Origin of the sequence: Selenomonas sputigena, assembly GCF_026015965.1 — a bacterium.
In the GTDB taxonomy this organism is placed as follows: Bacteria; Bacillota; Negativicutes; order Selenomonadales; family Selenomonadaceae; genus Selenomonas.
Window position 1 is genome coordinate 2,092,523 of record NZ_CP110383.1, and the last position, 56,873, is coordinate 2,149,395.

At 57.9% G+C, this 56,873-nt stretch carries 48 protein-coding genes, 2 tRNA genes, 3 CRISPR repeat arrays and 1 riboswitch (2 of these 54 running past the window's edge); of the genes, 14 read left to right on the forward strand and 36 right to left on the reverse strand.

Annotation, left to right across the window (positions count from 1 at the left end; genetic code table 11):
• From OL236_RS10115 to OL236_RS10140, 6 genes are all read right to left on the reverse strand, one after another.
• On the reverse strand, positions 1–1,415 hold the 5' portion of the coding sequence (locus tag OL236_RS10115) for an ABC transporter substrate-binding protein (protein WP_265070511.1). The gene continues 97 nt to the left of window position 1, outside the view; 1,415 of the gene's 1,512 nt are visible here — the first part of the coding sequence; the start codon lies at positions 1,413–1,415; the stop codon falls past the left edge of the window.
• 211 nt (positions 1,416–1,626) lie between these two features.
• Positions 1,627–2,388 (reverse strand): ABC transporter ATP-binding protein, encoded by a 762-nt coding sequence (locus OL236_RS10120; protein ID WP_265070512.1) that lies wholly within the window; start codon positions 2,386–2,388, stop codon positions 1,627–1,629.
• A complete protein-coding gene (locus tag OL236_RS10125) occupies positions 2,385–3,200 on the reverse strand; it encodes an ABC transporter ATP-binding protein (RefSeq protein ID WP_264917977.1) in 816 nt (271 codons plus the stop codon). Before OL236_RS10125 ends, OL236_RS10120 begins: the two co-directional genes overlap by 4 nt.
• Positions 3,197–4,042 carry an ABC transporter permease gene (locus OL236_RS10130; RefSeq protein WP_265070513.1) on the reverse strand — a complete coding sequence of 282 codons (846 nt, stop codon included), beginning with the start codon at positions 4,040–4,042 and terminating at the stop codon, positions 3,197–3,199. The genes OL236_RS10125 and OL236_RS10130 overlap by 4 nt, the downstream gene beginning before the upstream one ends.
• Before the next feature lies 1 nt (position 4,043).
• Positions 4,044–4,979, reverse strand: a complete 936-nt coding sequence (locus OL236_RS10135) for an ABC transporter permease (protein ID WP_265070514.1) — start codon at positions 4,977–4,979, stop codon at positions 4,044–4,046.
• 31 nt (positions 4,980–5,010) lie between these two features.
• Positions 5,011–6,309: a PepSY-associated TM helix domain-containing protein gene (locus OL236_RS10140; protein WP_265070515.1), complete on the reverse strand. Its 1,299-nt coding sequence runs from the start codon at positions 6,307–6,309 to the stop codon at positions 5,011–5,013.
• A 223-nt stretch (positions 6,310–6,532) separates the two neighbouring features.
• Positions 6,533–6,708, reverse strand: a riboswitch (cobalamin riboswitch).
• Positions 6,709–6,890: 182 nt separating this feature from the next.
• Between OL236_RS10140 and OL236_RS10145 the strand changes: the two genes are divergently transcribed.
• Positions 6,891–7,172 (forward strand): type II toxin-antitoxin system Phd/YefM family antitoxin, encoded by a 282-nt coding sequence (locus tag OL236_RS10145; RefSeq protein ID WP_009645837.1) that lies wholly within the window; start codon positions 6,891–6,893, stop codon positions 7,170–7,172.
• Between the two features lie 2 nt (positions 7,173–7,174).
• Positions 7,175–7,486 carry a type II toxin-antitoxin system RelE/ParE family toxin gene (locus OL236_RS10150; RefSeq protein WP_265070516.1) on the forward strand — a complete coding sequence of 104 codons (312 nt, stop codon included), beginning with the start codon at positions 7,175–7,177 and terminating at the stop codon, positions 7,484–7,486.
• A 46-nt stretch (positions 7,487–7,532) separates the two neighbouring features.
• Here OL236_RS10150 and OL236_RS10155 read toward each other — a convergent pair whose 3' ends face one another.
• The 4 genes from OL236_RS10155 to OL236_RS10170 all read right to left on the reverse strand — a co-directional run bounded on the left by OL236_RS10155 (position 7,533) and on the right by OL236_RS10170 (position 12,032).
• Positions 7,533–8,993 (reverse strand): nicotinate phosphoribosyltransferase, encoded by a 1,461-nt coding sequence (locus OL236_RS10155; RefSeq protein ID WP_265070517.1) that lies wholly within the window; start codon positions 8,991–8,993, stop codon positions 7,533–7,535.
• Between the two features lie 195 nt (positions 8,994–9,188).
• Positions 9,189–10,331: a hypothetical protein gene (locus OL236_RS10160; protein ID WP_265070518.1), complete on the reverse strand. Its 1,143-nt coding sequence runs from the start codon at positions 10,329–10,331 to the stop codon at positions 9,189–9,191.
• A 94-nt stretch (positions 10,332–10,425) separates the two neighbouring features.
• Positions 10,426–10,857, reverse strand: coding sequence for a PaaI family thioesterase (locus OL236_RS10165; RefSeq protein WP_265070519.1), 432 nt, complete (start codon positions 10,855–10,857; stop codon positions 10,426–10,428).
• A gap of 11 nt (positions 10,858–10,868) precedes the next feature.
• On the reverse strand, positions 10,869–12,032 hold the full coding sequence (locus OL236_RS10170) for a YibE/F family protein (RefSeq protein ID WP_265070520.1): 1,164 nt from the start codon (positions 12,030–12,032) through the stop codon (positions 10,869–10,871).
• Positions 12,033–12,681: 649 nt separating this feature from the next.
• Between OL236_RS10170 and OL236_RS10175 the strand changes: the two genes are divergently transcribed.
• The gene (locus OL236_RS10175; RefSeq protein ID WP_413777375.1) at positions 12,682–14,058 is read left to right on the forward strand and encodes a hypothetical protein; all 1,377 of its coding nucleotides are present in this window, start codon (positions 12,682–12,684) and stop codon (positions 14,056–14,058) included.
• On the forward strand, positions 14,055–16,205 hold the full coding sequence (locus tag OL236_RS10180; RefSeq protein ID WP_265070521.1) for a hypothetical protein: 2,151 nt from the start codon (positions 14,055–14,057) through the stop codon (positions 16,203–16,205). The genes OL236_RS10175 and OL236_RS10180 overlap by 4 nt, the downstream gene beginning before the upstream one ends.
• Position 16,206: 1 nt before the next feature.
• Here the strand turns inward: OL236_RS10180 and OL236_RS10185 are convergent, their stop codons facing one another.
• Positions 16,207–17,337 (reverse strand): D-alanyl-D-alanine carboxypeptidase family protein, encoded by a 1,131-nt coding sequence (locus OL236_RS10185; protein ID WP_265070522.1) that lies wholly within the window; start codon positions 17,335–17,337, stop codon positions 16,207–16,209.
• A gap of 222 nt (positions 17,338–17,559) precedes the next feature.
• Between OL236_RS10185 and OL236_RS10190 the strand changes: the two genes are divergently transcribed.
• The 4 genes from OL236_RS10190 (at position 17,560) to OL236_RS10205 (ending at position 20,585) form a co-directional block, all read left to right on the forward strand.
• On the forward strand, positions 17,560–18,075 hold the full coding sequence (locus OL236_RS10190) for a cysteine hydrolase family protein (protein WP_265070523.1): 516 nt from the start codon (positions 17,560–17,562) through the stop codon (positions 18,073–18,075).
• Positions 18,076–18,190: 115 nt separating this feature from the next.
• Positions 18,191–18,267: transfer RNA gene (locus tag OL236_RS10195), tRNA-Val, on the forward strand.
• A 176-nt stretch (positions 18,268–18,443) separates the two neighbouring features.
• A complete protein-coding gene (locus OL236_RS10200; RefSeq protein ID WP_265070524.1) occupies positions 18,444–20,276 on the forward strand; it encodes a M48 family metalloprotease in 1,833 nt (610 codons plus the stop codon).
• A 90-nt stretch (positions 20,277–20,366) separates the two neighbouring features.
• Positions 20,367–20,585, forward strand: coding sequence for a hypothetical protein (locus OL236_RS10205; RefSeq protein WP_009645760.1), 219 nt, complete (start codon positions 20,367–20,369; stop codon positions 20,583–20,585).
• A gap of 404 nt (positions 20,586–20,989) precedes the next feature.
• A CRISPR array of direct repeats spans positions 20,990–21,613; the repeat unit is 36 nt; unit sequence GTTTCAATACCGCAAGCGGTATGGATTGCATGCAAT.
• 332 nt (positions 21,614–21,945) lie between these two features.
• Here OL236_RS10205 and OL236_RS10210 read toward each other — a convergent pair.
• Genes OL236_RS10210 through OL236_RS10235 form a run of 6 tightly spaced genes read right to left on the reverse strand, consistent with a single transcriptional unit; the run spans position 21,946 to position 29,792 of the window.
• Complete coding sequence (locus OL236_RS10210) at positions 21,946–23,994, reverse strand: TIGR03986 family CRISPR-associated RAMP protein (protein WP_265070525.1); 2,049 nt, start codon at positions 23,992–23,994, stop codon at positions 21,946–21,948.
• A gap of 2 nt (positions 23,995–23,996) precedes the next feature.
• Positions 23,997–24,560, reverse strand: a complete 564-nt coding sequence (gene csx19, locus OL236_RS10215; RefSeq protein ID WP_265070526.1) for a CRISPR-associated protein Csx19 — start codon at positions 24,558–24,560, stop codon at positions 23,997–23,999.
• A complete protein-coding gene (locus tag OL236_RS10220) occupies positions 24,557–25,924 on the reverse strand; it encodes an RAMP superfamily CRISPR-associated protein (RefSeq protein WP_265070527.1) in 1,368 nt (455 codons plus the stop codon). Before OL236_RS10220 ends, csx19 begins: the two co-directional genes overlap by 4 nt.
• Complete coding sequence (locus OL236_RS10225) at positions 25,924–27,501, reverse strand: hypothetical protein (RefSeq protein ID WP_265071822.1); 1,578 nt, start codon at positions 27,499–27,501, stop codon at positions 25,924–25,926. The genes OL236_RS10220 and OL236_RS10225 overlap by 1 nt, the downstream gene beginning before the upstream one ends.
• Positions 27,502–27,510: 9 nt before the next feature.
• Entirely contained in the window at positions 27,511–28,167 is a 657-nt protein-coding gene (locus tag OL236_RS10230) for an RAMP superfamily CRISPR-associated protein (protein ID WP_265070528.1), read from the reverse strand.
• Positions 28,164–29,792, reverse strand: coding sequence for a Cas10/Cmr2 second palm domain-containing protein (locus OL236_RS10235; protein WP_265070529.1), 1,629 nt, complete (start codon positions 29,790–29,792; stop codon positions 28,164–28,166). The genes OL236_RS10230 and OL236_RS10235 overlap by 4 nt, the downstream gene beginning before the upstream one ends.
• A 351-nt stretch (positions 29,793–30,143) precedes the next feature.
• Positions 30,144–30,464: a CRISPR direct-repeat array (repeat unit 36 nt; unit sequence GTTTCAATACCGCAAGCGGTATGGATTGCATGCAAT).
• Positions 30,465–30,829: 365 nt separating this feature from the next.
• On the opposite strand from OL236_RS10235, the gene OL236_RS10240 reads away from it, so the two are divergent.
• Both OL236_RS10240 and OL236_RS10245 read left to right on the forward strand, forming a co-directional pair.
• Positions 30,830–31,735: an Rpn family recombination-promoting nuclease/putative transposase gene (locus OL236_RS10240; RefSeq protein ID WP_265070530.1), complete on the forward strand. Its 906-nt coding sequence runs from the start codon at positions 30,830–30,832 to the stop codon at positions 31,733–31,735.
• Complete coding sequence (locus OL236_RS10245) at positions 31,707–32,105, forward strand: hypothetical protein (RefSeq protein ID WP_265070531.1); 399 nt, start codon at positions 31,707–31,709, stop codon at positions 32,103–32,105. Before OL236_RS10240 ends, OL236_RS10245 begins: the two co-directional genes overlap by 29 nt.
• A gap of 209 nt (positions 32,106–32,314) precedes the next feature.
• A CRISPR array of direct repeats spans positions 32,315–33,146; the repeat unit is 36 nt; unit sequence GTTTCAATACCGCAAGCGGTATGGATTGCATGCAAT.
• Positions 33,147–33,714: 568 nt separating this feature from the next.
• On the opposite strand, the gene OL236_RS10250 is transcribed toward OL236_RS10245, so the two are convergent.
• The 4 genes from OL236_RS10250 to OL236_RS10265 all read right to left on the reverse strand — a co-directional run bounded on the left by OL236_RS10250 (position 33,715) and on the right by OL236_RS10265 (position 37,887).
• Positions 33,715–34,497: a hypothetical protein gene (locus OL236_RS10250; RefSeq protein ID WP_265070532.1), complete on the reverse strand. Its 783-nt coding sequence runs from the start codon at positions 34,495–34,497 to the stop codon at positions 33,715–33,717.
• Positions 34,498–34,507: 10 nt separating this feature from the next.
• Positions 34,508–35,725, reverse strand: coding sequence for a dicarboxylate/amino acid:cation symporter (locus OL236_RS10255; protein WP_265070533.1), 1,218 nt, complete (start codon positions 35,723–35,725; stop codon positions 34,508–34,510).
• Positions 35,726–35,922: 197 nt separating this feature from the next.
• Positions 35,923–36,588, reverse strand: coding sequence for an MgtC/SapB family protein (locus tag OL236_RS10260; protein WP_265070534.1), 666 nt, complete (start codon positions 36,586–36,588; stop codon positions 35,923–35,925).
• A 315-nt stretch (positions 36,589–36,903) separates the two neighbouring features.
• Entirely contained in the window at positions 36,904–37,887 is a 984-nt protein-coding gene (locus OL236_RS10265; protein ID WP_265070535.1) for a YeiH family protein, read from the reverse strand.
• A gap of 394 nt (positions 37,888–38,281) precedes the next feature.
• On the opposite strand from OL236_RS10265, the gene OL236_RS10270 reads away from it, so the two are divergent.
• Positions 38,282–39,574 (forward strand): ATP-binding protein, encoded by a 1,293-nt coding sequence (locus OL236_RS10270; RefSeq protein WP_265070536.1) that lies wholly within the window; start codon positions 38,282–38,284, stop codon positions 39,572–39,574.
• Here the strand turns inward: OL236_RS10270 and hflX are convergent, their stop codons facing one another.
• From hflX to OL236_RS10290, 4 genes are all read right to left on the reverse strand, one after another.
• Positions 39,575–41,518: a GTPase HflX gene (gene hflX / locus OL236_RS10275; protein ID WP_265070537.1), complete on the reverse strand. Its 1,944-nt coding sequence runs from the start codon at positions 41,516–41,518 to the stop codon at positions 39,575–39,577.
• On the reverse strand, positions 41,515–41,913 hold the full coding sequence (locus OL236_RS10280) for a putative toxin-antitoxin system toxin component, PIN family (protein ID WP_265070538.1): 399 nt from the start codon (positions 41,911–41,913) through the stop codon (positions 41,515–41,517). Before OL236_RS10280 ends, hflX begins: the two co-directional genes overlap by 4 nt.
• Positions 41,914–41,928: 15 nt before the next feature.
• Positions 41,929–42,210 carry an AbrB/MazE/SpoVT family DNA-binding domain-containing protein gene (locus tag OL236_RS10285; protein ID WP_264917908.1) on the reverse strand — a complete coding sequence of 94 codons (282 nt, stop codon included), beginning with the start codon at positions 42,208–42,210 and terminating at the stop codon, positions 41,929–41,931.
• A gap of 94 nt (positions 42,211–42,304) precedes the next feature.
• A complete protein-coding gene (locus tag OL236_RS10290) occupies positions 42,305–43,303 on the reverse strand; it encodes a nucleoid-associated protein (RefSeq protein ID WP_265070539.1) in 999 nt (332 codons plus the stop codon).
• Between the two features lie 234 nt (positions 43,304–43,537).
• On the opposite strand from OL236_RS10290, the gene OL236_RS10295 reads away from it, so the two are divergent.
• Positions 43,538–44,029 carry a hypothetical protein gene (locus OL236_RS10295; protein WP_265070540.1) on the forward strand — a complete coding sequence of 164 codons (492 nt, stop codon included), beginning with the start codon at positions 43,538–43,540 and terminating at the stop codon, positions 44,027–44,029.
• Between the two features lie 515 nt (positions 44,030–44,544).
• On the opposite strand, the gene OL236_RS10300 is transcribed toward OL236_RS10295, so the two are convergent.
• The 8 genes from OL236_RS10300 to OL236_RS10335 all read right to left on the reverse strand — a co-directional run bounded on the left by OL236_RS10300 (position 44,545) and on the right by OL236_RS10335 (position 52,509).
• Positions 44,545–45,183, reverse strand: coding sequence for an HAD family hydrolase (locus tag OL236_RS10300; RefSeq protein WP_265070541.1), 639 nt, complete (start codon positions 45,181–45,183; stop codon positions 44,545–44,547).
• 9 nt (positions 45,184–45,192) lie between these two features.
• Entirely contained in the window at positions 45,193–46,194 is a 1,002-nt protein-coding gene (locus OL236_RS10305) for a Gfo/Idh/MocA family protein (RefSeq protein ID WP_265070542.1), read from the reverse strand.
• 14 nt (positions 46,195–46,208) lie between these two features.
• Complete coding sequence (locus OL236_RS10310) at positions 46,209–47,372, reverse strand: DUF819 domain-containing protein (RefSeq protein ID WP_265070543.1); 1,164 nt, start codon at positions 47,370–47,372, stop codon at positions 46,209–46,211.
• Between the two features lie 237 nt (positions 47,373–47,609).
• Complete coding sequence (locus tag OL236_RS10315; RefSeq protein ID WP_265070544.1) at positions 47,610–48,614, reverse strand: ABC transporter substrate-binding protein; 1,005 nt, start codon at positions 48,612–48,614, stop codon at positions 47,610–47,612.
• Between the two features lie 90 nt (positions 48,615–48,704).
• On the reverse strand, positions 48,705–49,448 hold the full coding sequence (locus OL236_RS10320) for an ABC transporter ATP-binding protein (RefSeq protein WP_265070545.1): 744 nt from the start codon (positions 49,446–49,448) through the stop codon (positions 48,705–48,707).
• 1 nt (position 49,449) lies between these two features.
• Positions 49,450–50,451, reverse strand: a complete 1,002-nt coding sequence (locus OL236_RS10325; protein ID WP_265070546.1) for a FecCD family ABC transporter permease — start codon at positions 50,449–50,451, stop codon at positions 49,450–49,452.
• Positions 50,452–50,578: 127 nt separating this feature from the next.
• Complete coding sequence (locus OL236_RS10330) at positions 50,579–52,237, reverse strand: RNA-binding domain-containing protein (protein WP_265070547.1); 1,659 nt, start codon at positions 52,235–52,237, stop codon at positions 50,579–50,581.
• Positions 52,238–52,433: 196 nt separating this feature from the next.
• Positions 52,434–52,509 (reverse strand) — tRNA-Ala (locus tag OL236_RS10335).
• A gap of 207 nt (positions 52,510–52,716) precedes the next feature.
• Here OL236_RS10335 and OL236_RS10340 point away from each other — a divergent pair.
• On the forward strand, positions 52,717–53,649 hold the full coding sequence (locus OL236_RS10340; protein ID WP_265070548.1) for a sugar ABC transporter substrate-binding protein: 933 nt from the start codon (positions 52,717–52,719) through the stop codon (positions 53,647–53,649).
• Positions 53,650–53,663: 14 nt separating this feature from the next.
• Positions 53,664–55,388, forward strand: coding sequence for a methyl-accepting chemotaxis protein (locus OL236_RS10345; RefSeq protein ID WP_265070549.1), 1,725 nt, complete (start codon positions 53,664–53,666; stop codon positions 55,386–55,388).
• 162 nt (positions 55,389–55,550) lie between these two features.
• Here the strand turns inward: OL236_RS10345 and OL236_RS10350 are convergent, their stop codons facing one another.
• From OL236_RS10350 to OL236_RS10360, 3 genes are all read right to left on the reverse strand, one after another.
• The gene (locus OL236_RS10350) at positions 55,551–55,982 is read right to left on the reverse strand and encodes a flavodoxin (RefSeq protein ID WP_009645842.1); all 432 of its coding nucleotides are present in this window, start codon (positions 55,980–55,982) and stop codon (positions 55,551–55,553) included.
• A gap of 59 nt (positions 55,983–56,041) precedes the next feature.
• Complete coding sequence (locus tag OL236_RS10355; RefSeq protein WP_037369876.1) at positions 56,042–56,614, reverse strand: DUF3793 family protein; 573 nt, start codon at positions 56,612–56,614, stop codon at positions 56,042–56,044.
• A 215-nt stretch (positions 56,615–56,829) separates the two neighbouring features.
• Positions 56,830–56,873 carry the 3' end of a flavodoxin gene (locus OL236_RS10360; protein ID WP_265070550.1) on the reverse strand. The gene runs 388 nt beyond the window's last position, so only the last 44 of its 432 coding nucleotides appear in the window; the start codon falls outside the window, past its right edge — the gene reads right to left on this strand; the stop codon is at positions 56,830–56,832.

Sequence of the window (56,873 nt, forward strand, 5' to 3'; positions counted from 1 at the left end):
ACGATGAGGAAGATTGAGGGCTGATCTTCCATGATCTGCTGTGCCGCCTTCATGACGAGCGCATCTTTCTGTGCGGGGTCGAGCGCCGTGGCCATCTCGTCTATGATGGCGTCGAAGGCGGGGCTGGCGTAGCGGCTGTGGTTCGTGTTTTTGCCGCTCTTCGAGTAGAGCATGCCGCGCAGCCACGGGTACGGATCGTTCGTCGTCGCGACGGACCAATCTTCTTCGAGCAGGTCGAAGCCGCCGACTTCATCGACCTTGTCCGGCTCCTGCACATGAACCATCTTCACATCGATGCCGCCGGCACGAAGCTGCGATTCGATAGCTTCATAGAGCGTTGTCTTCGTGCCCCAGGTTGCGAAGCGGAGCGTCAAGGGCTTGCCGTCCTTTTCGTACATGCCCTGCGCGTTCTTCTTCCAGCCTGCCGCCGCAAAGAGCGCCTCGGATTTCGCCGGATCGTAGGTGACCTTCTGTCCCGTGTGCCCGTAGGGGACGCTCGGCGGGAACGGCTCGCCCGCTGCTACGGAATTGCCGTAGGACTTGGCGAGGGCGTCGTTGTCGAGCATGTAGGCGAGCGCCTTTCTGAGGTTCTTGTCCGTGAAAATGCCATCGCCTTGGTATGGCGTGACCATGAAGACGCGCACGCCTGTCGTCTCGTAGATAGTATAATCGGGCTTGTCTGCGAAGAGGCTGCGGTTTGCCTCCGTCATGCGCTGCATGAGGTCGATCTCGCCCGACTGCAGAGCCATGGCGCGCGAGGTGTCGTCCTCGAAGAGCTTGACCGTGACCGTGTCAAGCCCGGGCTTGCCGTCCCAATAGTGCTCGTTGCGCTTCATCTGGATCTCCGATCCCTTTGTCCAGCCTGTGATGGTATAGGGTCCCGTGAGAACTGGTGTGGAGGCGACCTTCGACATGTCCGCCTGCGTGTTGACGATGATGAAGAGCGGGTCGGAAAGCGCCGAGATCAAGGAGGCGTTGGGCTCTTCCGTCTCGATGACGATGTTTTCCCCGTCTACGCGGATTTCTTTCGCGTGCAGAGCTTTCTTCGCACGGTCGTTTTCCTGCATCGTGCGTTCGAGCGACGCCTTGACCAGCTCGGGCGTCATCGGCGTGCCGTCCTGGAACTTCACGTTCGGGCGGATGTGGAAGCGCCACGTCGTCGGATTGACGTTCTCCCACTTGTCGGCGAGCTGCGGCACGAACTTCATGTGCTCGTCGACGGCGACGAGCGTCTCGCCTGCGCCGATGCGCGTCAGCGTCCAGCCGTCCCAGGCGTGCGCGGGGTCGAGCGTCTCGCCGAACCACCAAAGGGCGAGATTGAGGTGCCCTGCCTTGCTCTTCATGCCGCCCCCGCCGCAGCCTGTGAAGGCCAGGAGGGAGCAGATGAGGAAGATCGCGGTAAAGATACGTTTCATGAATAAACCTCCCCGTGGAAAACGCATCAGCATTTTCCTGAATAAATCTCGGACGCTTCCGCGTCCGTCTCCTTGCAGGAACGGCTAAAAGACAAGGAATTGCGTACAGCCCCTTACTCTTGGCCGCACAGTTTTGTCATTCTGCATCCCTGCAATCTATGATACAAGCGGGGTGATGCCGCTTGGCAGACTCCGGTAAGATCGCGCGTCCTCAGCCGAGAAGCTCGCTCGCGTGCAGCAGCGCGAGAGTCGCTTCGTGCTTGGCGTGCGCGAGGTCTTTTGCCGCGAGCGTCTCGACGAAGCGGCCGTCCGCGAGCACATAGATGCGCTCCGCCACATGTTGCACGGCGCCGAGTTCGTGCCCGACGAAGAGTCCTGCGAAGCGGAAGCGTCGGCGCAGCGCGGCGATGAGGTCGAGGATTTCCTTCTGCGTGATGACGTCGAGTGCGCTCGTCGGCTCGTCGAAGAGCACGATGTCCGGCTCTTGGAGCAGCGTTCGCGCGATGATGACGCGCTGCAGCTCGCCGCCCGAAAGCTGGTGCGGCAGGGCGGCGAGGACGGCGGGCGCGAGATGCACCTCGGCGAGCATGGCGAGGATGCGGCTTTCGAGCGCGTCTTTCGTCTCGCCTGCCTTTTCGAGCGCCGTGCGGAAGAAGTCGCGCATCTGCATTCGCGGCGAAAAGGCTTCGCGCGGATCTTGAAAGACCATGCGCACGACGCCCCTTTTTTGTACTGTGCCTTCGTCGGGCAGCTCTGAACCCGCGATGATGCGAAAGAGCGTCGACTTGCCCGAGCCGCTCGCGCCGACGATGCCGCAGACTTCGCCGGGCGCGAGGCGAAGCGATACGCCGCGCAGGACTTCTTGCCTGCCGCGCGGCGTATCGAAGGACTTCTTTACGTCCGTGACCTCAAGGAGCGCGCGCATGTCTTCGTGCACGTCAGGCATTTCGCCTGTCCTCTTTTCTGCCGTCATGACTTCACCTCCAAGATTGCCGCCAAGAGTTCCTTCGTGTAGGCTTCCTGCGGCGCTTCCATGACTTCCTGCGTCGGGCCGGTTTCTACGATGCGCCCGTCCTTCAAGATCAGCAAGCGGTCGCCGAGGTAGGCGCCCGCGCGGATGTTGTGCGTGACGAAGATGAGAGCCGCGCCGCGCGACTGGTGGAGCTTCATGCGGTCGAGGAATTCGAGCGAAGCGATGGGGTCGAGCGCACTCGTCGGCTCGTCGAGCAGGAGGAGCTTCGGCGAGAGCGAGAGCGTGATCGCCGTCGCCGTGCGCTGGCGCTCGCCGCCCGACAGTTGGAACGGGTAGGCGCTGAGCACGCGCTTCGGCTCGCTGAAGCCGACGGCTCTGAGGCGGTCTTCCATCAGAGCCGGCCACTCCTTCTTGAGAACGCCGTGTGTACGCAGAAAGTCCTCGTATTGGCGGCGCACGCGCAGGTTTTGGTTCAGGTAGTTGCCGGGATTCTGGAAGACCATGGCGAAGTCGCGCCCTGCCAGTTCCTTTTGCAGCGCGGCATTCTTCAAAAGCGGTGCGCCGTGGTAGAGGATGTCGCCCGCGATCGCTTTGCCCTCGTGCGGCAGAAGCCCGAGGATGGCGCGCAGGAGCGTCGATTTGCCCGAGCCGCTTGCACCGATGATGGAAAGCGCCTCGCCTGCCTCCAATGCGAGCGACACGTCGTCGAGGACGCGCTTTTTCGCCACATCAATGGAAAGATGATCGACGGCGAGGAAGGGCAGATGCGGCGAGGATTTCGCGCTGTGCGCGGCTGTGTTCTTTTCGCTCATGATTTCTCCCCCCTCCTTTCCCAGCGCGGCTCAAAGATGTCGCGCAGTTCATCGCCCATGAGGCTGAAGAGGATGACCGTGATGAAGATGGCAAGTCCGGGGAACATCAAGAGCCACGGTGCCGTCTGCATGTAGTCCTTCGATCCCATGAGGAGCATGCCCCATTCGGGCGTCGGCGGCTGGATGCCGATGCCGATGAGCGACAGTCCCGCGACGATGAGCACGATGTCGCTCAAGTGCTGGAAGAAGAAGACGAACATCTGCGGCACGACGTTCGGCAGCACATAGCGAAAGAGCCGCCGCGAAAACGGGATGCCAGACGCGTCAGCGTAGCGCACGTAAGGCTTCTCGCGCTCCGTGCGAACGATCGTGCGCACGATGCGCGCATACTCCGCCCACGTTGTGATGAAGACGGCGAGGATGACGTTGCCGACGTTCGGCCCCAGGAAGCCGAGGAGCGCGACGAGGAAGACGCGGCTCGGAAAGGCGAGGAAGAAGTCGACGATTCCCGTCGAGATGAGCTGCATGCGGCCGCGCGTCAGAGCCATCGCCGCGCCGACGCCGATGCCGAAGACGGCAGACAGGATGCCGCTCACAAGAGATGCCGAAAGGCTCGCCTGGCCGCCGACGAGGACGCGCGAGAGAAGGTCGCGTCCGAGCTGATCCGTACCGAGGATGTGCTCTGCCGACGGCGGCAGGAGGCGTGCGCCCATATCGTTCGTATAGGCGTCGTAGGGGAGGAAAGGCGGCACGGCGAACATCGCGGCGATCCACAGGAGAAGGAGCGCCGCGAGCACGCAGAAGAGCGGGTCGCGCCTCATGCGCGAGAAGAAGAGGCCCATGTCAGCCCACCTCCTGTTCGCGCACCTTGGGATTCAGCCACAGGCAGAGGATGTCCGCCGCGAGGTTGACGAGGATGAAGATGCCCGCGCCCCAGAGAACGTAGGCCTGCATGAGCGTGAAGTCGTTGTTCTTTATGGCCTCGACCATCAAAAAGCCCATGCCGCGCCAGCCGAAGATCGCCTCGATGACGACCGTGCCGCCCAAGAGACTGCCAAAGGACAGGCCGAACATCGTGATGATGTTCGGCAGCGCGTTCGGCATGATGTAGCGCCAGAGGATGCGCGAATCGGAAAGCCCGAGGGCGCGCGCGCCCGTCACATAGTCCTTTTGATGCTCTTCGAGGAGCGCACCGCGCAGACGGCGCACATACAGCCCCATGTAGTAGAAGGAGAGCACGAGAGACGGCAGAATCAGCCCTGTGAGTCCCGTCGTATGGATTGGTATCAAAGACAGCTTGACCGAGAAGATGTAGATGAAGATCAAGGACAGCCATATCGTTGGTATCGTGATACCAAAGAACGAGCCGAAGCGAATGACGAGATCGAGCGGCCGCGCATAGAAGCGAAATGCGAGAACTGCGAGCGGCACGGAGATGAGGATCGAAAGCCCCATCGCCGAAACCGCCAGAAGAATCGTGTTTGGTATCGCGTCCTTTAAGAGCGTCGCCACGGGCATGGAGAAGAGCAGCGAGTAGCCGAGATCGCCCGAGAGGAGGTCGCGCAGCCATACGAAATACTGCACCCAGATCGGCTCGTCGAGTCCGTAGCGCACGCGCACCTCCGCGATCAGCTCGGGTGTCGGGATGATTCCCGAGCGAATCATGTAGAGCTTCACGGGATCAGAGTCCGACGTGTGCATGAGGAGGAACGTGATGACCGAGAGCAAAAAGAGGATGACGAGCATCATCAAGAGACGACGCAGGAGGATTTGTGCCATATATCTTTCCTTTCTGTTCGATTGCGCTGCCTTACGGCCGCTTGGCGAAAAGCCATGCAGCAAGGCTTACGGCGAGGACAAGAAGCCAGGCAAGGGAGCCGCTCGTGTTGCCGAGGAAGGTGTCCGAGAGCGGTGCCGTCATGCCGATGAGGGAAAGCCCCGCGAGGAGCGCCGGCAGTTTCCAAACGGACGCCATGAGGGCGCGGCCTCTTCCGTCGGCAAAGACAGGGCGGCGCTCCTTCTGCCTGTGGCAACGACGCCACCAGCCGAGGAAGCCCGTGACGATGACGGTGATCGTCAAGATGTCGAGCAGCGCCCAAAAGAGCTTCAGGAGAATCGTCGAATGGTTGTGGATGTGGAGGTCGAGCAGCGAGGCGCAGACGGCCAAGTAACGCGGCAGCGGCTCTGTGAAGTGCAGGAGCTCGCCGTCTGCCGTGCGGGAAAAGAGCACCTTCTGCCCCATGAACATCGCGGGGTGTGCCGCATCCGTAAGGTAGAGCGTCGCGGGGAGCTTGCCCGTCGCGGCCTCCATGCTCAGGACGTCCTGCTCGGGGAAGGCTTCTTTCGCATAGGCGAGCATGTCCTCGTAGCGGACGCTCGCAGCATCCCCCTGCGGCGCGTGGGCGTCGACATCCGCGAGGTAAGCGCCGTAGCCCACGGAGAAGATGACGATGGCAACGCCGCTCAAGGTCAGAAGCCCCGCCCAGACCGCCGTGACGACGCCGAGGAAGTTGTGCCAGTCGAAGGAGCTGCCCGCCGAGACGCCGCCGCGCGTGCCGCCGAAAAGGCGGCGGCGCATGAAGGTCGGATAGAGCAGCAGGCCGCCGAGAATGGAGAGGAAGCTGAGGAAACACATAATGCCGAGGAAGATCATGCCGCCCTGCCCCATGGCGAGCCGCAGGTGCAGGATGTGCAGCGTGTGCATGAGGCTCGCGACAGCAGGCGACTTCACTGCGCCGCTGCGCCACGGAACGGCCTGTTCCGTCATGGGCGAATAGGCGATCTGCGTGCCGCCCATGCTCATGCGCCCCGTGCGCCCGTGACTGCCCTTGTCAGCGATGCGGTAGAGCAGAAGCCCATGCTCGGGCATGGCGGAAATGGCCTGCACCTTCTTGTCGGGGTTCTCTTCCAGGACCTTGTCGAGTCCGGCAGAAGTTCCCTGCCAGAGCACATGGTAGGAGGAGTCTCCCGCATGGGGCAGAGGCTCGACGCGGTTCCACTGCGTGATCTCCTCCTTGAAGAGAAGAGGCAGCCCCGTGAGGCAAAGCAGGAGGAAAAACACTGCACAGATCGCACTGATCCAGCGGTGCAGACGATAGAGAAGTAACATGAAAAAGACTCCTTTCTTTTCAGAAGTGCAAAGAGCGAACCAATGACGACATTCGCAAAATAAAAGCAGCCTCTCTTTCCTGCAAAGGAAAGAGAGGCTGCAAAATATCCTTGCCTTGCCGCATGCCGTGCTGCATGTGCACACGAAACCATCGCTGGAACAGCATCCAAAAGACGTGAACCAATCGCAAGGCGCAGATCCCCTCCCCATCGTTCGCAGGTCAGACGGTGATCGTCGATCAGGCAGTTCTCCTGGCTCCAGTTCATCGCTCCTCTGCGCCTTCCCGGGTTTCCCCAGTGACTTTTCCTGCAGATTCGCTCGCTGTTACAGTGGCGGGACCGCGCCGGCTCTTCCGGCTTCTCTATTGAGTCTTGCGACACCTGATCCGTCAATATGCTGTTTGTTGTTTATCGTAATGATGGCTTCCAAGAGGAAGAATATCATTGCTTTCGGTTATTGTCAAGAGATGTCGGCAGGCGTATCACAACCAGCATCGGATTCCATCTTTTCACTCTGAAGCTGTCTTCTTGACAATAGTCAAATTCAGATATAATATGACTATATCAATGGGAGGGATTTTTATGTCGTCATTAGCGGAAACGATTCGCCCTTCGGCAGACCTGCGCGGCAGATACAGCGAGATTTCGCGGCAGTGCAGGGAGGATCGCAAGGCCGTGATCATCACGGTGAACGGGCGCGGAGACACGGTGTCTCTCGGATATGAGCAGTACCAGCAGATGAAAGCACAGATTGAGCTTCTTGAAATCCTCGGGGAAGCGGAAGAAGATGTCCGAAACGGACGGGTCGCTCCCATGCAGGAGAGCTTTGATTCGCTTCGCGCGGAACTCCTTTCGAGGGAATAGCGATGGCATATCGGATTGTGCTCACGGCAAAGGCAGACGAACAGCTGCGGGACATCGTCCTCTATCGTGCGGAGGTTGCGGGAAACGCTGAGGCTGCCTTGGAGTTTCTTGATCGCTTAAAGCAGAAGATCGACCGTCTGGCGGACTTCCCGGAAAGCGGCTCTTTCCCCCGCTATGGCGCTCTTCGAGCGAGAGGGTATCGCGTGCTGATTGCCGAGAAGCATCTCGTGTTTTACAAGGTAGATGAGGAGCGCAAGATGGTCATTGTTTATGCCATCGTAGATGGACGAAGGGATTACTTGAACTTGATCTGACGCGTCGCCGGTCAGCCGTTTTCGTAGCCCGAGGGAAGATAGCTCTTCAATACTGCTGCATCTCGTTCAGGAGGGCGAGCTTCATCTCGTAGTAGGCGGGGCTCATGTCGAGGTAGTGCGTGTGCGGGTTCTCGAAGCGCTGCTCCTCCTGCCAGATCTCGCGGTCGAGCTGCGCCTTGACGTAGGCGCGGATTTCTTCGAGCGACGGCTGCTTCGACACGAATTTGCCGTTCTTGATGACATCTTCCTGCAACTCGCGCGCCGTGCAGTTTGTGAAGAAGCGGTGCTTCCACGGCTTCTTGGGGTCGATGTAGCGATAGGGCTTCGTCATGTCGGGCGTTTCGTCGGCGAGCGTCAGGAGGTCGGCGATGGCGTGGCCTTCGGCGTCGTAGATGCGGTAGACCTTTTTTCTGCCGGGGTTCGTGATCTTCTCGACCGTTTCGGAAACTTTGATCTTCGGCAGAATCTCGCCGTCCTTTTCCACGGCGGCGAGCTTGTAGACCGCGCCGAAGACCGGCTCGCTCTTCGACGTGATCAGGCGTTCGCCCACGCCGAAGGCATCGATCTTGCCGCCCTGCGCGTTAAGAATCGAGGAGATCGTATACTCGTCGAGGCTGTTCGAGGCGATGATCTTGCAGTCGGAAAGCCCCGCCGCGTCGAGCATGGTGCGCACGCGCTTGGAGAGGTAGGCGAGGTCGCCCGAATCGATGCGCACGCCCTTGAGCCTTTTGCCCAGCGGATCGAGCACGTCCTTGGCGGCGCGGATGGCATTCGGAATGCCCGAATGTATGACGTCGTAGGTATCGACGAGGAAGACGGCGTTGTCGGGGTACGTCTCGGCATACTTCTTGAATGCCGTGTATTCGTCGTCATAGTACATGACCCAGCTGTGCGCCATTGTACCGCTGACGGGGATGCCGAAAAGCTGGCCCGCGAGCACCGTCGCCGTCGAGGCCGCGCCGCCAATGTAGGCGGCGCGTGCGCCGTAGACAGCGGCGTCGACGTTGTGTGCGCGGCGTGCGCCGAAGTCGGAGACGACGCGGCCGCCCGCCGCCCGCACGATGCGGCGCGTCTTCGTCGCGATGAGCGACTGGTGGTTGATCTCGGCGAGGAGCGCCGTCTCGACGAGCTGCGCGTCAATGATGGGCGCGGTCACGGTGAGGATCGGCTCTTCGGGGTACATGATCGTGCCCTCGCGAAATGCGCGGATGTCACCTGTGAAGCGGTAGCGCGCGAGGTAGTCGAGGAAGTCCTCGTCGAAGAGCGAGAGCGAGCGCAGGTAGTCGATGTCAGCAGGCGAGAAGTGCATCGCCTCGATGTACTCGACGATCTGCTCAAGCCCTGCGAAGATGGAAAAGCCGCCGCCGTCGGGGTGGCGGCGGAAGAAGACGTCGAAGGAGGCGCGTGTCTTCCTGGCCTCCTCGCCCTCGCGGAAATAGCCGTAGGCCATCGTCAGCTCATAGAGATCCATCATCATCGTGATGTTGCGCGATTCAAACTGTGCCATCGAGATCGTCCTTTCTGGCGGCCGCCGCAAAAGCGGCAATCGGTCGTCCCCGTCAATGGAAAATGCAGGAAGTGCTGAGAAAGAGCGATTCCTGCCTGGGCTCTTAAGAAAGCACTGATAAATTCAGCCTTTCCTTAGGAGCACGGATACATTCAACGCCGCCATTTTGGCGGCGTTTATTTTATTCGTGCCTCTTCAGCGTCTCGTATCTATGCCGCCAATCTTCCTTTCGCCGACGGAAAAGCCTGCGCCGCCCGTCTCTTCGTCCACATGCGCGAGGAGATCGACGAGCTGCGGCAACTCTTCCTTGCCCGAAGTCTTGTAGGAATCCGCCAGCGAAAGGAGCGCATCCGCGCTGCCCCGTCTGCCGTAGTCGCCCGCTGCGCCGTGCTTGCCGCGCAGCTTCGCCTCGCGCTCATTCTCGGGAAGCTTCTCCCAAGCCTTCGAGGAAGTGAATTCGCGCCATTCGTCGGCGAGTGCGCGAAGGACGATGATGTAGGTGTCGTCGAGGTCGAATTTCGCATTTTTCGCGTTTTCCAGCTCGTCCATCGCGCGGCTGTAGCTTGCCTTGAGCTGGGCGACGCGCTCTTCGAGAAACGACGGCTTCTTCTCGCCGGCATCATGCGCCTTACCGTCGTGCGCCGCGCCCTTTTCCGCCGCGCCATTCTGTGCGCCTTCTGCACTGCCGTTTGTGCTCGCCGCGCCGCCTTGCACCTCCTGCCCTGCCTGTGCAGCAGGAGCGGCCTTTGCTGCCGCTGCCTCGCCTGCACCGGCCAGGGCGGGGGCAGCTCCGTCGCCAAATCCCGAGGCTCCTCCTTCAGGCGCGGCGGCAGAGCCGTTGGCGGCAGCTCTGCCGGCTTCAGTCGACGATGCACCGCCCGCACCGTTCGCAGAGGCGGCGGGCAGGCTTCCTGCGCCGCTCTTTGCAGACTCCATCGCCTCGATCGCGACCTTGAGCTGCGCGTCCATGAGGATGCGGCGTGCGGCTTCTTTCGTCTTGGCACGCTTCAAGGCGGCCTTCAGTTCCTCGCGTGCGTCGTCCGCTTTCTTCGCCTTCTGGTAGAGCGCCTCGTCATTTTCCTTCAGGAGGCGAAGCTCCTCGGGCGTGAGTTTCTTGCCGCCGCGCGCTTTCTGCGAGATGATGGCGAGCCGCGTCGCATCCGTGACCTTGGCGAGCGTGCCGACGGTCTGCGGCTTCCTTTGACGCGCCTCCTCCGCGAAGTCCTTCTTGCTGTCCGTGAGCGAGATTGACTGCCCGGTCTTGATGCGCCAGTTCGCTTCCTTCTTCAGCTTCCACGTCGCCGTGTAGTCGCTGATCTTGCCAACCCATTCAAACATCGTGTCCCCTCCTTGGGTATGTGTCTGCTTCCTTGGGCAAAAATCCCTTCGTCTTGTTATCGGCAAAGTGGCGTGACTCCTTAAAAGCGCAGCGCTACTCCTCGTCTTCAAGGAACTTGCCGAGCACGTAGAACGTGCCGTGTCCCTTGGCGTAGATCTTGCCGTCCTCATCCTTGATCTCGCTCTCCAAGGTCATCGCATGCTTGCCGTCGTGCAGACAGATGCCCGTCGCGATGATCGTCTTGGCGAGCGGCACGGCGTGCATGAAGTCCATCGAAAGCGACATCGTCACGACCTTCTTGTTTCGCGCGAGCGCGGCCGCGCCCATCGCCGTGTCGGCGAGCGTCATCAGAACGCCGCCGTGCACGATGTTGTAGAGGTTCGTATGCTCGGGATCGATCGTCAGACGAAGCTCGACCGTGCCGTCCGGCTTCGGCACGACGGCGGCATGCAGGTATTCGATGAACGGATTGAGATGGTAGAAGCGAATGATCTCCTGCTGTCTTTGGGTCAAAGGGAAGTCCATGGGATACCTCCTTATTCTTGCGGATGTTCCTGCGGCATTCTCCTGTGCAGACGCTCTTTCGGCGCAGGCCGCGTCACGAGGAACGCCGTCGCATACGCCGTGATGGGAATGGCGAAGAGCAGTCCAATGCTGCCGATGAGCGAGCGCACGATCTCGGTTGCGATCATGTCAAGGTTTGCGACGTGCACGAAGGAGAGGTTTGGCTGCGAGAAGAGCAGCAGCATCAAAGGCAGTGCGCCGCCGATGTAGGCGAGCACGAGCGTGTTCGCCATCGTGCCCATGACGTCGCGACCGACGGCGAGTCCCGAAGCGACGAGCACGGTGAACGATGTCTTGGGCGCGAGGTTCTTCATTTCGCACTGCGCGGACGCGATGGAGACGGCGACATCCATGACCGCGCCGAGCGCGCCGAGGACGATGCCCGAAAAGAGCAGTTCGCGAAAATCGACATCCTTCAGATACAATACCTTGAGCATGCCCGCGTGCTCCTCAGCGATGCCCGTCAGGTAGGTGAAGTGGATCGCGAGGAGCGCGAGCAGACCTGCGACGAAGATGCCGCCGATCGTGCCGATGATCGCGCCCGCCGACTTCACGTTGCAGCCGTTGACGACGAGCTGGGTGCTGAGCGTGATGAGAGAGCCGATGAGGAACGTCCACAAGAGGATGTGCGTCGGCGAGAAGAGGATCAGCGATATGAGCCCCTTGACGATCAGGAAGACGGCGAAGAGCAGCACGAGAAGAGCCTTGAGCCCCGTCACGCCGCCGAAGAGGATGAGGACGAGCGCGAAGCCGAAGAGCAGCCACAGCACGCCGGGCAGGCGGTCATAGTCGACGATGGCGTAGGAGCCGTGTTCCTCGCGCACGAGGATGTTCTCGCCCTCCTTCGGATGGATGTCAAAGGCCGGATTGTTGAGCGTGCGGTGGACGATGCGCGCCTCCTCGCCCTCGTTGGGGCCGGATTCGAGGCGGATCGTCACATAATATTTCTCGCTGCCCGGCGCGAACTTCTCCATATCGTTCGCGCTCTCCTCGACGGCGAGAATCTGTGCCTTGCATGTCGGCGGATCGTCCCCCTCGCCGCCCGGCAGGTGGAAAAGCCCGTAGAGAGCGAGGGCGATGAAGAAGCAAAAGGAAAGAAATGCGCCCAAACGGCGCGGCTGCGGCTGGATTTTCATGGTGAGGTCTCCTGGATGTCAGCGGCTGCTAATGCAGACGAAAGTATTCTTTCACATTATATAACGAAGCTCTGGAAAACGTAAGATGAGGGGAGTATAATTAACCTATAATTTAAGATGAATAGAAGGGAGAATGACCATGGGGAAGAGCGTCAATATCTTTATCACATTCTTTAGCGTGATATACGGGGATGTAAAAAAATCGCTGGAATACGATTATTGCATGGATGGAAAAATTGAAACGGGCTATGTCACGGGCAGGTTTACCAATGAGGCGCCTGTCTACAGCATGGCAAAGATGCTGCAGGAGAAGGGAGAAAAGATTGACTACATTTACGGCTTCTCAACGAACGATGAGCGGACACCGCATTTTGAAGTCAAAGTTTTTGGGGAAACGGAAAAGCGTCCGCCGTATAAGAATCAAGTGGAGTTTTTCCAGAGCTTTATGAAAGAGTGCTGCAGCACTCTGGCAAAGACGGATTTCCGCTTTATCGACTTTGAATATCCGACGGAGGATTTGGATCGGGAATGCGTCAGGCAGGCGATTCATGCGGCAGAACGAATCAAGAAGGAGATGAAAGACGCGAGACATCGTTGGTCGGATTGCCGACTATACGTCGATGTGACGGGGGGCATACGTTCAGCGGGCATGATCCTGAGCCAGATTGTGCAACTTTTGCAGCACGATGGGATGACAGTGGAGAAATTTATTTACTCGGACTTTCACGGGGAAGCTCAATCCGGAAAACCACCTAAAAATCCCAATCGTCTTTTCAATATCACAGCACTGACATCCTTATCACAGCTCATCGCCGGAGCCGATGCCTTCGTCAAGTACGGCAGCTCGCTCACACTGGAAGAGTATTTTGACTACGATTATGAAAACAATGCGAGCGGGGCATACGAGCTTTCCGAGCCTCTCAAAAAACTGCTGCATGCCATGCACCGCTACTCCGATGTCATGCAGATTTGCCAGGTCGATGCGATAAAATCCGTCCTTGAGGATTTGAAGCATGCGCTCGATGAATTTTCGCAGCACAGCATTGCAGCGGACAGCCTGAAGGAAAAGGCGTTCTCGCTGATGCTCGACACGATCAACAGTGCCTACGAGGACATCTTGAAGTATGCAGATGGCGAAGAGGCTGCACTTTACTACGAGATGATCCGCTGGTGCCTGAAGAACGGCTTCACGCAACAGGCAATGACGCTCTATGTGGAATGGATGCCCGTTTACCTGGAAGAGAAGCGGGTATTCTATCCCGTTTGGCGTGAGATGATGGAAAAACAAATGGTGGATCCGCAAAGGCCTTCGTGGCAGAAGAATGTCCTCGACCTTTGCTCGAAGGAGTCCTATGCTCTTGAACGTCAAAAATATTGTTTAAATCAGTTCCAAGACGCGATCAAACGTATGCAGAAAAGGGAAGACGATCCTTTGAGGGGCTTGGAATCGGAGATTTTTGCGAAAGGGCGGGAAACATTGGAATTTCTACTGGAGAATCGCGGAAACATCGAAAAGATGGGGAAAAATCCAGAGCAGTATATCGAGAAACTCCCGGAGCTCAAAAAGCTGTATGAAATGATTCAGAAATATCCACCCAAAAACCAGAAGATGCCAGAAGATCTTGCCGTGCTCCTACAACGAAAAGCAGGTTGGGAAAAGACCTGCAATGCATTGAACGCGATGAGCGCGGAGGGAAAATGCCGCCTCTATGGTCTGGGCGATGCCTTGGATAAAGATGATTTGCCTAAAAGGAGCAATTCGCCGGAGGCGCGTGCAGCGGAATTCAGGGGGCTGCTGGAAGAAGGCATACTGCGGACGGCTTATGCTGTAGAAGATGTCCTGACGCTCGTTGCCGATTACCGCAGGATTCGCAGAACGCGCAACAGGATCAATCATGCAGGGAATATAAAAAGCACAGAAACCTCGATGAATCGCAGAGAGGTAGACCGATGGCTCGGCGACTGCCTCGATCGCATAAAAAGCATGCAACCTATCGGAAACATGAAATCGGAGGAAAAGAAATGAAGAACTACTATCTTTACCTTGATGAAAGCGGCAGCTTTGAGCCGCAGGGAACGCCGAATACAGGGCGGGCTTCGATCGTCGCCGGCTATTTGACGGAAAAGGCTCTGTCCGAGGCGGAAGCGTTCGCGCTGTTTCAAGAGGTGCGAGCAAGCAAGGAGACGTACGCGCCGATCTCCATCGAGCCGTTTCACGGGATGGAAGAGTACCGTCGCGCCAATCTCGGGGATTTCATCGAAGACATGGTGCGGGCGATGTTTGACCGCGGCATGAAGCCTGTTGTTTTCGGCGAGGGACGGTACTATGACATCGTCAACAGTGACCGCACGTATTTGAACATCCTTGCCGACGGTGTCGTGAAGCTTGCCATGGAACTGTTGGCTCAGACGGAGGACGATGTTCAGCTGCATGTCCTCTATGCGTGGCGCAAGGCGATGTCCGAAAAGGAATTGAGCGATCAAAAGAAGATGATCGCTCAGGAGGAGTATAAGCGCCGCATAGAGGAACGCATGGCACTGGGTAAAAGCCGGATCTCACGGGTAGCGCAAAAGCGTCTGCAACCGATCGATATAAAGGAAGGAAGCGCGAGGAAGCTGCATCGTCTGATGCTCGCTGATCTCGTCTGCACGGCGGTGCGCGGCGGGCGGCAAAAGCTCGATGCGGTTGCGCGCGAATACATCAGAGAACAGAAAAACAACATCCTCGTCATTGAGGACGATGCGATGGAGCAGGTGCGGCGGCTCTTCATTGAGAATCGCATTGCTGACGCCATTTATTCGTGGTATCTCATTTATGAGGAAGGACGCAGTGAGGCGGATTGCAAGAAATTTCACGATTTGCTGGCGGCAAACCTGAAGGCAATGAGTGTGAGAAGCCGCGAGCTGCAGTATGATATTTTGGTACACGCCATGGGCACGCTGATTGACTCGCGTCAGTTTGTGCAGGCGGAGCACCTTTCGGCGCGTTTGGAAGAGGACTTCTTCCCGTTCCTGCAGGAAATTGATTGCTCGTCCGATACGTTCTATTTCAACAAGCATTTCTACGATTTGACGCGTCATACGCATCAAGGCGATACAGCAGCCTCGCAGCGCGAGATCGAGCTTTGCAACGAGATCCTCGCTCGAATGCCCTTGCCGCTTGAGTCTGCTTGGTCTTGCACGGACTATCGCATTCGTGAGATCGAACATCTGAAAAATATTTATGCCTATGAAGAAGCCTTGGAAAGATTAAAGAAATTGGAAAAAGGCTTGACGGAAACCTTGTCGATCCTGCCCATCATTCATCCGATGAGAAAAGATGGCAAACAGAAAAAATCTGCTCTCCCGAATGAGGAAGAAGAGCCGCTGTACTCTGACCTTTTGGGCAAGGTTTCTTCCTCGATGGTACAGACATACAGTCTGCTCATGCAGAGCGGCGAAAAAGAGCATTGGCAAGCGGGAAGAAATGCGTCGCACAGAGCGTTCCAATACTTTTCGCAGGAAGCGGACAGGATGCGCCATGCACAGAGTCGCGCCGCATTGGAATATTGGGGCGGCGACTACGAAGAAGCGAGGCATTTCTTTGCAAAGTCTGTCGGCCTCAGTGAGGGGGCGGCTTTCAGTGAAATATTGCGAAGAATGCTTGGTAGCAGACCGAACCTTTTTGGCTTGATGCATTATGCGAAATGGATGCGCTTGGCTTTTCGTGATGGTGACGAATCTGCCGAGGAAATGTTTGCCGCTTGGAAGCAGGCGAACGTGGAAGAACGCCTGAATGAGAAGGATGGCGACCATATTCGTTCCAAGGGCTATCCGGGCTGCGTGATCCGCTGGGATGTTGCTGCTGTGGAGGCGAGAACGGGGCAATATAGGGATGAGCCTTTTCACGCGGCAATCGTTGATATGCTGGAAGACAAGAAGGATCTCACCGTATATTTCATGGGACTTGCTGCCAAAGCGGATCGCCTGACCTTTGTCGACGGCAAGAACTGGGACAAGGACGCTCAGGAACTCGGCGAATCTGTAGACTCGCTGTCGGAGGAGGAAATGCCCGAAACGATGCGTGTTCTGGCCGAGAAGTGGAAGGATGGCATGGAGCGCCTGTCCGGGCTGTCGCGCGAGGAGAAGAGGAGCATCTTGAAATCCTTGGCAAGAGCCACGCCCATATTGTAACTTACGCAAACAGCCCGAGGACATACGCCCAAAGCCCCTCGATGCTCAGCCCTCTGCCGACGCTCTTTTCGGCGCGCAGCGGGATGCGCGTAAGCTCCTTGCCGCCGTGGGAGACGACGAGATCGCCGACGCGGTCGCCCTCCTTGACACCAGCGGCGATAACGCGCGGCAGGTCGTAGGTCAGACGGTAGTTTTCCTCGGCCTCGCCGTCGACGAGCGGTAGGCGCAAATCCTCCGTCGGATAGACGGTGAGGCGGCCTTCCTTGCCGCCCTTGACCCAGACCCTCCGCGCGAGATCTGTCTTCGTATAGGCGGGCGCTGCCTTCACGCGGCGAAAGCCCATGTCCAAGAGCTTTGCCGCGTCGGTAAAGCGCGCCTCTTCGTCCGCCGCGCCGAGGACGACGGCGATCAGTTCGACGCCGCCGCGCCGCGCCGAAGCCGCGAGGCAGCCGCCCGCCGCATTCGTATAGCCCGTTTTGATGCCCGTCGCGCCCTCGTAAGTCAAGAGCAGGCGGTTCGTGTTCGCCATCAAGGCGCGTTTCTTCTCAGGCGTGACCCAAGTGATCTCACGCTCCTTCGCGCCGACGAAGGAGCGAAACTTCGGATTCTTCATGCCGTAGGCGGCGATGCGGGCGATGTCGTGCGCCGTCGAGACGTGCGCCGGATTGGGCAGGCCGTTCGGATTGACGAAGTGCGTGTCCTTCGCGCCGATGGCCTTCGCCTTCTCGTTCATGTGTGCGGCGAAGCTGCCGACAGAACCTGCAAGGTCTTCGGCAATGGCGACAGCGGCGCCGTTGTCCGAGCGCAGCATCATCTCGGCGACGAGCTCCGCGAGGACGAAGCGATCGCCTGCGCCGACCTCCGTATCTTCCGTTTCTGCCGCCGTGCGGCTCACGGTGAGGATGGACGAGAGATCCCCCTCCTCGATGGCGAGCACGCATGTCATCATCTTCGTCGTACTCGCGGGAAAGCGCGGCACATCCGCCGCCTTCTCATAGAGCACTCGCCCCGTCGAAGCCTCGATGAGAATTGCCGAGGCCGCCGTGATCTGTATATTTTCCGCCGCCCCCGCCTTCGCTGTGAGAAGCAGAAAGACGAGGATACAGAGGGAAAAGACTCGCTGGAAATGCAAGAAAAAGCCTCCTGTCGTGATTGTTTTCCCTATTATAGCACACGGCGAGAAAAAAAGGACCGCCTCACGCATCGGATTCGATGTATGAGACGGTTCTTTTGCTTTGAGGCCAAGCCGCCGTATAAATTTTCCTAGCAGCTTGCAAAGGGTGTGTTTTGTGGTTATGATAAGGCTGAGAAGGTGCATAAAGATGCTCCATCAACCGAAGGAGGCAAAACCATCATGAAAAAAGCGATTGTCGTCGTCGATATGCAGAAGGATTTTATCGACGGCGCATTGGGGACGAAGGAAGCGCAGGCGATGCTGCCGCGCATGGAGGCGAAGCTGGCGGCAGCACGTGCGGCGGGGACGGCGCTCGTCTTTACAATGGACACGCACGGCGAGGACTATCTGGCGACGCAGGAGGGAAAGCGGCTTCCCGTACCGCATTGCATTCGCGGCACGAAAGGCTGGGAGATCGCCGCATCCCTGCAACCGTTCGTCAAGGAGGCGGCTGCCGTCATCGAGAAGCCCACCTTCGGCTCGACAGAACTGCCCGCCGTACTCGCAGACTATGACGAGATCGAGCTTGCCGGCCTTTGCACCGATATATGCGTCATTTCCAACGCCCTGCTGCTCAAGGCCTTTTATCCCGAAAAGCGCATATCGGTCGACGCCTCCTGCTGTGCGGGCGTGACGGTTGAGAGCCACGAGGACGCACTGCGTGCGATGAAGATGTGCCAAGTCGACGTGAAGTGAGGGGGACTTGTCTGCAATCTTCCCATGAAATAATTTCCCTAAAAAAACGCTTGCATTTTCCTCCGGCTTTCTGTATAATACATTTTGTTCGCAGGCACACGCCTGCACAACATACGCTCGGTTAGCTCAGTTGGTTAGAGTATCACATTGACATTGTGGGGGTCACTGGTTCGAATCCAGTACCGAGCACCATTCGCTTATCAAGCAGTCATCTTCGGGTGGCTGCTCCTTTGTTATATAGGAAAGTTAAGGAATCCCTGATAAATGCAGCGCCGATCCGGCAGATCTCAGATGGCCTGCGACAGCGAAAAATCGTCGCTTCGTCAAGAAAATGTTGAATGAAGCAACTTTCTGAGGAGGAATCAACCATGAAGATCGGGAAAAAGCTCTGCGCCGCCATCCTCACCAGCCTCGTGGCCGCCGCGCCGCTTGCGCTGCCCCTTCCCCTTGCGGCAACCGCCGAGGCGGCGGCGCTCAACCCCGTGATGATCGGCATGTCCGCCATCGGCGGCTTCCTCGCCTACCAGGGCACGCTCAAGGAAATGCTCGCCATCGGCAACAACGTCGACTATCAGATCAGCGGACTCAAGCAGGACATGGAGGAAAACGGCGAGGACAAGGACGCGCTTGACCGCGAGGTCGTCGACCGCGTTCTCGGACAGATCACAGAGCACGGCGAATACGCGCTCTCTATCAACTCCCTGCCCTTCCTGTGGCGCGTGACCGCAGGCGACGCCTTCAATGCCGCCTGCTATCCGACCGACTACATCACGGTGAACCGCGGCCTCGTGCGTGCGCTGCACCACGACGAAGACGAGCTCGCCGCTGTCCTCGGCCACGAGATGACGCACGGCCTTCGCCAGCACAGCGCGAAGAACTACGCCAAGGCCGTCGCCGAATCGTATGCGGGAATCGCCATCGGCTCAGCGGCGGACAACCTCGACTGGCAGAAGCTCAATGCCGTCGTCGGCTACGCCATCGCCAAGGACGTGACACTGCCGAGCGAGCTTGAGGCGGACGAGGGAGGCTTCCACCTCATGACGACGGCGGGCTTCAACCCCGGCGGCGGTGCGGCCGCCATGGCACGCATGGCCTACTACCTGACATACGAGACGCAGGACATCAGCGAGTACCAAGATCCCTTCGAGAATCCCAATGCACCGAACTACAACGACCACCCCGCCATGCACGAGCGCGTCGAGCGCCTCGCCGCCATGATGACGAATTACGGCATGGGGCATGTGACCGTCGAAAACGGCACGGATGTCCTCATCGACGGTGAAAAGCTCCTCTCGGCCGACTGGGATGCCGACTACAACAACACGACGGAGAACGCCTACCTCATCGCAGGCGGCATTGCCAAGGCGTTCCACGACCACGCCTCCTTCGACGGCTGGCACTTTTCCGCCGCGCCCGGCGCACGCATCTCCTACCTCGACGACAGCCGCGTCTACGAAAAGCTCAAGAAGTTCGTCATGCGCAATCATGCGGAAGAGCGCCTCGAAGAACTCGTGCGCAATGCCTATGCAAGCAGCAAGGACAAGGAAATGCGGGAAAAGGTCGCCGCCGAGGAAAAGAAGCGCACGGACGCGTGGCAGAAGATTCGCGAGAATGCGCTCAACGCCAAGGGCGACTACGTCAAGCAGCTGCGCTACAACGCCGACCGCTACAGCGACAACGGCATGGCGAAGGAAGCGCTCTTCCTCATGGAGCGCGCCTTCGCCGCGAAAAATCCCGACAACATCGCGGAGAACTACGCGATCCGCGGCAGAGCCAAGGCCGTCGCCGGCGACTATGAAGCCGCGCTCGCCGACTCCAATCATGCCGTAGAGCTTGACGCGACGAACATCTACAACTTCCTCAACCGCGCCGACGTCTATCGCATGATGGGCGAGCGTGAAAAAGCCCTCGCTGACCTCGAAAAATCGCAGGAGATCGACGCAAAGAATCCCTACATCTACAAGATGCGCGGCGAAATTTACAACGAGATGGGTGAGAAGGAAGCGGCACTCGCCGCCTACAAGGAATACTGGAAGCAAGCGCCGAATGCAAGCGACATTCCCGACGAGTACATGCAAGAAGTCGATGCCGCAGCCTACGACAAGATCGTCAAGGAGCGCGAAAAGAAGGAACAGGAGAAAAAAGAGAAGGAAGCAGCAAAAAAAGACGCTTCTGAGAATAAAATGGGCGAAAAGCCTTAATTTTCTCCTTGAAAGTTTCGATAAAGAAGAAAAGAAGCGTGCAAGCGCTGTATTCATCTATTCTTCTCTATCGGAAAGGAGATGTAGAAAATGGGCATATTGGCCGCAGTTCTCGTTATCTTACTTGCCATCCTCTTCCTCGACGACATGGAATTGACGGCGGTATCGCTCATCATCGCCATTCCTCTCGCTGTGACGTACCAACTGACGGACTCTGCCGTTTTGTCCGCCTTCACGACCTTCGGCATCCTCATGCTCTTGGGACTGCTCTACCGCTACCGCACCGCAGCCCTGCAAATGCGCAAATAGATCGACCTTGTTCTCGAAGCCCTGTCGAATGCACCGCATCCGGCAGGGCTTTCCTTTGGCAGGAGCAGTTCTTGAAACAGCGCATTTTTGAAGATTAGAAGATTCTTTTTCCCGATTTTCGATTTATTTCGTGCAATTCTGTCGATAATGTGGTATACTATGTTTGCGGCAAGTAGACAATCAAGATCTACACGCCTATTCTGCCGTGTTTCACCAAACACGGGGGAGGTAGGCCAGCCACTGATTCTCTCCCCGTGTTTATTTGATTTACGGGGACGGAAACATCGTCAACGAAATACAGAAAGCCGCGCAGGCGTCATCCGACACTTGCGCGGCTTTTTTGTATATATTGCATAGAAAAGCTGGCACAGCAAAAGGAGAGAGTCGCAAGACTCTCTCCTTTTGTTTCAACACCGCAAGCGGTATGGATTGCCTGCAATTAGGGCTGTATTTCTGCTACCGCAACGAAAACCCGCCAGTGTTTCAATACCGCAAGCGGTATGGATTGCATGCAATTCTATCCATGCTATGATATTTACTTTGAAATCTGCAAGTTTCAATACCGCAAGCGGTATGGATTGCATGCAATGAGCACGATTGTCAAGGAAGCCCTGAAAAGGGCTGACGTTTCAATACCGCAAGCGGTATGGATTGCATGCAATCATGTCCATTCTTCTTGCGGGTCATCTTGCCAAAAAGTATGGAGTTTCAATACCGCAAGCGGTATGGATTGCATGCAATGCAGATAGTAAACGGACACACCTTCTACAATGACGAGGTTTCAATACCGCAAGCGGTATGGATTGCATGCAATGACAAGCGTTATTGCGCAATGTTGCACGCTTGATGTTTCAATACCGCAAGCGGTATGGATTGCATGCAATTTGTGAGCGCAATGGTGAAAAATTCATTCCCTGAGCGTTTCAATACCGCAAGCGGTATGGATTGCATGCAATAACCGACTTGGAAGTTGGTCGTTTTCCCGAGCAATCGTTTCAATACCGCAAGCGGTATGGATTGCATGCAATACCGTCCCTCACAGCCCTTGGGACAGCTGAACCCAGAAGCGGGTTTTCTAAACGGATCGCTCTTTTGGACAGATCGCCGCAACCCCGCGGGATTTTTTTGTCGCCAAAATCGGCTGAAAACGTCCGCAAACCCTGTGATACCAAGGAAACTTTTGTCCACGGGAAAAATCTAAAACTCATGGCATTTTCCCCGAAATCCTTCCCTTCACTGTAACAAAGTATAGCATAGAAATATGTCCGCTGTCAACCGTGTACAACTGCATACATGACCATGCTCTTTACGTACGAAAGGGCTGCCGCACACGATTCAATGTGCGGCAGCCCTTTCTTGTTCAGCGTGCGAAGTCGAGTGCGCTCTTCAAGATCACGCGATCCTTGAAGCGCGTGTCGCTCCTGTCGCCGATGCGCATCATAGCGGTCTTTTCCTGCCACTTGGGAAGGCTCGTCTTGTTCCAGTCGAGCAGGCAGCGAAGCTCTTTCATGCTCTTCTCGAAGGATTCTTTTCCTTCACCCAGATGCTCTTCGCGCCACCGGCGGAAGGCGGAGAGGCATTCTTCGCCTGTACTCTCTTCTAGGCTTTCGCGCCATGCGCCGTCCGTGAAGAGTCCCGCGAACTGTTCTTCCGTGTCTTCGAGCAGGAGACGCGCCTTGAGGCGCACCGAGCCGAGGCCGAGGGATTTTCCCTGCCCGATCTTGAAGCAGATGTCCTCGCCGTCCGCGCCGAGAGAGAAGACTTCGAGCAGAGCGCCGAGTTCTTCGGGGCGCAGGTTCTTAAAGCGGATAGAGCCGGAAAAATGTGCGCCGGCGGCGATCGGACGGATTTCCTGCGTGCCCTTGACGACCTTGTCATGCTCGGGGTCGAGCCGCCATGAGTCGGCGCTCGCCTTCTGATGCCAGTAGAGCTTGTAGCCGCGGATCGGCGCATCACTGTCCCAGTGCTGCGGCTCTTTTCCTGTCTGCTTCAGATAGAGCTGGAAGGATGTGGGGTTCGGCGTCATCAGCGGATGGGAGCGCGACGGCGCGAGCTGATTGGCCGTGCCTTGGAGCACGGCGTCTTCGAAGATGACGCGCCCCGCCCAAAGCGCCTTGCAGCCGAAGATGGCGTCGGCGAAGTCGATCGTATCCTTTTGAAGCGCCGCAGGCACATGGTCGGCGATGGATTTCTCGTAGGGGATGCGGTAGTAGCGCCCGTGACCGAAATGCTGCACGACGCCGCCTTCCGCCATGTAGAAGCATGGGGCGCAGAAGCTGATTTCGGCATCGTGCGTGAAGCCTGCCGCTTCCCTGCGCTTGAGTCCGTTGGCGAGGAGGTCGAAGCGTCCGCGGCTCTTGTCCTCGCGGTAGCCTTTGAGGACGCTTTCGGGCACGGGCAGGCGGCGCTCCTTGCTCCAATCCGCCTTGCTTATGCGGAAGTAGATGTACTTCTTCTGCGGCGAGCGTCCCGTGATGACGTCGGCGCTCTGCTCCTTGTGATGCCAGCGAATCTCGGCGCGGTTCTGCTCTTCGCCGCGCGGAATCTTCAGGCTCTCCTTGTCGGCGGGGCAAACGTAGTATTTACCCTGCACGGCGATGAGGAATCCCGCATTCGCCTTGGAAACGGATTTTGCGACCTCGATGGTCTTGCCGTCATCGGTCGTTTTTGAGACGGTGATGTTTTCCACCATGCGCTCCTTGTAGTAGTCGCGGAAGCTGGCGAGGCTGTCAGCGAGCGCGCGCGAGTACAGGTGGCGCTCGGTGAATTCCGCGCCCGGACGCATCGCGCCGCCCGATACCATGCGCACCATGTGCTTGATGAAGCCGCGCAGCGTGCTGCCCGGCACGATCGGCTCGCCCGTCGGCGAGAAGAATTCGTTCGTATCGCCGCTGCTGCCGCTGCCGATGAAGAGCGGGGTCAGCGTCTCAAGGGAAAGTTCGATGCGTCCGCTCTTCGCGCCGTCCTCGCATACATATTTGCGGTAGAGGCGAAGGCGTTCCTTCTCCTCCATCTTGTGCCAGTCGAGTCCCTGGTCGAGCGGCGCGGGCACGATGGCCTCGGGCAATGATACGAAGTTGTAGGGTGCGCTCGCAGGCTCCGTCGTCTTGGGGCGCGGCGATGCGCCGCCGCCCTGTCCGCGATAACCGCCCTGCCCGCCGTAGCCGCCTTGCCCGCGATAGCCGCCGCCCTGCCCGCCGTAGCCGCGCCCGCCACGGCTGCTGCCTTGGTTTCCGCGTCCGCCGCCATAGCCGCCGCGCCTTTCGCCGCCACGCCTTTCGCCGCCGCGTCTCGGGCGGCGGCTTTCCGCCTTCTCATAGGCGGCGCCCCAGTCCTTCTTTTCCTCTTTTTCCTCTGGGACATCCCTGCCGAATCCTTTGGCAAGTTTTTCTCTCCAATCGTCTGCCATCGTTATCCCTCCTCCAGCGGAACGACCGTCTTGTAGCGCATATCCTCGTAGCCCGCCTGCTGCGTCTCGGGATCGTAGCCGATGTAGCAGCGCGTGACGAGAGCGAAGCGCTCCCCCTCTTTCTCAGTGGGAACGGTCAGAGAGAGGCCGCGCCCCGCATCGGCGAGCGTCACATAGCCGTCCGCGCACGCCGTGCGCTCGCCCCAGAGCGGCGCGGCGCTGTCGACGACTTCCGTGCCGTCGCCGTCCTTGTCAAAGATGTAGCGGCCGCGGAACTTGCCGCGCTTTTTCACAAGATGCAGTTCCTCCGTCTCGTTGAAGGCGCGCATCTCCCCGATGAGCGAGGTGTCGAGTGCGCTGTCGTCGGCGAGATGGATCGCTCCCGCCTGCCAACGCCCCCAGACAATGCGATGAAATTGCCAGACGATGAGAAGCGCGTCCTCCTTCATGTGCGTTCTGAGCGCTTCTTCGAGCGCCTGCTCGGAAAGGTCGACGCAAAGCCCCGCCGTCTTTTCGGAGGAGAGGCCGACGATCTTGAGCGGAGCGCTGAAATCCGTGTTCTTCATGCTTCTTTCGCCTCCTCTTCCATGTCGCGCAGAGCTTTGGCGAAGGCTTCGAGCTTTTCTGCAGCTGCTTTTTCCACCGCACCCGCCGCGCCGATTTCAAGAACCTCATCATCGAACGAGACGGTCGCCGCCACGCCTTCCAAGAGTCCGCGCCCGACGGAGCTTTCGCCGCCGAGGGGGATCGCGCCCTGCCAGAGGTCGCGCAGCAGGTAGAGGGCGAGTCCCGCCTCCCACGGCGCATAGTTCTCGATTTCGTAGTGCAGACGGAGCGTCGCCTCGCCCGGCTTCTCCTGCCAGACAGGCTCATCGGTGAAGAGGACGCTGTCGACCGTGCCGCCCGTGAAGCAGTCGAGGCGGTTTCGCGCGTGCGCTTGGGGCTTGACGCCCTTTCGGAAGTAGGCCTCGTCGACGAGGAAGCGGCTCTTCTGCCGCCGCGCGTCCGTGCTGCAGCCCATGAGTCCGTTGAGCGCGGCGGCGGGCTTCTTGAGAATCGTCAGGATTTCCAGGGCGCGGTGGCGAAGAGCGCCCTTGATGCTCGTGCCCGGAATGAGGAAATCCGCGCCGCTCTTCTTCTGCTGCGACTTGATCTTGCGTTCGGCCGCTTTTTCATCGACGTCGTTCTCGCGCACGATGAGCGAGCGGCGGATGGCAAAGGCGGCGTCGACGGAGAAGACGCCCGCACGCTTTTTGCCCGCCGCCTTGCTGCCGTGAGCGATGCATTTGGCGTCCTCGCGGAAGAGCCAGCGGCGCACGTCGTCGAAGTCGCTGAAATCGTAGGTGGATATGCGGACGTCCGCCGCCGAGGCCTTGCCGAATCCCTTGGCGGTCAATGCACCGAGGCGCACGCCTGCGGCAAGGCGGTCGGCGAGCGTCTGCACCGCTTCTTCCAGCCCCTTTCCCGCATGGGCGCGGCGCACGGTGACAGTCATGCGCAGCCGCCCCTTCGCGCCGCGCTCGACGGCTTCGTAGTTGTACTTGTGCCCTGCAAGACTCGTGCGTGCGAAGTCCGCGATTCCCACACCGTCGCGCACGACGATGGCGGCATCTTCGAGGAGCACGTCCTCGACGTCGATGGCGCTCTGTGCGCCGCCTGCCTTCTCGCCGCGCTCTGCCGAGCCGAAGAGGAGCGCCGCATCCTCATCTGCGAGCAGCGTGCGCAGCACGCCCGCGAGCGATGTGCCGGGAATGAAGGGACGCTCCTTTTTATCTTTCAAAACCTGCATGTCGGTTTCCTGCCGAGCCTCGCGAGCCGTCAGCCCCGTGCCGATGAGCAGCGGGGAATCGAGCGAGAGCGTGCCTTCGAGGAGGATCTTCTTCGTGACGCACGCCATCTGGCCGTTTGCCAAAACGCTTGCCTCTGCCATCAGTCAGCCGCCTCCTTTCGCTGCTGCACGGCTCTCTTTCGCGCGTGGCGGAAGAACCAGAGCCAGTAATCGTAGAAGATTTCCCCATCGTCCTTCAGCGCGGGACGCGAAAAGCCTGCATCTTCGGCAAGCTCTTGCGGCACTTCCGCCGAAAGGTCAAGCGAAGCGTAGGGAGAAAGTTCAGGACGCTCGCCTCGGAGGATGTCGCGCAGCTCCGCCGCGCCGAGCTTCACGCCTTCGAGATGGCGGGCGAGCGGCGTGCGCTTTGCGCCGACCTCGGCGGCGAACTTCGCGCGAAAGCGTGCCGGTGCGCCTTCGAGGTTTTCGCGCGGCCCGAGCATCGCTTCAAGACGCGCGAAAGCGTGGGTCATGCCCGCGAGCTTTCCCGTGAGGGCAGCGGCGTCCTTGTACGCCGCGAGGCGCACGCTTTGAGCGATGCGCCGGCGCAGGACGGCGCGGACGATGGCGCGCGCGCGTTCGCTCTTGACGGGGCGGCGCTCGGGTCTTTCCTGCGTCGCTTCAAAGAGCGTCGGCGCGTCGACCGTCCACAGGGCGAGCCTGCCGAAGCCCTCCTCCGTGCGAGAGCCTGAGCCCTCGGCGAGGAGAGCGGTGAGAGCCGCCGCGTCGCGGCTCGTCCACGGCGAAGCCTTCTTCAACTCGAAGATGGAGCCTGCGTCCAGCCCGAACTGCGTGGGACGGCGCATGTTCCATACGCCGACGAAGTTCGATGCCGAGGCGGAAGCCGCGAAGATGCGCCCGAGGGAGAAGTCGTCGGATTCGGCACTTTCTTTGAGCGGCGCGAGAAATTCCTCGTCGAGCACCTCGCGTGCGTTCCGCGAGAATGCGGCGTCCGAGAGGAGCGGCGTCGCGAGGCGCAGGCGCAGAGTGCTCGAAAGGAGCGATTGGTCAAGGGGTTCGAGCGGTGCGGGCGCATCGAGCGCGATGCGGCACAGTCCGTACTGCGTGGAGCGCGACTTGCCGATCCGGCTGAGAAAAGCGCCGTCTTCGCAGTCTATGCTCGTCAAAAGCTCTTGAAGGTCCGCCGCTTCGCCGACGATTTCGCCGCAGAACGCCTGCCCCGGAAGCAGCGACTCGTAGCTGTAGATGCCGCCCTCCGTGCTCTTTCCCGCGAGACGTTCTCCGTCCTCGTCGCGACTCATATGGAGCGAGATGTTCTTCGCCGTCTCCACGCGCTCGATCGCCGCGCCGCGCACGATGCCGCATCCCTTGAGCGGCTTGTAGCCCTTGAGTGCCGTGCCGTCCGATGCTGAGAGGTCGGCGAGGGCGGAGGAAAGCTTGTCCTTTTGCAGCGAGAGTGGCAGGCGCATGGCGCTTTCGCCGCCTTTCGACGGATAGGCGGCGGAGAATTTCAGCGCCCCCGTGAAAAGGCGGCGGAAGGCCTCGGACTCGTGGGCGGCTCTGCCGAGGTTCTGCGCCTCGATGAAGCGCGCGGCGATCATGCCGCGCGCGATCGCGCCGCTGATGGCGTCGCCCGATTCCGTCAGGATCGCGCCCTGGCTGCCCGCCGTGAGGACGAGCGGGGAAAGCGCCTCGATCGTCAAGGGGATTTTCCGCATCTCTTTCAATCAGCCCACATCCTTTCCGAGCGCTGCCAAGAGAAGTTCCTCGCCGCCCGAAAGCGTGCAGCGGATCCTGCCGAAGCCGCGGTTGCGCTTGAGCCCCGCCGTGCGCAGGTTGGCGCAGGCGAGCGCGAGCGCTTCAGCGTGGCGTGCCTCGCCGCCCGTCAGCGTGATCTCGCCGCAGAAGACGAGATCGTCGGCGAGCGCGGCCTGCATGTTGTGCAGCGAATTGTCGCGAGCCGTGCCGCTCTCCTTGTCGATCTCCGTCTGGAAGCGCACGGTGGTGTACTCTTCGAGGACGTCGAGCGGCGAGAGCGCCGCCTCGTAACGTGCCATCAGATAGGCGAGATCCGCGCTCAGTTCCCCGTAGCCCTCGGGATGAAGATCGTGCAGCGAGAGGCGCACGAGAGAGTCTTGACCTTCGCCGTGGCGGAAAAGCTCCGCGACCGTCCGGCGCGTGAGGAAGCTGCGCCCCGAAAGCTCCGCCATCTCCGCGACCTCGATGGCGCTCTCATAGAGAAGACCACGAAGCCGCTTGGCCGGGAAGAGCGGGATGCCGTACCTGTCATGCACGATGGCGGAGTCGAGCGTCACGTCCGCCTTGCCCGAGGTCAGGGCAAGCGGCGAGAGCGCTTCGATGCGCAGGGTGTAGCGAGCCATCATGACGCCTCCTTTCCATCATGCGCGCTCTTCGGCGGCAAAAATTCCGACAGCTCGATCGCCTCGACAAACGGCGTTCGCATACGGCCGCTGTGCTCCTGCCAAAGATGCGCGGCGTAGGCCTCCCAACCCGCAGGCTGCGGCAGAGTGTAGCCGTCGTGGCGAATCTGCTCGAGGTATTTTCCCGCCTCATGCTCTCCGTGCTGCAGGACGGCGCGCAGATCCTTGAGCTTGCTGCTCGGCAGGCTCTTCGAGAGGCCTTCGGCGAGCTCGCGCAGTCGGGCGAAAGCATAGTGAGATTCGCCGTCGATGCGGTACGGGCCGAAGTGCAGGCTGCCGAGCGCCGCGCGGTACTCTTGGCGACGGATCTCAGCGAGCGTCGGCGCCTGCTCGCCGTGCAGACGCAGGAAGTCGAGCCAGCAGCTCGCCTCCTCGCGCAGGCCTTCACGTTCGTTCGCAAGCTTTCTCATGCGCCCTTTCGCCGAGTCGCAAAGCTGCTCGGCGATCTCGTAGCCGCGGAAGAAGGGATAGGCGGTCGGCAGGATCGCGACGCCCGCGCATGTATCGACGCCCTTTTCCAGCAGCGACTTCATGATGAACGCCGTGCAGTCGAAGGCGACCTTCGCCGCGCAGACGAAGGTCATGTCGTCGCCGCCGAGGATCAGCGGGCGCACGGGCAGATAGCGGCGCTTTTCTTCGTCCTTCCTCTGCGCGAGGAAGGGGAATCTGTCCTCTTTCATGGAGAGGACAAGCTCGGCAAAGGCGCGGGTCGTCGCCGTGCAGATCTCCTGCGACTTATTCTTGTAGTCGGAAAGCGTCGCGAGATCGGCGAACTTCTTGCCCATGTTGTTGCCGTCGATGTGAACGACGGCGATGTAATTTTCTGTCTCCTTCTGCCCGAGCTTGTCCAATTCGCTTGGAAACACTGCGTTTTCCATGAAGCGCGATTTCTCCTCGTCCGTGAGGACGCCCGTGAGCTTCTCCAAAAGAGCCTGCTCCGCTCTGGCCGGCTGCAGTGCGCCGCCCTCAGGACGCGGCGTCGCGACGCGCAGCTTCGCGGCCTCGCTCTCTGCAATATAGCGCTTGCGGCTCGCATCGTAGGAGGTCGCCGTCTCGTCCGTGCCGTCGGCGGCGAGCGTCAGACCCGTGTAGGGAATCGTCGTCCGAGGAAATGCGGTGTTCTGCTGCTCTTTGAGCTTCAAGACGAGCGCGGTGCGGTTCGCCGTCTTGGACAGCCAACTGCCGTCGGATGCGAGATCGACCGTACCGATGGCGGCTCCCGTCTGCAGCCCCGGGCAGCGCACGAGAAGTTCCTTCGAGAAGCGGCGCACGATCTCCGCCGCAGCCTCGCCTGCATCGGCTCGCAGCAGAATCATCGCGTTGCCGCCGCCGATGTAGGCGACACGCGCCTTCTGCGGCATCGCCGTCCAGTCGGGCGAGGCGACCTCGCGCCAAGTCGCATCGTCCAGCTCCGCCGTGCCGCATACCTCGCGGATGACGGGAAGCAGCACATCGTCAAAGATGCGGTCGACGAGATAGGAAGCGCCGATCTGCGTCTTGAGACGGCTGCTGGAAAAGATGTACTTCTGAATCGAGCGTGTGTCGAAAAGCAGTGCTTTCAGCTCCATCAAAAAGCCTCCTTTGCGGAATTTATTCACTTTTAATATTCGTGCAATTGAGGAAGATTCCTGCCGGAATGAGAAGAAATATTTCTCTAGTGATAGAAAGCACGATGGAGATGAAGAGGCTAGAGCGGATGGACGACAGGAAGGAATACAGGAAGGCTTGACCACCTCCATCCGCAACGTGATGCACAGCATGAATTTTTCCGTTTGTCTTCTACCCGCATAGCGGGTGGTTTATTGTGTCGCATACTGTACATGCAACACTGGGTCACGACCCATAACAAAAGAAGCCCTGCGGCTCTGCCGCAGGGCTTCTTTTCATGCTCTTAGGGATTTTCTGCACAAACCTGTCCTTTTTCAACACCGCAAGCGGTATGGATTGCATGCAATTTGAATGCATGGGACTGCGAAAGCACCTTCTGGTTGTTTCAATACCGCAAGCGGTATGGATTGCATGCAATCACTACATTACCGGACAAGTCGATTTGAGGCTTGTCGTTTCAATACCGCAAGCGGTATGGATTGCATGCAATTTAGTCGTTGATTTTTTGTCTTGTGGAATCACACGAGTTTCAATACCGCAAGCGGTATGGATTGCATGCAATAGCACTTAGGCGAAGTGTACTTGAGCGCCACGATGTTTCAATACCGCAAGCGGTATGGATTGCATGCAATACCGTCCCTCACAGCCCTTGGGACAGCTGAACCCAGAAGCGGGTTTTCTAAACGGATCGCTCTTTTTGGCAAATCGCCGCGACCCCGCGGGATTTTTTTGTCGCCAAAATCGGCTGAAAACGTCCGCAAACCCTGTAATATCAAGGAAACTTTTGTCCACGGGAAAAATCTAAAACTCATGGCATTTTCCCCGAAATCCTTCCCTTCACTGTAACAAAGTATAGCATAGAAATATGTCCGCTGTCAACCGTGTGCATGAGGGCGGTGAGAGCGCTTCGATGCGCAGGATGATGCAGCCGAAACCACCAGCACTCCTTGTCCGGATGGCGCGGCTTATAGTATAATATGATAAAGGGGGCAGTTCGATGAGGAAACCGCAGCGCGCATACAGGGATTCTCTTTTTCGCGACATATTCAACAACGCAGACAGACTGCCGGAAATCTATGAGGCGCTTCTTGGCATTAAAACGACAGCCAGCGATATAACGCTCGCCACGATCAATGAAACGCTTTTTTCAGGCATCAAGAATGACGTAGGTTTCATCGTCGGCAGTCAACATGTTCTCCTGACCGAGCATCAAAGCACGATCAACGCGAACATGCCATTGAGAATGCTCATGTATCTGGCAGAAATCTATCGTCGCTATGTGGATGCCGATGCGGTCTATCGGAAAAGATTGATCCCCTTGCCTGCACCGAAGTTTTATGTATTCTACAACGGAATCGAAAAGATGCCCGATACGTGGTCGCTTCATCTTTCTGATGCTTTCGAGGGAAGAAAAGCCGATTTGGAACTTGCTGTTGAGATCATTAACATCAACAATCAGCCAGGGCACCCCATCTTGGAGAAATGCCACGCACTAAAAAGCTACAGTGTCTTCGTCGCCAAAGTGCGAAAAAGTGTCAAGAGCGGAAATGCGCTCGAAGTTGCAATAAGCGAAGCCGCGCGATATTGTATCGCGCATAATTATCTGGAAGATTATTTCCGTCAGAAACAGGAGCAGGAGGTCTTCGATATGTTGAATTTTGCTTGGAATCAGGAACGCGCCTTAGAGATTCGCGCTGAGGAGGCTAGAGCGGAAGGTTTGTCGCAAGGTCTGTCGCAAGGTCTGTCGCAAGGCTTGTCGCAAGGTGTGCTTGAAACGACGATTACAGCCATCCGCAACGTGATGCACAGCATGAACTTTTCCGTAGAAAAGGCGATGGATGTGCTGCAGATTCCAGCTGACGAGCGTGCGAAGTATGCGGCTCTGGTTGGCCAACGTGTTTGAGAAATGTGAAAAAGAATGGTACAGTAAAAATCGGAAAACCTATCGGAGGCGAAAAAACGGGGCAGGTTTTCTGATTTTCCTTGAATCTCATTATCGAATTGATTTTACTTGTGTGCATGGAGATGGTGATATGGCATTCGCTAAAGAGCCTGAATCCTTGGCGGCAGCACAAAAACGTTTCAATGATGCGGAGGCGGCTTACTGCAAGATGTTTGGTGAGAACTCCTTGGATAGAGTGGCGTATGTTGACCCTCTTCACCCAATGATTGAGGAGTATGAAAGCGCGACGAATATGCTCGTTTCTGCCATTCGTCATAATAAGCCCATCGAACAAGCTCCGAAAGAAATTTGGGAATCGCTAGTATTCTGAGTTTTGAGAAGGTAGTATCATAGCAAACTTCAAGCTGATCTACCAGATACTCACGCTTTCAGACAAGTATCTCGACCACGAAGAACCCGACTGGCTGAAATGGACTGCACCCTAAAATACGGACAATGACCCATAACAAAAGAAGCCCTGCGGCTCTGCCGCAGGGCTTCTTTTCATGCTCTTAGGGATTTTCTGCACAAACCTGTCCTTTTTCAACACCGCAAGCGGTATGGATTGCATGCAATGCGAAGTTGAGGTTGTTAGAACAGCAAAGTTCGAAGAGTTTCAATACCGCAAGCGGTATGGATTGCATGCAATGCGAAGTTGAGGTTGTTAGAACAGCAAAGTTCGAAGAGTTTCAATACCGCAAGCGGTATGGATTGCATGCAATGCGAAGTTGAGGTTGTTAGAACAGCAAAGTTCGAAGAGTTTCAATACCGCAAGCGGTATGGATTGCATGCAATAAAATGGAAGAAATTTGTTCGTGCATGGCTTGCAAGTTTCAATACCGCAAGCGGTATGGATTGCATGCAATTTCACAATAGTCAATCGGGAAATTCAATCCAGCATAACCAAGTTTCAATACCGCAAGCGGTATGGATTGCATGCAATAACTTCGATGCTGCTGAGTGCGACTTGTTCGAGGTGTTTCAATACCGCAAGCGGTATGGATTGCATGCAATGACATGGTAGCAAACCCGATGGCTTTTGAGGTTGGGAGTTTCAATACCGCAAGCGGTATGGATTGCATGCAATAACTTCGATGCTGCTGAGTGCGACTTGTTCGAGGTGTTTCAATACCGCAAGCGGTATGGATTGCATGCAATGACATGGTAGCAAACCCGATGGCTTTTGAGGTTGGGAGTTTCAATACCGCAAGCGGTATGGATTGCATGCAATAACTTCGATGCTGCTGAGTGCGACTTGTTCGAGGTGTTTCAATACCGCAAGCGGTATGGATTGCATGCAATGATTCGCTTGCGTGTAACCTGTCAAGGGGGGCATGTTTCAATACCGCAAGCGGTATGGATTGCATGCAATACCGTCCCTCACAGCCCTTGGGACAGCTGAACCCAGAAGCGGGTTTTCGAAACGGATCGCTCTTTTTGGCAAATCGCCGCAACCTCGCGGGATTTTTTTGTCGCCAAAATCGGCTGAAAACGTCCGCAAACCCTGTAATATCAAGGAAACTTTTGTCCACGGGAAAAATCTAAAACTCATGGCATTTTCCCGAGAATTTCTCCCTTCACTGTAACAGAGTATAGCATGGAAACGCATTGCTGTCAACCGTGTGCGTGACACCGTGCGCGAAAGGCACGTCCCCCAGCAAAACGGGGCTGTGCATGATTGGCGCAGCAGGCGAACCGGGTCATTCTTTGGAATCTGAATTTCAAAATTTAGAGGCAGGCAAGGTTGATAAATTTTCGCTCCATGCGGTATAATCTGGTTGTAAGATTCGGTTTTTTAGCATAAGTCTATTTTGCACTCGCCTCCCCCCTTTTGCTAGGGCGGAGGCTTTTTTGTGCATGAAAAAGCTGTCGCACATGATTTATGTGCGACAGCCCCTTGTTATTTAGAGACGTGCTATTTCACATCCCCTTTTCCTGTATCATTTTGCATCCGCACTCTTTTCGCGCGGCTTGTCGATCCAGTCCGTGACAGGAAAGAGCGTCGAGGAAAAGTTCGCCTCGTCCATCAAGCGGTCAAGCTCGAAGAGCGCGAGGATGCGCGCCGTGCCGCTCCTCGTGTACTCGCCGTTGTAGCTGCGCGAAGCAGGCAGGTCGATGACGAGATCACGCTCGCGGTCGTAGCCGACGAGCTGCAGACTGACGTAACTGTGCAGGATAAGGTCGCCCTTCCAGTTGCGGTAGGAGGACTCCTCGTAATTTGTGACGACGAAACCCGCGATGTAGTCGGCGTCCGTCGCCTCGGCGGCTTCACGCACACGCTCCTCAAGCTTTCCCTTGCCGTCGTAGATGATCTTCATCGCCTGCTGCACGCCGGCGTCGTCTGCATAGACCACGGCGCGCAGCGTCTCATTGAGCGGCACATGAAAGTCGCGCACGAAGCGCGACTTCATCTCCTCGATGATCTCGGGCGGCATCGAGCGCGGCACGACGGGATGCAGAAGCACGATATGACGCTGGCCGAGCGGCGCGGGAAGCATCTCCTTCCCGGACGCCGCCTTTGGGTCGGCCGCGCTTTCCGCTGAAGATTTTGCGTCAGCCCCCTTTTCGGCGGCTGCAGCCTTGGCAGCCGCATTCTCACTGGCTGCGACCTTGACGGCAGAAGCTGCCGCACTCTCTGCTGCATTTGCAGGCAAAGGAAGAACCGCCGTGAGAAGGGCGAAAAGAAGAACGCGCGTCAGAATCCTTGCAAGACCATGCCGCATGGCATTCTCCTCAGTTCTTCGACGAGGAATGCTCGCCTTCGGATGCCGCGACGACGACGGCGACAGCGCCATCGCCCGTGACGTTGAGGCATGTGCGGATCATGTCGAGGATGCGGTCGATGCCGGCAACGAGAGCAAGGCCTTCAAACGGCAGCTGCGCCGCCTGCAGAACCATCGCGAGCATGATGAGACCCGCGCCCGGCACGCCTGCCGTACCGATGGAGGCGAGCGTGCCCGTGAGGACGATCATCGCCATCTGCTGGAACGTGAGATCGATGCCGAAGACGTTCGCGATGAAGAGCGAGCACACGCCCATGTAGAGCGCCGTGCCGTCCATGTTGATCGTCGCGCCCAGAGGCAGGACGAAGGACGAGATCTTGCGCGAGACGCCGAGCTTCTCCTCGCAGTTCTTCATGTTGACCGGCAGCGTGCCCGAACTCGAACACGTCGTAAACGCGAGCATCATCGCTTCCGACATGCCGCGGAAGAACTTCACGGGACTCATCTTGCCGAAGACGGAAGCCATCGTCGAGTAGACGAGAACCGCGTGGATGACGCTGCCGATGAAGGAGCAGACGATGACGGAAAGGAGCGGCAGCAGCACCTTCGGCCCGTTCTTTGCGACGACGGGCAGGAGGAGCGCGAAGACGCCGTACGGCGCGAACGACATGATCATGCCGATCGCCTTGTAGCAAACCTCGGCGCAGGCGTCAAAGAAGTGGATGAGCTTCTCGCCGCGTTCGCCGCCGACCTGCGTGATAGAGACGCCGATGAAGAGCGCGAAGATGATGACGGGCAGGATGTCGCCCTTCGCCATCGACGCGACGGGATTCGTCGGGATCATGTTGACGAAGACCTGCATGATGGACGGCGCTTCCTTCACCTCGGGCGCCGTGCCGCTCATCTCAAGCCCTACGCCCGGATGAATGACGCCCGCGACGGCGAAGCCGATGACGATAGCGACCGCCGTCGTAAAGAGGTAAATGCCGACGGTCTTGGCGCTGATGCGCCCGAGCGTCTTCGTGTCGCCGAGGCTCGTGACGCCCACGATCAGCGACGAGAATACGACAGGCACGATCATCATCTTGATGAGGTTGATGAAGATCGTGCCGATCGGCGCGATCCACCAGTTGATGAAGCCGATGTACTCTTCTCCCACGGCAAGTCCGACGACGACCGCGAGGATGAGCGAGATGAAAATGCGTACAGAAAGATTCAAGGTTTCCACACCCTTTCATAAAATATAGATATTAGGAGCAATTCCTCCAAGAGATTTTCTCTTGGAAAAGCGCGGAACTGTCTTATGGTCATTTCATTATAGCAAATTCTGTCCTTTGCGTCTAATCGACCGAGAATACCATCGTGCCGCGCCTTGCAGGGCAAACCGCCTAGCTCGAAGGCGTCTCAGGACGGTGACTCTTTCTCTCAGGCAATATTTACGCCCGTGACGCCCTCGATGCGGCTGACGGCTTCAGCGAGTGCGACGCCCTTGACCTTCGCATGGTTGAAAAGCTCGAATTCCAGCACGAGAGCATGGTCGCTGTCATGCGAGCGCATCGTCTTGACCGTATGCACGGTGAGGCTCATATCCTCCAGGCACTCGTTGATGTGCACGATCTGGCCGGGCAGGTCGCGTGTGAAGACCGTCAAGAGGATGTGGTTATCGTGCAGCACCCACTCGTCGATGCGCGAAAGCGCGCCGAGCGTCACGAAGACGAGCCCTGTCGCCAAAAGAGCCGCTGTATAGTAGCCGCCGCCAACGGCGAGGCCGACGCCCGCGACGACCCATAGGCAGGCGGCCGTCGTCAGTCCCGTGACCGTCAGCCCCTCCTTCATGATTGCGCCTGCACCCAAGAAGCCGATGCCGGAGACGACCTGCGCCGCAAGGCGTGCAGGATCGGCGTTCGTCCTGCCCTCGACGCCCTGATAGATCGCCGTCGAGATGAGCATGACGAGGCACGAGCCGAGGCACACGAGCATGTTCGTGCGAAGCCCCGCCGACTTGCGGCGCGACTGCCTCTCGTAGCCGATGACGCCGCCGAGGACACACGAGAGCGTCAGCCGCAAGAGTATTTCCCATTCGGATACCATAGGGCCTCCTTCCAAGATGGATGTGCTTAGGGAAGCGCTGATAAAATGAAGTCGCCAGATGTACGAAGATGGGGGGCTGAATTTATCAGTGCTTCCCTAGAACTTATCCCCAGATTTGTCCACTTTGTGCATAAACCCTGTGGAAAAGTCGCCGATTTCTCAAGAAAAATCAACCATCAACCGCGCTGTGCAGAACTTATCCACAGGATTGTGGACAGTGTGGATAACGAATCGGGCGCAGGATATGTCCGTTCCAGTTGAAAAAAAGGCCACCTTCCCGTATACAGTCCCGCCGTCTTTTTCTATAAACGTGTATCAGATGATACCGATGAAATGCTGCACGATGAGCGAAACAACGGCGACGGCGATCCAGCAGAAAAGCCCGAGCGTGATGGGGCGCACGCCGTTCTTTAAGAGCGCGGCGAAGTCCGTGTTGAGACCGATGGCGCTCATGGCGAGCACGATGGCGAACTTGCCCGCTTCCCCGAGGAAGTGCGAGAGCGCTTCGGGCAGGACGCCCGTCGTATTGACGATGGAAGCGACGACGAACCACAGGATGAACATGGGGAAGATGCGCTTGAGGCTGAATCCCTTGCCCTCCGCCTTGGAATCGCGTGCCGCGAAGAGCGCGAAGGCGAGGCACACGGGCACGATGCACAAAGCACGCGTGAGCTTGACGATTGTCGCATAGCTGCCTGCCTCGTGGCTGTAGGAGTAGCCGGCCGCAACGACGGATGATGTATCATTGATCGCCGTGCCCGCCCACATGCCGAAGCCGAGGTCACTCATGCCCATGAAGTGCCCGAGGAAAGGGAAGATGAATACGGCGATGACGTTGAAGAGAAAGATCGTCGAGATGGAAAAGACGATGTCCTTGTCCTTCGCGCCGATGACGGGCGCGACCGCCGCGATGGCAGAGCCGCCGCAGATCGCCGTGCCCGCGCCGATGAGCGTCCGTGCATCACCCTCGACGCCCAAGAGCCTGCCCGCGCCCCAGGCGACGAGAAATGCCGTCGCGAGCGTCGATGCCATGACGGCGAGCGACTGCGAGCCGACCGACAGAACATGGTAGAGGTTCATCTCGAAGCCCAAGAGGATGATCGCGTACTGCAGGATCTTCTTGCCCGTGAAGCTGATGCCCGCCTCGAAGTTCTTCGGACGCGCAAGGCGCGCGAAGCACATGCCGAGGAGGATGCCGAAGACAGGCCCGCCGATGATGGGGAAGAACTTCCCGAGGACATAGGCGGGAACGGCGAAGAGCAGAGCGTAGGCAATGCCTCGCAAATACTCGCTTTTCATGATGGAAAAACATCTCCTTTGATTGGAAATCCAAGCGGTCAAGCCGAAGGCAAGACCGTGCAGCTTGCAAAAGTCGCCGCATGATTCGGAAAATGCGGCATCTCCTTTAGTGTACTATGAAAGTCCAAGAAGTCAAGCCCAAGGACGACTTATGTCGCAAGATATTCTCAATAAAACTTCTCATCGCAGTTTTGTAGAAAAATGTGCAAAAATATATTATGAAATGCAGAAAAACGTGCGAAAAGGGCTTGTGGAATACAGAAAAACGTGCAAGAATACAGTTATATTATGAAGAAAATCGTGATGCTTGTCCTGCATGAAGTCCTGCTCCCTTTGGGGGATTGCCTTTCCCGTGGCAGGACAACGAAATCGAACGAGGAAGGAGGCGTTCCGCATGAAGCGCAATGCCATGGCCGCCTTGCAGCAATGGAAAGACAGCAAGAATCGCAAGCCGCTCGTCTTGCGGGGAGCGCGGCAGGTCGGCAAGACCTGGCTCATGAAAGAATTCGGCAGGACCGCATACGAAGACTTCGTCTATTTCAACTTCGACGAGGACGAGGCGCTCAAGTCCATCTTTGAAACAAACAAAGACCCGCATCGCATCGTCGAACTGCTCTCTCTGATTGTGAACAGGAAAATCGAGCCGGAAAAGACCCTGCTGATTCTCGATGAAATTCAAGAATGCCCGTCAGCGCTGAACGCACTCAAATACTTCAAGGAAAAAGCGAGCGACTATGCGACCATCGCGGCGGGCAGCCTGCTCGGGACGCTCCTTGCCCAGCCGAAGTCGTATCCTGTCGGCATGGTCAATCTGCTCGATCTCGGGCCTTTGACCTTTGATGAATTTCTTGCCGCGACGAATCCGGCGCTTTACGCTTATTACGCGGGCATACAAAAAGGGCAGCCGATTGAGGAAATCTTCCACAATCGTCTGCTTGAAGCCTACGACCATTATCTGATCATCGGCGGCATGCCCGAATGCGTCGCGTCCTGGCAGGAAGCGAAGGATCCCTTGCAGATCGCGCGCATCCAGCATGAACTCGTCGAGATTTACGAAAACGATTTTTCCAAGCACAACGGCAAGGTCAACCGTGCGCGCATCCTCTTGGTCTTCCGAAGCATCGTTTCCCAGCTCGCCAAGGCGAACGAGAAGTTCATGTACGGCGCCGTGCGCACGGGCGGCAGGGCGCGTGATTTTGAAGAGGCCATCGAATGGCTCGTTTCGGCAGGAATCCTCAGCCGCGTCTGCAATGTTTCCAAGATGGAGCATCCCCTAGCGGCCTTCGACCGGCTCGACCAATTCAAGCTCTTCCTCTTCGATACGGGGCTGCTGAAGCACATGGCGGGCGTCGACAACGGTGCGATTCTCCTCAAAAGCGACTTCCAATTCAAAGGGCCGCTGACAGAGAACTACGTCCTGCAGCAGCTTCGCGGTCAATTCCCGCTCGCGCCGCGCTATTACGCCGACAAGAACAGCGAGATCGACTTCGTGCTGCAAAACGGCATGGAGATCGTGCCCGTGGAAGTCAAGGGCGGAAAGCGCAAGGCGGCACCGTCGTTCAAACGCTATATCGCCACCCGAGCGCCGCAGTGTGCACTGCGCTTTTCCCGGCTTGGCTATCAAAAGGATGGCGCCATCACGAACCTGCCCCTCTATCTTGCAGCAAGGGCAAAAGACTTTTTATAATTACGAAATCTCATAGCGGCGAAAGCGAGCGGCTTTTTCTTCGCTCAGACGGACGCGGACGCGCGTGCCGCGCTCGTCGTAGTCCGTATGAAGCACTCGCCCCGCCTCGTGCAGGCGCGTGACGGCTGCGCTCTCCGTAAAGGGGATATGAAGCGTAAGCTCGACCTCGCCCGAGCGGAAGAAATCGGCGATCTTTTCCTGCAACTCGACAAGCCCCGCGCCCGTCCTCGCAGAGATGGCGCAGCCCTCGCGGCCGCGCAGGAGGCGCAGGACGGCGGGCGGCAAAGGCGCTTCTTCCAAGGACGGAATCTCGCCCTCGGAAAAACCGCCCGCCGCGTCGCCCCCCGCTGCCTCGTGTCTCGCATCGTCTGCCGGATCGACATGCGCCGCTGCGTCGCCTCCGCCCGTGCCGCCTGCGCCGTTCGTCAGGCGATCGAGCTTGTTCAGCACATAGAGCATGGGCTTTTCGGCTGCGCCAAGCTCCTTAAGGACTTCAGTGACGGCCTCGATCTGGAACTCGGCAGCCTCGTTCGACACATCGACGACATGCAGCAGAAGGTCGGCTTCAACGACCTCTTCGAGCGTTGCGTGAAAGGCCTGCACGAGCGTATGCGGCAGCTTTTGTATAAAGCCCACGGTATCGGTCACGAGGATTTCGCGGCCGTCCGCGAGCCGAAGAGAGCGCGTCGTCGGGTCGAGCGTCGCAAAGAGCTTGTCCTCGGCGAAGACCTCTGCGCCCGTCAAGGCGTTCAAGAGCGTCGACTTGCCGGCGTTCGTATAGCCGACGAGGGCGGCGACGGGGATGCGCGCGGCGCGGCGGCGCTCGCGATGCAGCAATCGCTCCTTCTTGAGGCGCTCGATCTCGCCCTCGATGTCGTGGATGCGACGACGGATGCGACGACGGTCGACTTCGAGCTTCGTTTCGCCAGGGCCGCGCGTGCCGATGCCGCCGCCGAGCCTTGAGAGCACGAGCCCCTGTCCCAAGATGCGCGGCAAGCTGTACTTCATCTGCGCCAACTCGACCTGCAGCTTGCCCGCCGCCGTGCGCGCTCTCTGCGCGAAGATGTCGAGGATCAGCGCCGTGCGGTCGAGGATCTTCACGCCGAGCGCCATTTCGAGATTCCTCTGCTGCGACGGCGTAAGCTCATCGTCGAAAATGACGAGCGTCGCACGCTCGTTCTGGATGAACATCGCCATCTCCTCGACCTTGCCGCGCCCCAAAAAGAACGCCGTGTCGGGCTTCGCCTTCTTCTGGATGAACGTGCCGACGACGGTCGCGCCCGCCGTGCGTGCAAGCTCCGCCAGCTCGGCGAGCGAATCCTCCGTCGTCCACAGAGCGCAGGTCATGGGCGCGTCGATCCCAGCGAGCACGGCACGTTCCTCCTCATCGTCCGTCGCCTGCGTACGCTCCCTCGAAAGACGCCTGTTGATGCTCTGGATGAGCGGCGTCAGGCGGATGCGATTCAGATGATCGGCGCGCACAGGGCCGAAAATCTGCACTTCGAGCGTGCCGTCCTCTTCCTTCTCGCCCGTAAAGAAGCCGAGGCAGCCGACGCTCTCGCCCGCGAGTCGCCCGATGGCCGCCATCGCGTCGAAGCGCAGGCGGCGAAGCGACGAGATGTCGGGATCGCTGAGCTCCGTATCACCGCTCGGATGCGTATGGATGCAGCGCACGCCCGAAAGACGCACCTCCGAGCGGGCATCGACGGCGGGCAGATCGACCGTCCACGTGTTGCCGACGGAAATTTCGATGATGCGCCCCTTGCGGTCGACGTAGACGGCGACTTCGCGCCCGATTTCCTCCGTGACGGCGATGAGCCTCTCGTTCAGTTCCTTCGTCGAAAGCTGCCCAACCGGCACGCTCAGATCGTAGAGGCTCTGCAGTTCTCGCATGATATGCGGCTTGAGATTCTGAATCTCGCCCTGGATTCTTTTGTCCTTCATGACGCCTCCTTTGCTGTAAACTCTGCCGCCGTCATAATTTTCGGCTGCTTTATACCGGATTCTAAGAAGTCCTTATCTCCCGTCAGTATAATATCCACGTTTGCTGCCGCAGCAGCTCGCAGAATCGGACGATCCTTTGTATCTCTTATCCGACGTTCCTCTTTCACGGATTCATCGGGAATTGGAACAATCTCGATTCCATAGAGAGCAACTGCCAAAAAGCGCTCCATCGCAGAGATTTTCTCAGGAAATTTCCGATTGAACACGCGCCTTAACTCATCAATATTCTGCGTGCACACAATCCCACAATTCGGATAGGATACAGCTTTACAGTATGCTTGAAATGGCGTTTTGCTTCCCAATATTGCCGAAATCAATATATTGGTATCAATCATCACGCGCATTTCGCATCATTCCCCTTCGCTGCGGATTTCCGTGACCATGGCATTTATCGCTTCCTCCGATGTCAGACCTGCCCTTTGCGCCTCGCCGAGCATCTCATTTTGCAGTACTTGCATAGCATATACAGCGGAATTTACCATACGAACCGAGCCCTTTTCTACGATAAAAGTGACCCGGCTTCCGTGATCCAGCCCCAGAACATTCCGTACATCTTTCGGAATCGTTACCTGTCCTTTTGCCATGACTTTGGCATTGTCTATAAACGTATCCGGCGCAGTTGCTGCCATCATCGTAAAAACTCCTTTCAAAAAGTAGGAAAAATCCTACTTTGAATGTAGCATATTCGTCGCACTCTGTCTATCCCTAAGCAGTAGAAAAGTGTTCTCACCCTCGATTGACGATATTCTGGATCTGCTTGAGTGTGATGGAGATCGTGCCGTCTTCGCCGCGGCGGAACTCGACGAATTCCGTGTTGTCGAAGTAGTCCGTCGGGATCACAAGCTCGATGCCCGTGTCCGTTTTGAGCTTGTGATTCTTCATCTTCTTGAGGATGGATTCCTGGTCCATCTCCACGGGCGCAGCGAATCCCGCTTCCTCGATCGCCCGCTCGTAGTCCGCCTGCATGGCGGGATTTCCCTTGAATACCTCTCGGCCAACCTCCAAGGGATTCACGGCATCCTTTTCGGCAAGCTCGCCCGCGACGAAGGATTTGACGGCAGCCGCCGTCTCCACGGCATCGCCGCCATAGGCCTCGGCGACCTTCTTCGCCGTATCGCTCGCCTTCTTCAAAGCCTCGCGCGCCGAAGGCGCCTGTCCGCATTCCAAGACAAGCTCGGGCAAGACGAAGATGGCGTTGCCGTCGACGCTGTAACGCTTGGCGCGCACATAGGCAGCGAACGTCGAAAGATCGACGAAGGCGAACTCGTCCATCGTCGCCGAAGCGCTCGGCAAAAGGGAGCCGCATGCCGAAAGCTCCGCCGAAAGCCCGCCCTCCGTATCGACGACGGCAGGAGAAAATCCTGCATGGCTGCGACAGAGGAAGACGATGAGCTCGCGCCGCTCATCTTCGTGCACTTCGAGCACGAAGAGCAGCATGCTCGCCGCCTCCGCCGCGTGGGAAAACGCACGCAGAAAGCTCTCTGCCAGCGTGCGCGAAAAGGCGAGGAAATCCTTCTCGCCCGCAAGATAGGCGGCAATTTCCTTCCTGCACTCGCTGTCCTCGTAAAACGTCCCCGCCTTCTTGTCGGGACTCTTGCGGCTCTTCTCGATATGCGTGAGGAGATATTCGCTCGTCTCGCCCGTAAGCGGCAGCTCCGCCGCCGAAAGAAGCGAAGAGCCCGCCGCGTCGAGGATATGAAGCGCCGCCTTGTCGATTGTGGTCATATTGCACCGCCTTTCGGAGAACGACCCGAATCTCTCTGGCCTTCCCCTTTATCGTCCATCATCATTCTATCAGAAAATCTTAGCATCGCCTATAGAAAAAAGAAGGATTTCCAATCATCGACGGGGAATTAAAGCAAAAGGGTTTTCTCTGCAGAGCGTACAGCAGAGAGCGGGCGGTCGTGGATTCGCCCCGCACACGATACAGCGATTCCAGGGAACGGGAGAGATTATGCCATGGAAAAGGAGCATGTGACAACAGGCAGGAAGGTATACCTGGGCAATCATTCCATTGAATATGAAGCGTTCATCGCCGAGCCGCGCCTGATCGAGGTCGATCCGATGGAGTGGCAGAAGTATATGTCGGAGCAGGCGAAGCGGCGCTTGAAGAAGGCGGAGGCGAAGGCGCGCAAGAAGGCCGAGGCGGAAGAGGCGGCGCGTCGAGCGGCAGAAGAAGAGCGAAAGCGCGAGGAGGAAGCGGCAGCCAGGGCGGCGGCAGGGGAAGCTGCATCTGGCGAGGAATCGCCCGAGGACATCGCCGCACGCATCGCGGGAGACAGGAAGCAGGCGCAGGCGGACATCTTGGACATCGCCAAGCATACGGTCGAGGAAGCGCCCCAAGCGGAAGACGTCGCCTCGCGCATCGAGCGCGAGCGGCGCGAGCGTCAGGCGGCGCTCCTCGACTTGGCGAAACAGCAGCAGCAGTTGGCGGCAAAGCGAAGCCGATGATCGAAAAGCGGCTTTTGCAAACGGAGCGCTTGGACTTTTCTCAACTCAATATACGCGCAAATGCTCACTTTGCAGGGATTGTGCGCGCCTCTTACATGAAAAGTCCATCGGTCTCCCCCTCAGGCTTGACCCCTTGGATTTTTACGGTAAATCGTCAGAAAATCTTGACAAGTCAAACCATTTGCTATATAATGAAAGCAAGCAAAAGGGGAAAAGGAAGCCGGCGGATGAAGTGACCGGTACCTGCGCTTGATGGGGGCAGTTAAAGGAAGCCTCCGAATACTCGGAAAGGAGGAGAATCCGATGGGACGGTGAGTCTCGAAAAAAAGTCGGATGAGAAGTGAATGACGAAAGAATCGTGCCTGAACGAATAACCGCCGCGCGAAAGCGCGGCGGTTATTCGTTCTTTGCGTTTGCGTCAATACATCGCAGCAATCCGGGCAGGCACAGAGCGATGACCGCCATCTTTTCGCATGTTCGGCCATGTGCGTCCAAAGCGGTTCAATCCCACTTCGCTATGCCAGCAGTTCGCCGAGATTTTTCATGATCTTCACATGCGGCAGCGCCTCGAAGGCGGCGCTTTCCGTCGTGCCCGTGAGCACGGCGGCGAAATCGACGCCGGCCGCCTGCGCCGCTTCGGCGTCGACCAAGTTGTCCCCCGTGTAGATGACCTCGGACTTTGCCGCGCCGAAGCGGCGGCAGGCGGCGAGAATGCCTTCGGGCGAGGGCTTGAACGTCTCGACGTCCTCGCAGCCGATGACGAAGTCGAGAAGATGCGTGACATTTTCAGCGATGAACTTCTCCATGATGCGATGGCGCGTCTTCGTCGAGATGATGGCGGTCTTCACGCCTGCCGCACGCAATTTTTCTAGGAGCGGCAGCGTCTCGGGATAGAAATGCGTATTCGGCGTCATTTCCTTGTCGGCCTCCTTGCGATAGCTGACGAGGAAACGCTCGCATTCCGCCGTCTCCTCGATGCCCGCAATGCGGCGGATCGCTTCGTCCATCGGCAGGCCGATCGTGCGGCGGATCGCCTCGTCGGGCACGTCGTCGTAACCGAGCCGCTTGAGTGTCGTATGAAAGCAGCCTGCGATGCCCTTTTCCGAATTTGCAAGCGTATAGTCGAAATCAAACAGATAATAGCGGTATTTCATTCATTCACCTCAAGATCTTTCTGCAGCCGCTTCTTCCTCGGGGTACTTGACGCCCCAGGCCGCCCGCAGCTTCGTCATGACCTCCATGACGCCCCGCGTATAGTCGAAGCGCATCTCGTTTCCTTCCCCGCGGACGGCGCGCTCCATCGCGAGAACCTCGTAATCGAGCGCTTTTTCCGTCTCGCCCGCCGCAACATCTTCCCGGCGTCCATCCGCCGCCCAGATGATGGAAGCACGGTCGGCACGCGGATAGTCGCAGATCTCGATATAAGCGTCGTCGAAGGAGAACACGGCTCGCTTGGGCTGCTTGGCGTGAAGGGACAGCGTGATGGCGGCCATTTCCTCGGCGCTGTTCTTAAGCACGATGACCGCCTGCTCGTCGACGCCGCTCGGTGCAAGACGCGTCCGAGAGACGATTTCCTCAGGGTTTTCCGCAAAGAAAAAACGTGCGCAGGACAAAGCGTAGACGCCGATGTCGAGGAGTGCGCCGCCCGCGAGACGGAGATTGAAGAAGCGGTTTTCCATATCGTAAGGCTTATAACTGCCGAAGCTCAGCTGCGCGAGACGAAGCGAGCCGAACTCGCCCGCCTCGATGCGCGAGGCGAGCGCACGATAGAGCGGCATGTGGTAGATCGTCATCGCCTCAGCGAGGACGAGTCCCTTCTCCTCAGCGAGAGAGGCCGCCGTCGCAAGCTCGTGCGCATTGAGCGTGATGGCCTTTTCCGCGAGTACATGCTTGCCGGCGGAGAGCGCCTGCGTGATGTAGGGCGCATGCGTATTGTGCGGCGTCGAGATGTAGACGATGTCAATGTCCGGGTCGGCGAGGAGAGCCGCCGGCGTATCGTACGCTTTTTCTATGCCGAACTCTGCCGCGAAGTCCCTCACCTTCTGCGGCGTGCGCCCCGCTGCAGCGCAGAAGCCTCGTCCGAGCCGCTGCAGCGCCTGCGCCATTTCATGCGCGATCGTGCCGCAGCCGATCGTCGCCCAGCGGCAGGTTCTCTTCTTTTCCATAACGTACAACCCCTTCAAGCGAGCATTTCCAACAAGCGTGCAATCCATAGTCCGAGCGGCGTGCCGATGATGTGTCCAAGGATCGCCAGGAATATGCCGACGGGGATCAAAGCGCCGGAATACAGGCTCGCGAGAATCGGCGCTGATGCTACGCCGCCGATATTCGCCATCGAGGATATGCACAGCGTGAACATGTCGAGCCGGAAGATGCGTGCGATCAACGCCATGAGAAGGAAGTGCACGCCGAGGATGATGAAGCCCGCGAGCACCCAGGCGGGCGCATCGCCGAACTGCAGCAGGGATGTGCGCGAGGCGATGAGCGCGATGAGCGAGTAGAGCATCACGTTTGCAACCTCCATGGAGCCGGCAATGCGCCCGAGCGGAGAAAAGGCGGCGATGAGTCCGGAGGCTGCAATGAAGAGAATCGTCCAGATGGACTGCGTGAGAAAGGGCATGGCAACGTAAAGCAAGGGGCCGAGATCTGCGCCAACGGAGGAGACGAGGAGCGACGTGCCAAAGATCAAGAAGATTCCTTGAAAAGAAATCTCTCCCGTCCGCCTCGCATCATCGTCCTCGATCGCCTGCGATACGGCGTCCAGCTTCGCCGTATCCACTCCCATCCAGCGATTGAAGCGCGGGGCAAGCGTGACGAGCCAGAAGAGGAACAGGACCCAGATCGTATAGTCGATAGAGTCGACGATGAACGCACCTTCCATGTCGATCGTTGGAATGTGCAGCGCGGTCTGAATCTCCATGATATTGTCGTAGCCGCCGATCCATGAGCCGGAGAGTGCACCGAGCGTCATCCACGCGTTAGCGCCGAGATGATCCTTCATGGCGAGGAAGGCGACGACGAACCCGGCGGCAATCGTGACGGTCGCAGAGAAGAAGCCGAGGAGCATGCGCGGCCCGATGCGAAAGATCTTGCGGACATCCGAGCGCAGGAGCATCGTGAAAATCATCGCATAGGTCAGGAGCGCCGAAAGCTCGCGATAGACGGGCTTCGTTGCCGCCATGCTCCAGACGCCGAGCGTAGCGAGCAGCATCGAACCGATGTAGATGAAGACGACGCCGGGAACGAAGCGAAAGACCGCCCACCCCGTCACCCTTTCGGCAGCAAGAATCACGGACGCGAAGAACACAAGGACGGAGACATAGGAAAGCCCGTCGGTGATCATCAAATCCCTCCTTTTTTGCAAAAGCGTCGGTATACAGAACTCCCTGCCAGTATACCATAAGGAAAGCTCCCGGACTACTCGCCTTTCGTACAAATCCAAAAAAAGCGCCGCACAGGCGCCTCTTTTGGTCAAGTATTGAGAATTCATGCACACCCCGCACATGCGGGAGACGTGCCAGGCAGCATCAAGAACGTACGGGAAGCTTCAACATCGCCGAGCAGCGCTTCCTTGAGAGTCTCACTGCAGGTTGATTCCGTGAATCTCTTCGGCAAGGCGCTTCAATGCCTCGACCGTGCGCACGCCCGGCGTGATCTCCGAGAGTTTCACCTTGAGGAAGTGGTTTTCCTTGACGGCCTTGACATTCGCAAGCTGAGGATTTTCCTTGATGGCGGCGACCTTCTTCTGGAAGTCGTCATCGTTCCGTATGCCGTTGCTGTAGTCGGCAATGATGATGTACTCGGGATCTGCAGCGACTACGCTTTCCCATGTCGTCGCCGCCCATGTCTTGTCAACGCCGGCGTCCGCCATGACATTTTCCGCGCCGATAAGCTTGAGGATGTTCGTCGTGTAGCCCTTGTAAGCAGTGAAAGGCTTGCCGTCCGAGGCGTCGTAAATGAACACGCGCTTTTTCGGCAGATCCTTGATCTTTTCCTGCACGTCTGCGAGGATCTTCTTCTGCCCGTCAACCCATTCCTGCGCCTTCGGCTCGACACCGAAAATCGCGCCAAGCTTCATCATGTCGTCAAACACGGTATCGAGGCCAGCATCGAGCTTCTGCATCGAAGACGGGATATAGATGGGCACGCCCTGTGCCGTAATCGAATCTGCGGGAATGCCGCGCTTCGTGAAAGGCACCTCCCAACCCGTTGCGAAATCGGGCTTTTCTGCCATGAAGGTTTCGTAGGACGGCCACTTTTCCGCGAGCACCTTGACCTTGTCATAAGACGCCTGCAAGGGCGGGTAAATGTCTTCCTCCTTCATCGCCGTGCCGACCATCTTATCCTCAAGACCGAGCGCGAGCATCATTTCCGTCGTTGCCTGCGACATCGAGATGGCGCGGCTCGGCGCCTTTTCCACCGAAGCCGTCACTTCCTTCCCGTCGAGCGTTTCCGTCCATGTGACGGGATAGCCCGCCGCCTTTCCTTCCTCCGCCTTCTTTGCGTCATTGCCGCAGCCGGCGAGTGATGCGAGGAGCAGGGCGGCGAGTCCCGCCGCAGCCGTCTTCTTCAGCCATTTCTTCATAAAGATCCTCCTTTGATATATACCCTTGCCGCAGCGCTTGCCGCGACCATACGACTCATGCAAGGAAACGCTGAATGTATCAGTGATTCTTCAATAATTCAAATAGACGCGCCCGTCCTTCTCAAATCGCACGAAGGGCACACCGAAGATCTCTTCCAAAAGCTCCGTGCGCATGACGGCCTCCGTCTCCCCTTCTTCTCGTATGCGACCGTCCTTCATGACGACGACGCGGTCGGCGTACTGGGCGGCGAGCGACAGGTCGTGCAGCACGAGGACGATCGTGCCGCCGTAGGCGCGCAGCGTATTCATGAGCGCGACCTTGTAGCGGACGTCGAGGTGGTTCGTCGGCTCGTCCATGAGGATGAGTTCGGGCTTCTGCGCGAGAACCTTGGCGATCATGACGCGCTGGATCTCGCCGCCCGACATGCTGCCGATACGGCGCTTCGCCATCGCCTCGATGCCGACCTCGCGCATGGCAGTGCGAGCGATCTCGTAGTCGGCTTTCGTGTAGTCGCGAAACTGCCGCTTGTAGGGGAAGCGCCCCATGACGACGACGTCCTCGACAGCGAAGTCCGCGATGGTTTCGCGCTGCTGCGGCAGCATTGCCGCCTTCAAGGCGTAAGCGTGCGGCGAAATCTCGCTGATGTCTTCGCCGCAGAAGAAAACGTGACCGGGCGCAGCACGATTCTTCCCGAGGAAGGACATCAAGGTGCTTTTTCCCGATCCGTTTGCACCGAGGATCGCCGTGATCTTTTCCGCAGCGAAGTCGATGGACACATCGTCGAGAATCGTTTTTGCGCCGACCGCAAAAGACAAGTTCCTGACCGAGAGCATGTCAATAGCCTCCGTACTTGCGGCTGATGATCCACAAGAACACGGGCGCACCGAGTCCCGCCGTCAAGATGCCGATGGGAAGCTCTTCGGGGCGGAAGGCGCTTCTCGCGAGCACATCGGCCCAGACGAGGACAATTCCGCCGAAAAGAGCCGTGAACCACAGGAGCACGCCGTGCTTCGGCTCGCCGAAGAAGCGCGCCGCATGAGGGATGATGAGCCCGATGAAGCCGATGATGCCCGAGAGCGCCACGACGACTGCCACGACAGCGGACGAAAAGAGCACGATGAGCCGCTGCAGGCGCATGACGGACATGCCGAGATGACGCGCTTCCTCCTTGCCGAGCAGGAGGATGTCAAGCTCATGGCGCAAGAGGTAGATGAAGAGCATGAGCGCCGCAAGCGACGCCGCCATGACAGGCACCGCCTTCCACTGGATGCCCGTGAGGCTGCCCATGAGCCAGAACATGGCGCTTCGCACCTGCGCCTCATCCTTCGCTCCGTAAATCGCGAGCATCGTCAGGGCGGAAAAGAGCGCCGAGATGCCCATTCCCATGAGAACGAGGCGCACGGGACTGCCGCTCCTCCCCGTCAGAAAGATCACGAGCGCCGTCGAAAGCGCCGCGCTGAAAAAGGCGCCGACGTAAATGCCATAGCCAAAAAGCTGCTGCGCCAGTCCCGAGACGATGCAGACGACGGCGCCTGTGCTCGCTCCCGCCGAAACGCCGAGAATATAGGGGTCAGCAAGATAATTCTGCGAGACCGTCTGCATCAAAAGCCCCGTGAGTCCCAAAGCGGCTCCGGCAAGCGCCGCGAAAAGGATGCGCGGCAGGCGGATGTCGAAAAGAATCATCGCATTCTTCGACGACTCTCCCGAAAGAGCCGCAGAGATCTCGGCGAAGAGCGTATCCGTCGGCAGCGTCACCGAGCCGAACCCCAACGCGAGCACAATGCTGCAAATGAGCACGAGAACCAAGAAAGCCGCACGCAGTCTCAATGATTTCATCGGTATCCTTTCGTGTTGCCAAGCATCGAAGACCTACCACTTGGCGGAACGCTCCGCTGTCCTCAACGGCGGAAGCGTATACGTTTCATTTCACTAAACCTAATCATACCTAAGAAGAATAGTATTGTCAATGCGAATGTGTCGACAGCACATACTTGCGCCCGCGCTTCTGCCCGACAGCTCGCAGCCTGCCGTCCTCTGTCAGTCGCTTGAGCAACACATAGGCATAATTGTCACTGACGCGCAGGAGATCGGCAGCTTCTCCTCGTGTAATGCTGCCCTGTGCCTGAACGTACCGCAGGATGAGTTCGGGCTGACGTACTTCTTCGATGCCGGCCTGGCGAACATAGGCAGCGGTTTCATTCGCTGCCGCATACATTTGAGCACTGAGCATGTAACTGCGGTTTTTTCCGCTTCCCTTCGCTTCTATCACTCCATTCTCAACCATACGTTCAAGGTTCGCACGGATGCGATGTTCGCTCAGATGTGTCATTTTCCCGAGATCGGCAAACGTCAGGCGGCGTTCCATCTGCAAGGCCGAAAGAATCAGCAGGGCATGGATTGATGGCAGATTCCCCGTACGCTGCTGCTCATCTTGGATGAGCTTCATGAAAGCCAGATTCGGCTTGGCACGCGCAATAAAAACCCGTACGTTGTTCTCCGTTGTCTCGGAGTAATCGGGCCACGGACGACCGTAGATGATGGAACCCGCAAATATGCGATCAATGCCGCGCCCCGTACGCTCGGCAAGCCCTATGCGTTTCATAGCATCGGCAAGCGCCGGATTCCTGCCGCGCGGCGCAGCGGAAATGAGATTGCGCAAAGATATTCCTTCAATAAAGCCGCCGGGGTTTTCGATGGTCAGACCTTCTTCTGTAATTTGCACGAGCGTCATGCCGAGCTGTGCATAATCACGATGACAAAAAGCATTGACAAGCGCTTCGCGAAAAGAGGCGGGAGAAAATTCGGGAATGGCTGTGCGAAACAGCCCCTGCTCGATATCTCGTTCCGGATTCCACGCCTTGAAATATTCTGCATATTTCTCAAAGACGGCAAGCAACGGCAAGCGTGTCTGCTCATTCAATCGAATGGCAGAACCCTCAAGAACTTGAAATGCAGTCTGTGCCGTAGGGATGAAACGTGCAAGGCTTTCTTCCTTGCCGAGGAGAAGCAGTCCGGCAATGGTCGGCAGCATTCTCCCCTCATGCTCAACGGTCAAACGCAGGGCTTCCAAGAGTTCTTGATCCGACAGCTCTAAAAGCTCCGCCTCTCCATGTCGCTGGGCGATAATATGGCGTAAGTGCAGGATCTGGGCGCTGCTTAAGTCAGCGAAGTCAGCATTCGGTACCATTTGCGCAGAAAAATCGAAAGCGCCTAATTCAGATAACCGTATAGGAATCTCAAATGGATAGAGTGGCACATTTTCCGGAGATCCATCCGCCTTCAAGCGACGGCGCAAAATTTTTCCGCTGCCGGTAGCCACGATGCTGCGGCTTTTTGGCACATCGATGCGCAGGACGGGAATGCCGTCCACCCTGACGATTTCCGTGCGCACGGAAACAGAAGGAACCGTATTGTTTGCCACAAAAGCCATGACGGGAAGCACATCCATATGCGCCCCGTGAAGTCCCGTGATTTCTCCGTCATCTTCTACGCCTAGATATAATATGCCGCCATCCGTATTGGCCAATCCAACGACGGCATCGAGCAGAATGCTGTTCGATAAGCATTTCTTGTCGCTTTTAAACTCGACGGACAGACTCTCTTTCGCAGGAATCTTACACATGGGATCACCTCTTTATGGTTATTATATCAAAAATAACGATACTGTGGTTATTTTTTATCGCAGATAACCACAATATCGTTATTTGCAATGATCGCTTCCTTGACGAGCAAGCTATATCCGCGCTCCCGCAAAACCAAAGCCTCATCTATAACACAAAAAAAGAATCGGCAAACAGCCGATTCCTCACTTGTCGAGATGGTGGAGACGAAGGGGATTGAACCCTCGACCTCTCGGATGCGAACCGAACGCTCTCCCAGCTGAGCTACGTCCCCATGTCGTACTACGCAAGTATACTGCATATCGAAAGAAAATGCAAGAAAAAAATCATATTTTCCCAATATACCCAAGAAGGAAGAATATATTTCCCGATGAAGCAGGAGAATTTCATTAGAAGTCGAAGAAGGTGTAGAGCTGAAGGACTATATTTGAGCGCAGAGATGCGGCAGGAATCGCAGCTCTGCAGGAAAGGACGTGAAACCATGAGTCTGACAAGAAAATGTCTGCTCTTTCTCCTGACCGTCTTGGGGTGTCTCCTCTTGGCGGGCTGCGGCTCTTCCGGTCTCGGGGGATCGGGCAAGGTGATCTACGCGAACCACAACGATGCCGACGCCTTCGCCATGCAGCTCAAGAACACGTTTGCCGAGAAGGCGAAATCGGCAGGGCTTGATGTGGAATTCCTCGACGCCAAGGGCGACAGCAATCTGCAGATCGACCAGCTGAACGAGGCGATCAGCAACAAGGCGGCCGCCATCGTGCTCCTCGCGATGGACGGAACGAGCATCGTGCCTACGGTCGAGAAGGCGCGCGAGGCAGGAATCCCCGTCGTCATCATGAACCGCGACGTGAACGATCCGAAAGTGATCGGCTCGCTCTCCGACGACCGCGAGGCCGGCCGGATGCAGGGCGAGTTCATGGCAAGCCATCTGCCGCCGAACGCCAAGGTCGTCTACCTGATGGGCGAAAGCTCCCTGGGCGTCGCCGTCAAGCGTTGGGAAGGCTTCAAGGAAGCGTGCCTTGACAAGCGTCCCGACGTCAAGCTCCTCGCTTCCGTCGACGGAAGCTGGAGCAAGGCGGAAGGAATGAAGGCCATGACGCTCTGGCTGAACTTCTTCCCCGAGATCAACGGCGTCGTCGCGGCAAACGATGAGATGGCCTTGGGCGCTATCCAGGCCTTGAAAGCGGCAAACCGTCTCAACGGCTGCCTCGTGACGGGCGTCGACGCTACGCCTGCAGGCCTCGCAGCGGTCGAAGCGGGCGAGCTTTCGCAGACGGTCAAGCAGGACGCCGATGGACAGGCGGCGGGCGCGGTCACGCTCGTCCAAGGCTTCCTAAGCGGCAAGGCGCCGACCGAGAGCCTTGACATTCCGTTCACGTCCATCACGCGCGAAAATGTCGCGCAGTTCGTGAAGTAAGGGGGCTGGAAAATATGAGCAATTTTACTTTGGGCAGCGAGATCCTGAAGGATTACAGCGTAAAGACGAAGGTTGCGATCCTTTCCGTCTTCCTCCTCCTTACCGTGGCGCTCGTCGCCGCTGTCGGCATCTATTCGAGCCATTCGGCAAAGCAGGCGCTCGACGAGATGTATCACCACAACTTGATGACGACGCAGTATCTGAACGACGCGAACAATCGACTGCGTAGCATCACCGTCAATGTATCTTACATCGTGCAGCAGAACTTCACGCAGGAGAATCGTCAGATCCTCCTCGATGACATCGCGGGCAACCTCGCTGGCATCCGGCACGATGTGGAAGAAATCCAGAAGATGGAGCAGAGCGATCGCACGAAAGAAGCGCTCTCCGCGCTCGACAAGGATCTCGATGCAGCGGACGCCGCGGTCAAGGCCGTCAGCACACTCGGCACAGCACCCGAGGACAAGGCAGAAGCGTACAATCAGCTCTCCTCCCTGACGGCGATCGGCGCCAACATGCAGGTTCTGACGCCGGACAACGTGTTCCAGGGCAAGCAGCTCTTCGAGGCGAACAACATCCAGTATGCACGCACGCTGAAGATCTTCGCCGCGATCATTCTCATCAGCCTGATTCTCGGCATCGTCATGTCGCGCATCATCGCGGACAACATCTCGGCGCCCTTGAATACGTCGATCGACCACCTCAATGCCGTCGCGACGGGCGACTTGAACCGCGAGATTCCGGCCGCACTGTCGAACCGCGCCGATGAGATCGGCGTCGTCGTCAAGGCTTTGATGAAAATGCAGGGCTTCATGAAGCAGGTGCACGAGGAAGCCGAGAAGACAGACGCCGCCGTCGGCGAACTCGAAGCGATGATCAACGCGATGAACAACGAAACGCAGGACATGTCCGCCGTGACGGAAGAGATGTCTGCGGGCATGGAAGAGACGGCAGCCTCGACGGCGAGCATGCAGCAGGTCAGCGGCCACCTGAGCGAAGAGATCCAGCACACCGTGCAGGAAATGAAGAAGAGCGAGGCGTACACGTGCGAGATCGCCGGGCGCGCGACCGAGCTAAAGGCGAAGATGGAGCAGTCGCAGGAAGCTTCAAACCGCGTCTACGGCTCGACGAAAACCTCCGTGGAAGATGCCATCGAAGCCGCGAAGGTCGTGCAGGAGATCGAGACGCTCACGCAGGCCATCACGGACGTCGCCGAGCAGACGAACCTCCTCGCGCTGAATGCGAGCATCGAGGCCGCACGCGCCGGCGAACAGGGACGCGGCTTCGCCGTCGTCGCCGGCGAAGTCGGCAAGCTCGCCGAGCAGTCACAGGAAACGGCAGAGAAAATCAAGAGTCTCACAGGCCAGGTCATGGGCGCGATGGAGGCCCTATCGAAGGGCGCCTTCGACCTCCTGCACTTCATCGATGAAGACATCCGCAAAGACTATGAACAGATGGACGAGACCGCCGTGCAGTACAAGGAAGACGCAGAATTCTTCCACAGGACGGCCAAGGGCAGCACGAAAAGCTCCGAAGAACTCCTCTCTTCCGTGCGCAACATGAACCAGTCGATGGACGAGATCGGACGCGCGACGCACGAGAGCGCCGACGGCAACACGCGCATCGCCGAGAACATCGTCGGCATGGCGGAACGGTACGCCGACATCCTCGAAAAGGTACAGGGATTCAAGGAAGGCACAGAACGCCTCAAAAATCTCGTGACAGCATTCTCCAAATGACGACAAGTTGGTAAATCTGCGAGGCGGAAGCTTACTCTTTCAAAGCTGCCGCCTCGTTTTTTTCGTTGAAAAAGCGCAAGTAAAAAGACTGCCGTGCACCGAAGCGCGGCAGTCTTTTTGTGCGTGTAGTTTGCGCGAGTTGAAGCTGGTAAGGGAAACTTCTCAGAGCGCCTTGGCGACGGCTTCGCCGAGTTCCTCGCAGGCCTTCACGCCGTCGTCATCGGGCGCATTCTCGACGATCACGCCGTCGGAGACGAGCTTGGCGCCGGCAGCTTTCGTGCGCTCCGCCCAAGCCTCCATCCAAGCGCCAGCGCCCCAACCGTACGAGCCAAAGAGGCCGACAGGAACGCCCGAGAGCTTCTTTTCCGCTTCCGTGAAGAACGGCTCAAACTCGTCCTCTTCCAAGACCTCGTCGCCCATGGCGGGGCAGCCGAAGAGGAAGCCGTTATAGTCGGCCATCTTGTCCGCGCTGAAATCGCTGACCGTGAAGAGCTCCGCCTCTGCGCCGCCCTTTTTCGCGCCCTCAAGGACGGCTTTCGCCATCTCTTCCGTGTTGCCCGTGCCGCTCCAATATACAACCGCTACTTTTCCCATGTCAAAGACCTCCTGATGATTTTTTCTTGCTGCAAAGAACCGCTGACCGTCCCTGCGCGCTAGACCGCTTCCAAAAGCTCCGCCATCGGCGTGCCGCGCCCCAGACGCGCACAAAGACGCTCCGTGCAGTCCGTATATCGCTGGAAGAGAGCGCGCGTCTCCTCCTCGTTCGCGTAAACCTTCCAATAGCCCGCGCAAGCGAAATCGCGCCCCTTGTTCTCGATGAAGCCCTCCACGTCCTCCGCCGGATAGCCGAGGAAGAGACCGACCTCATGTGGGAAACTCTTCTGGAGTTGGATGCGCATGGAAAGATACTCCAAATGCGCTTCGATCGCATCACCTGCACGGTAGCCGAATCGCGCCAGAAGCGCGAGCACCGCCGGCTGCTCCAAGATACGTTCGAGGAGCTTTCTGCGGTAGAATAGCATGAGGACATACTCCTCGCCCTCCGTCAAGCGGACGGGCGTGATGCCTTTGCACTCGAAGCATGTCGCATACGATTCAAGAAGCGCATCGAAATCCTCGAAGCGGCTCTTCTGGAAAGAAACAAGGCTCGCAGGCTTGATCCCCGCGAACGTCGGCGCACAGTGGAAGCAGAGCATACGCTCGAAACCATCCTTACCCAAAATCATCACCTCCAGCAATGTATGTATAGGATAGCATATACGGTAATGATTTTCAATATAAAAATAAAAGTTTTTTGCCCAAGGCGATCAACAAGCATCCCACCCTTTCCGGCGCATACGAAAAGAGCGGCTCTGCACCATCCTTCCACGGTGCAGAACCGCTCCCCGGGCATCCCTATGACCCTATGACGCCGCCTCGCGCCAGAAAGGCACGGAAAGACTCAAAGCGACTTCGCCAGCGCTTCGCCAAGCTCCTCGCATGCCT

Excerpts from the sequence above, each read along its gene's own strand:
- OL236_RS10120 (WP_265070512.1), bottom strand. The coding sequence starts at position 2,388 with ATGACGGCAGAAAAGAGGACAGGCGAAATGCCTGACGTGCACGAAGAC.
- OL236_RS10125 (WP_264917977.1), bottom strand. The coding sequence starts at position 3,200 with ATGAGCGAAAAGAACACAGCCGCGCACAGCGCGAAATCCTCGCCGCAT.
- OL236_RS10130 (WP_265070513.1), bottom strand. The coding sequence starts at position 4,042 with ATGGGCCTCTTCTTCTCGCGCATGAGGCGCGACCCGCTCTTCTGCGTG.
- OL236_RS10135 (WP_265070514.1), bottom strand. The coding sequence starts at position 4,979 with ATGGCACAAATCCTCCTGCGTCGTCTCTTGATGATGCTCGTCATCCTC.
- OL236_RS10140 (WP_265070515.1), bottom strand. The coding sequence starts at position 6,309 with ATGTTACTTCTCTATCGTCTGCACCGCTGGATCAGTGCGATCTGTGCA.
- OL236_RS10145 (WP_009645837.1), top strand. The coding sequence starts at position 6,891 with ATGTCGTCATTAGCGGAAACGATTCGCCCTTCGGCAGACCTGCGCGGC.
- OL236_RS10150 (WP_265070516.1), top strand. The coding sequence starts at position 7,175 with ATGGCATATCGGATTGTGCTCACGGCAAAGGCAGACGAACAGCTGCGG.
- OL236_RS10155 (WP_265070517.1), bottom strand. The coding sequence starts at position 8,993 with ATGGCACAGTTTGAATCGCGCAACATCACGATGATGATGGATCTCTAT.
- OL236_RS10160 (WP_265070518.1), bottom strand. The coding sequence starts at position 10,331 with ATGTTTGAATGGGTTGGCAAGATCAGCGACTACACGGCGACGTGGAAG.
- OL236_RS10165 (WP_265070519.1), bottom strand. The coding sequence starts at position 10,857 with ATGGACTTCCCTTTGACCCAAAGACAGCAGGAGATCATTCGCTTCTAC.
- OL236_RS10170 (WP_265070520.1), bottom strand. The coding sequence starts at position 12,032 with ATGAAAATCCAGCCGCAGCCGCGCCGTTTGGGCGCATTTCTTTCCTTT.
- OL236_RS10175 (WP_413777375.1), top strand. The coding sequence starts at position 12,682 with ATGATCCTGAGCCAGATTGTGCAACTTTTGCAGCACGATGGGATGACA.
- OL236_RS10180 (WP_265070521.1), top strand. The coding sequence starts at position 14,055 with ATGAAGAACTACTATCTTTACCTTGATGAAAGCGGCAGCTTTGAGCCG.
- OL236_RS10190 (WP_265070523.1), top strand. The coding sequence starts at position 17,560 with ATGAAAAAAGCGATTGTCGTCGTCGATATGCAGAAGGATTTTATCGAC.
- OL236_RS10200 (WP_265070524.1), top strand. The coding sequence starts at position 18,444 with ATGAAGATCGGGAAAAAGCTCTGCGCCGCCATCCTCACCAGCCTCGTG.
- OL236_RS10205 (WP_009645760.1), top strand. The coding sequence starts at position 20,367 with ATGGGCATATTGGCCGCAGTTCTCGTTATCTTACTTGCCATCCTCTTC.
- OL236_RS10210 (WP_265070525.1), bottom strand. The coding sequence starts at position 23,994 with ATGGCAGACGATTGGAGAGAAAAACTTGCCAAAGGATTCGGCAGGGAT.
- csx19 (WP_265070526.1), bottom strand. The coding sequence starts at position 24,560 with ATGAAGAACACGGATTTCAGCGCTCCGCTCAAGATCGTCGGCCTCTCC.
- OL236_RS10220 (WP_265070527.1), bottom strand. The coding sequence starts at position 25,924 with ATGGCAGAGGCAAGCGTTTTGGCAAACGGCCAGATGGCGTGCGTCACG.
- OL236_RS10225 (WP_265071822.1), bottom strand. The coding sequence starts at position 27,501 with ATGCGGAAAATCCCCTTGACGATCGAGGCGCTTTCCCCGCTCGTCCTC.
- OL236_RS10230 (WP_265070528.1), bottom strand. The coding sequence starts at position 28,167 with ATGATGGCTCGCTACACCCTGCGCATCGAAGCGCTCTCGCCGCTTGCC.
- OL236_RS10235 (WP_265070529.1), bottom strand. The coding sequence starts at position 29,792 with ATGGAGCTGAAAGCACTGCTTTTCGACACACGCTCGATTCAGAAGTAC.
- OL236_RS10240 (WP_265070530.1), top strand. The coding sequence starts at position 30,830 with ATGAGGAAACCGCAGCGCGCATACAGGGATTCTCTTTTTCGCGACATA.
- OL236_RS10245 (WP_265070531.1), top strand. The coding sequence starts at position 31,707 with ATGCGGCTCTGGTTGGCCAACGTGTTTGAGAAATGTGAAAAAGAATGG.
- OL236_RS10250 (WP_265070532.1), bottom strand. The coding sequence starts at position 34,497 with ATGCGGCATGGTCTTGCAAGGATTCTGACGCGCGTTCTTCTTTTCGCC.
- OL236_RS10260 (WP_265070534.1), bottom strand. The coding sequence starts at position 36,588 with ATGGTATCCGAATGGGAAATACTCTTGCGGCTGACGCTCTCGTGTGTC.
- OL236_RS10265 (WP_265070535.1), bottom strand. The coding sequence starts at position 37,887 with ATGAAAAGCGAGTATTTGCGAGGCATTGCCTACGCTCTGCTCTTCGCC.
- OL236_RS10270 (WP_265070536.1), top strand. The coding sequence starts at position 38,282 with ATGAAGCGCAATGCCATGGCCGCCTTGCAGCAATGGAAAGACAGCAAG.
- hflX (WP_265070537.1), bottom strand. The coding sequence starts at position 41,518 with ATGAAGGACAAAAGAATCCAGGGCGAGATTCAGAATCTCAAGCCGCAT.
- OL236_RS10280 (WP_265070538.1), bottom strand. The coding sequence starts at position 41,913 with ATGATTGATACCAATATATTGATTTCGGCAATATTGGGAAGCAAAACG.
- OL236_RS10285 (WP_264917908.1), bottom strand. The coding sequence starts at position 42,210 with ATGATGGCAGCAACTGCGCCGGATACGTTTATAGACAATGCCAAAGTC.
- OL236_RS10290 (WP_265070539.1), bottom strand. The coding sequence starts at position 43,303 with ATGACCACAATCGACAAGGCGGCGCTTCATATCCTCGACGCGGCGGGC.
- OL236_RS10295 (WP_265070540.1), top strand. The coding sequence starts at position 43,538 with ATGGAAAAGGAGCATGTGACAACAGGCAGGAAGGTATACCTGGGCAAT.
- OL236_RS10300 (WP_265070541.1), bottom strand. The coding sequence starts at position 45,183 with ATGAAATACCGCTATTATCTGTTTGATTTCGACTATACGCTTGCAAAT.
- OL236_RS10305 (WP_265070542.1), bottom strand. The coding sequence starts at position 46,194 with ATGGAAAAGAAGAGAACCTGCCGCTGGGCGACGATCGGCTGCGGCACG.
- OL236_RS10310 (WP_265070543.1), bottom strand. The coding sequence starts at position 47,372 with ATGATCACCGACGGGCTTTCCTATGTCTCCGTCCTTGTGTTCTTCGCG.
- OL236_RS10315 (WP_265070544.1), bottom strand. The coding sequence starts at position 48,614 with ATGAAGAAATGGCTGAAGAAGACGGCTGCGGCGGGACTCGCCGCCCTG.
- OL236_RS10320 (WP_265070545.1), bottom strand. The coding sequence starts at position 49,448 with ATGCTCTCGGTCAGGAACTTGTCTTTTGCGGTCGGCGCAAAAACGATT.
- OL236_RS10325 (WP_265070546.1), bottom strand. The coding sequence starts at position 50,451 with ATGAAATCATTGAGACTGCGTGCGGCTTTCTTGGTTCTCGTGCTCATT.
- OL236_RS10330 (WP_265070547.1), bottom strand. The coding sequence starts at position 52,237 with ATGTGTAAGATTCCTGCGAAAGAGAGTCTGTCCGTCGAGTTTAAAAGC.
- OL236_RS10340 (WP_265070548.1), top strand. The coding sequence starts at position 52,717 with ATGAGTCTGACAAGAAAATGTCTGCTCTTTCTCCTGACCGTCTTGGGG.
- OL236_RS10345 (WP_265070549.1), top strand. The coding sequence starts at position 53,664 with ATGAGCAATTTTACTTTGGGCAGCGAGATCCTGAAGGATTACAGCGTA.
- OL236_RS10350 (WP_009645842.1), bottom strand. The coding sequence starts at position 55,982 with ATGGGAAAAGTAGCGGTTGTATATTGGAGCGGCACGGGCAACACGGAA.
- OL236_RS10355 (WP_037369876.1), bottom strand. The coding sequence starts at position 56,614 with ATGATTTTGGGTAAGGATGGTTTCGAGCGTATGCTCTGCTTCCACTGT.